The sequence below is a fragment of the Corynebacterium sp. SA-MJD20WY100 genome (assembly GCF_039822565.1).
In the GTDB taxonomy this organism is placed as follows: domain Bacteria; phylum Actinomycetota; class Actinomycetes; order Mycobacteriales; family Mycobacteriaceae; genus Corynebacterium; species Corynebacterium phoceense_A.
In genome coordinates this window covers 1-57,671 of record NZ_JBCJKS010000010.1, presented here as the reverse complement: position 1 = coordinate 57,671, position 57,671 = coordinate 1, and the positions used below count along the sequence as shown (strand labels likewise).

The 57,671-nt window shown below is 58.3% G+C and carries 49 protein-coding genes and 1 tRNA gene (1 of these 50 running past the window's edge); 33 read left to right on the top strand and 17 right to left on the bottom strand.

What is annotated here, in order from left to right:
* The 11 genes from hemW to ABJ196_RS07005 all read left to right on the top strand — a co-directional run.
* On the top strand, positions 1-574 hold the 3' end of the coding sequence (gene hemW, locus ABJ196_RS07055; RefSeq protein ID WP_347305815.1) for a radical SAM family heme chaperone HemW. 578 nt of this gene lie to the left of the window's left edge; only the last 574 of its 1,152 coding nucleotides appear in the window; the start codon falls outside the window, past its left edge; its stop codon occupies positions 572-574.
* Between the two features lie 5 nt (positions 575-579).
* Positions 580-1,608 carry a heat-inducible transcriptional repressor HrcA gene (hrcA, locus tag ABJ196_RS07050; protein WP_347305814.1) on the top strand — a complete coding sequence of 343 codons (1,029 nt, stop codon included), beginning with the start codon at positions 580-582 and terminating at the stop codon, positions 1,606-1,608.
* A 49-nt stretch (positions 1,609-1,657) separates the two neighbouring features.
* Positions 1,658-2,800, top strand: a complete 1,143-nt coding sequence (gene dnaJ, locus ABJ196_RS07045) for a molecular chaperone DnaJ (protein WP_347305813.1) — start codon at positions 1,658-1,660, stop codon at positions 2,798-2,800.
* Positions 2,801-3,523 (top strand): 16S rRNA (uracil(1498)-N(3))-methyltransferase, encoded by a 723-nt coding sequence (locus tag ABJ196_RS07040; protein WP_347305812.1) that lies wholly within the window; start codon positions 2,801-2,803, stop codon positions 3,521-3,523.
* Positions 3,524-3,533: 10 nt separating this feature from the next.
* Complete coding sequence (locus ABJ196_RS07035; protein ID WP_347305811.1) at positions 3,534-4,511, top strand: PhoH family protein; 978 nt, start codon at positions 3,534-3,536, stop codon at positions 4,509-4,511.
* Positions 4,508-5,110: an rRNA maturation RNase YbeY gene (gene ybeY, locus ABJ196_RS07030; RefSeq protein ID WP_347305810.1), complete on the top strand. Its 603-nt coding sequence runs from the start codon at positions 4,508-4,510 to the stop codon at positions 5,108-5,110. The genes ABJ196_RS07035 and ybeY overlap by 4 nt, the downstream gene beginning before the upstream one ends.
* A 128-nt stretch (positions 5,111-5,238) precedes the next feature.
* Positions 5,239-6,885: a CTP synthase gene (locus ABJ196_RS07025; RefSeq protein WP_347305809.1), complete on the top strand. Its 1,647-nt coding sequence runs from the start codon at positions 5,239-5,241 to the stop codon at positions 6,883-6,885.
* Between the two features lie 49 nt (positions 6,886-6,934).
* The gene (gene pdxY / locus ABJ196_RS07020; protein WP_347305808.1) at positions 6,935-7,792 is read left to right on the top strand and encodes a pyridoxal kinase PdxY; all 858 of its coding nucleotides are present in this window, start codon (positions 6,935-6,937) and stop codon (positions 7,790-7,792) included.
* A gap of 45 nt (positions 7,793-7,837) precedes the next feature.
* Positions 7,838-8,878 (top strand): GTPase Era, encoded by a 1,041-nt coding sequence (gene era / locus ABJ196_RS07015; protein ID WP_347305807.1) that lies wholly within the window; start codon positions 7,838-7,840, stop codon positions 8,876-8,878.
* The gene (gene recO / locus ABJ196_RS07010; protein ID WP_347305806.1) at positions 8,868-9,632 is read left to right on the top strand and encodes a DNA repair protein RecO; all 765 of its coding nucleotides are present in this window, start codon (positions 8,868-8,870) and stop codon (positions 9,630-9,632) included. Before era ends, recO begins: the two co-directional genes overlap by 11 nt.
* A 22-nt stretch (positions 9,633-9,654) precedes the next feature.
* Complete coding sequence (locus tag ABJ196_RS07005; protein ID WP_257069529.1) at positions 9,655-10,413, top strand: isoprenyl transferase; 759 nt, start codon at positions 9,655-9,657, stop codon at positions 10,411-10,413.
* A gap of 2 nt (positions 10,414-10,415) precedes the next feature.
* Here the strand turns inward: ABJ196_RS07005 and ABJ196_RS07000 are convergent, their stop codons facing one another.
* On the bottom strand, positions 10,416-10,838 hold the full coding sequence (locus ABJ196_RS07000) for a Fur family transcriptional regulator (RefSeq protein WP_347305805.1): 423 nt from the start codon (positions 10,836-10,838) through the stop codon (positions 10,416-10,418).
* 30 nt (positions 10,839-10,868) lie between these two features.
* Positions 10,869-11,186 carry a metalloregulator ArsR/SmtB family transcription factor gene (locus tag ABJ196_RS06995; RefSeq protein ID WP_066511531.1) on the bottom strand — a complete coding sequence of 106 codons (318 nt, stop codon included), beginning with the start codon at positions 11,184-11,186 and terminating at the stop codon, positions 10,869-10,871.
* A 320-nt stretch (positions 11,187-11,506) separates the two neighbouring features.
* On the opposite strand from ABJ196_RS06995, the gene ABJ196_RS06990 reads away from it, so the two are divergent.
* The 3 genes from ABJ196_RS06990 to ABJ196_RS06980 are packed head-to-tail and all read left to right on the top strand — an operon-like array spanning position 11,507 to position 13,851.
* A complete protein-coding gene (locus tag ABJ196_RS06990) occupies positions 11,507-12,886 on the top strand; it encodes a glycine--tRNA ligase (RefSeq protein WP_347305804.1) in 1,380 nt (459 codons plus the stop codon).
* A 2-nt stretch (positions 12,887-12,888) separates the two neighbouring features.
* Complete coding sequence (locus ABJ196_RS06985) at positions 12,889-13,401, top strand: hypothetical protein (RefSeq protein ID WP_347305803.1); 513 nt, start codon at positions 12,889-12,891, stop codon at positions 13,399-13,401.
* A gap of 6 nt (positions 13,402-13,407) precedes the next feature.
* Positions 13,408-13,851 (top strand): hypothetical protein, encoded by a 444-nt coding sequence (locus ABJ196_RS06980; protein WP_257054451.1) that lies wholly within the window; start codon positions 13,408-13,410, stop codon positions 13,849-13,851.
* A gap of 144 nt (positions 13,852-13,995) precedes the next feature.
* Here the strand turns inward: ABJ196_RS06980 and ABJ196_RS06975 are convergent, their stop codons facing one another.
* Positions 13,996-14,874, bottom strand: a complete 879-nt coding sequence (locus ABJ196_RS06975; RefSeq protein WP_347305802.1) for a hypothetical protein — start codon at positions 14,872-14,874, stop codon at positions 13,996-13,998.
* Between the two features lie 126 nt (positions 14,875-15,000).
* Complete coding sequence (locus ABJ196_RS06970) at positions 15,001-16,986, bottom strand: TPM domain-containing protein (protein ID WP_347305801.1); 1,986 nt, start codon at positions 16,984-16,986, stop codon at positions 15,001-15,003.
* 19 nt (positions 16,987-17,005) lie between these two features.
* Here ABJ196_RS06970 and ABJ196_RS06965 point away from each other — a divergent pair, with 19 nt between their 5' ends.
* The 3 genes from ABJ196_RS06965 to ABJ196_RS06955 all read left to right on the top strand — a co-directional run bounded on the left by ABJ196_RS06965 (position 17,006) and on the right by ABJ196_RS06955 (position 22,711).
* Entirely contained in the window at positions 17,006-17,548 is a 543-nt protein-coding gene (locus ABJ196_RS06965; protein ID WP_347305800.1) for a YdcF family protein, read from the top strand.
* A gap of 18 nt (positions 17,549-17,566) precedes the next feature.
* A complete protein-coding gene (locus ABJ196_RS06960) occupies positions 17,567-18,859 on the top strand; it encodes a deoxyguanosinetriphosphate triphosphohydrolase (RefSeq protein WP_347305799.1) in 1,293 nt (430 codons plus the stop codon).
* 597 nt (positions 18,860-19,456) lie between these two features.
* A complete protein-coding gene (locus tag ABJ196_RS06955; protein WP_347305798.1) occupies positions 19,457-22,711 on the top strand; it encodes an immunoglobulin-like domain-containing protein in 3,255 nt (1,084 codons plus the stop codon).
* A 61-nt stretch (positions 22,712-22,772) separates the two neighbouring features.
* Here the strand turns inward: ABJ196_RS06955 and ABJ196_RS06950 are convergent, their stop codons facing one another.
* Positions 22,773-23,009 (bottom strand): hypothetical protein, encoded by a 237-nt coding sequence (locus ABJ196_RS06950; protein ID WP_257036091.1) that lies wholly within the window; start codon positions 23,007-23,009, stop codon positions 22,773-22,775.
* 5 nt (positions 23,010-23,014) lie between these two features.
* Entirely contained in the window at positions 23,015-23,515 is a 501-nt protein-coding gene (locus ABJ196_RS06945; RefSeq protein ID WP_347305797.1) for a ribonuclease domain-containing protein, read from the bottom strand.
* A gap of 75 nt (positions 23,516-23,590) precedes the next feature.
* Between ABJ196_RS06945 and dnaG the strand changes: the two genes are divergently transcribed.
* Positions 23,591-25,504 (top strand): DNA primase, encoded by a 1,914-nt coding sequence (gene dnaG, locus ABJ196_RS06940; RefSeq protein WP_347305796.1) that lies wholly within the window; start codon positions 23,591-23,593, stop codon positions 25,502-25,504.
* A gap of 141 nt (positions 25,505-25,645) precedes the next feature.
* Here dnaG and ABJ196_RS06935 read toward each other — a convergent pair whose 3' ends face one another.
* Together ABJ196_RS06935 and ABJ196_RS06930 are read right to left on the bottom strand one after the other, a co-directional pair.
* A complete protein-coding gene (locus tag ABJ196_RS06935; protein ID WP_066511559.1) occupies positions 25,646-25,912 on the bottom strand; it encodes a hypothetical protein in 267 nt (88 codons plus the stop codon).
* 243 nt (positions 25,913-26,155) lie between these two features.
* Positions 26,156-26,228 (bottom strand) — tRNA-Asn (locus tag ABJ196_RS06930).
* A 354-nt stretch (positions 26,229-26,582) separates the two neighbouring features.
* On the opposite strand from ABJ196_RS06930, the gene ABJ196_RS06925 reads away from it, so the two are divergent.
* The 6 genes from ABJ196_RS06925 (at position 26,583) to ABJ196_RS06900 (ending at position 35,080) form a co-directional block, all read left to right on the top strand.
* Entirely contained in the window at positions 26,583-27,443 is an 861-nt protein-coding gene (locus ABJ196_RS06925; RefSeq protein ID WP_347305795.1) for an ABC transporter permease, read from the top strand.
* Complete coding sequence (locus tag ABJ196_RS06920) at positions 27,424-28,272, top strand: ABC transporter ATP-binding protein (RefSeq protein ID WP_083314897.1); 849 nt, start codon at positions 27,424-27,426, stop codon at positions 28,270-28,272. Before ABJ196_RS06925 ends, ABJ196_RS06920 begins: the two co-directional genes overlap by 20 nt.
* Positions 28,259-30,256, top strand: a complete 1,998-nt coding sequence (locus ABJ196_RS06915; protein ID WP_347305794.1) for a glycosyltransferase — start codon at positions 28,259-28,261, stop codon at positions 30,254-30,256. Before ABJ196_RS06920 ends, ABJ196_RS06915 begins: the two co-directional genes overlap by 14 nt.
* Before the next feature lie 13 nt (positions 30,257-30,269).
* Positions 30,270-30,755, top strand: a complete 486-nt coding sequence (locus ABJ196_RS06910; RefSeq protein WP_347305793.1) for a hypothetical protein — start codon at positions 30,270-30,272, stop codon at positions 30,753-30,755.
* Between the two features lie 17 nt (positions 30,756-30,772).
* Entirely contained in the window at positions 30,773-33,496 is a 2,724-nt protein-coding gene (locus ABJ196_RS06905) for a glycosyltransferase (protein ID WP_347305792.1), read from the top strand.
* 417 nt (positions 33,497-33,913) lie between these two features.
* A complete protein-coding gene (locus ABJ196_RS06900) occupies positions 33,914-35,080 on the top strand; it encodes a GT-D fold domain-containing glycosyltransferase (protein ID WP_347305791.1) in 1,167 nt (388 codons plus the stop codon).
* Between the two features lie 107 nt (positions 35,081-35,187).
* Here the strand turns inward: ABJ196_RS06900 and ABJ196_RS06895 are convergent, their stop codons facing one another.
* The 7 genes from ABJ196_RS06895 to ABJ196_RS06865 all read right to left on the bottom strand — a co-directional run bounded on the left by ABJ196_RS06895 (position 35,188) and on the right by ABJ196_RS06865 (position 45,193).
* Positions 35,188-36,066: a glycosyltransferase family A protein gene (locus tag ABJ196_RS06895; RefSeq protein WP_141759181.1), complete on the bottom strand. Its 879-nt coding sequence runs from the start codon at positions 36,064-36,066 to the stop codon at positions 35,188-35,190.
* A gap of 394 nt (positions 36,067-36,460) precedes the next feature.
* Positions 36,461-37,996 (bottom strand): glycosyltransferase, encoded by a 1,536-nt coding sequence (locus ABJ196_RS06890; protein ID WP_083314894.1) that lies wholly within the window; start codon positions 37,994-37,996, stop codon positions 36,461-36,463.
* Between the two features lie 12 nt (positions 37,997-38,008).
* Positions 38,009-39,256, bottom strand: a complete 1,248-nt coding sequence (locus ABJ196_RS06885) for a glycosyltransferase family 4 protein (protein WP_347305790.1) — start codon at positions 39,254-39,256, stop codon at positions 38,009-38,011.
* A 123-nt stretch (positions 39,257-39,379) separates the two neighbouring features.
* Positions 39,380-40,561 carry a UDP-N-acetylglucosamine 2-epimerase (non-hydrolyzing) gene (wecB, locus tag ABJ196_RS06880; RefSeq protein WP_070736378.1) on the bottom strand — a complete coding sequence of 394 codons (1,182 nt, stop codon included), beginning with the start codon at positions 40,559-40,561 and terminating at the stop codon, positions 39,380-39,382.
* A gap of 421 nt (positions 40,562-40,982) precedes the next feature.
* Positions 40,983-42,236 carry a UDP-N-acetyl-D-mannosamine dehydrogenase gene (gene wecC, locus ABJ196_RS06875; RefSeq protein WP_347305789.1) on the bottom strand — a complete coding sequence of 418 codons (1,254 nt, stop codon included), beginning with the start codon at positions 42,234-42,236 and terminating at the stop codon, positions 40,983-40,985.
* A gap of 108 nt (positions 42,237-42,344) precedes the next feature.
* Positions 42,345-44,153 (bottom strand): sugar transferase, encoded by a 1,809-nt coding sequence (locus ABJ196_RS06870; protein ID WP_347305788.1) that lies wholly within the window; start codon positions 44,151-44,153, stop codon positions 42,345-42,347.
* Between the two features lie 74 nt (positions 44,154-44,227).
* Entirely contained in the window at positions 44,228-45,193 is a 966-nt protein-coding gene (locus ABJ196_RS06865) for an NAD-dependent epimerase/dehydratase family protein (RefSeq protein WP_347305787.1), read from the bottom strand.
* Positions 45,194-45,589: 396 nt separating this feature from the next.
* Between ABJ196_RS06865 and ABJ196_RS06860 the strand changes: the two genes are divergently transcribed.
* The 4 genes from ABJ196_RS06860 (at position 45,590) to ABJ196_RS06845 (ending at position 50,689) form a co-directional block, all read left to right on the top strand.
* Complete coding sequence (locus ABJ196_RS06860; RefSeq protein WP_347305786.1) at positions 45,590-47,851, top strand: glycosyltransferase; 2,262 nt, start codon at positions 45,590-45,592, stop codon at positions 47,849-47,851.
* 5 nt (positions 47,852-47,856) lie between these two features.
* Positions 47,857-48,786: a glycosyltransferase family 2 protein gene (locus ABJ196_RS06855; RefSeq protein ID WP_347305785.1), complete on the top strand. Its 930-nt coding sequence runs from the start codon at positions 47,857-47,859 to the stop codon at positions 48,784-48,786.
* Complete coding sequence (locus ABJ196_RS06850) at positions 48,783-50,186, top strand: polysaccharide biosynthesis C-terminal domain-containing protein (protein WP_347305784.1); 1,404 nt, start codon at positions 48,783-48,785, stop codon at positions 50,184-50,186. Before ABJ196_RS06855 ends, ABJ196_RS06850 begins: the two co-directional genes overlap by 4 nt.
* A gap of 149 nt (positions 50,187-50,335) precedes the next feature.
* Positions 50,336-50,689, top strand: a complete 354-nt coding sequence (locus ABJ196_RS06845; protein WP_347305783.1) for a hypothetical protein — start codon at positions 50,336-50,338, stop codon at positions 50,687-50,689.
* A gap of 531 nt (positions 50,690-51,220) precedes the next feature.
* Here ABJ196_RS06845 and ABJ196_RS06840 read toward each other — a convergent pair.
* The gene (locus tag ABJ196_RS06840) at positions 51,221-51,391 is read right to left on the bottom strand and encodes a hypothetical protein (RefSeq protein WP_347305782.1); all 171 of its coding nucleotides are present in this window, start codon (positions 51,389-51,391) and stop codon (positions 51,221-51,223) included.
* Positions 51,392-51,632: 241 nt separating this feature from the next.
* On the opposite strand from ABJ196_RS06840, the gene ABJ196_RS06835 reads away from it, so the two are divergent.
* On the top strand, positions 51,633-52,403 hold the full coding sequence (locus tag ABJ196_RS06835; protein ID WP_347305781.1) for a DeoR/GlpR family DNA-binding transcription regulator: 771 nt from the start codon (positions 51,633-51,635) through the stop codon (positions 52,401-52,403).
* Positions 52,404-52,406: 3 nt separating this feature from the next.
* Here the strand turns inward: ABJ196_RS06835 and ABJ196_RS06830 are convergent, their stop codons facing one another.
* The gene (locus ABJ196_RS06830; RefSeq protein ID WP_347305780.1) at positions 52,407-53,408 is read right to left on the bottom strand and encodes a YrhK family protein; all 1,002 of its coding nucleotides are present in this window, start codon (positions 53,406-53,408) and stop codon (positions 52,407-52,409) included.
* Positions 53,409-53,560: 152 nt separating this feature from the next.
* On the opposite strand from ABJ196_RS06830, the gene ABJ196_RS06825 reads away from it, so the two are divergent.
* From ABJ196_RS06825 to ABJ196_RS06810, 4 genes are read left to right on the top strand one after another with little or no spacing between them, the layout of a single operon-like run.
* Entirely contained in the window at positions 53,561-54,565 is a 1,005-nt protein-coding gene (locus ABJ196_RS06825) for an ABC transporter substrate-binding protein (RefSeq protein WP_347305779.1), read from the top strand.
* 60 nt (positions 54,566-54,625) lie between these two features.
* Complete coding sequence (locus ABJ196_RS06820; protein ID WP_347305778.1) at positions 54,626-55,606, top strand: iron chelate uptake ABC transporter family permease subunit; 981 nt, start codon at positions 54,626-54,628, stop codon at positions 55,604-55,606.
* A complete protein-coding gene (locus tag ABJ196_RS06815; RefSeq protein WP_347305777.1) occupies positions 55,596-56,567 on the top strand; it encodes an iron chelate uptake ABC transporter family permease subunit in 972 nt (323 codons plus the stop codon). Before ABJ196_RS06820 ends, ABJ196_RS06815 begins: the two co-directional genes overlap by 11 nt.
* Complete coding sequence (locus tag ABJ196_RS06810) at positions 56,564-57,319, top strand: ATP-binding cassette domain-containing protein (protein WP_066487306.1); 756 nt, start codon at positions 56,564-56,566, stop codon at positions 57,317-57,319. Before ABJ196_RS06815 ends, ABJ196_RS06810 begins: the two co-directional genes overlap by 4 nt.
* The last annotated feature ends 352 nt before the right edge of the window (positions 57,320-57,671 follow it).

Sequence of the window (57,671 nt, the reverse complement as noted above, 5' to 3'; positions counted from 1 at the left end):
GTACTCGCTCATCGTCGAAGACGGCACCCGCATGGCCCGCAAGGTGAACAAGGGGCTGCTGCCGGCGCCGGACGAGGACGTCCTCGCGCGCCGCTACGAGATGATTTCCACGCGCCTCGAAGCCGCCGGCTTCGATTGGTATGAGGTCTCTAACTGGGCGAAGCCCGGCGGGGAGTGCCAGCACAACCGCATCTACTGGGTCGATGGCAACTGGTGGGGAGCCGGCCCCGGCGCACACTCGCACCTCGACGGCGAGCGCTTCTATAACGTCAAGCACCCGCGCCGCTACGTCGACGCCCTCGCGCACGGCGAGCTGCCCATCAAAGAATCAGAGACGCTCACGCCGGAGGAACGCCACGAGGAAAAGGTGATGCTCGGCCTGCGCCTGCGGGAGGGCATCCCGGCGGACTGGATAAGCGACAACGCGACGCAGACCCGTGACCGCTTCATCGACAGCGGCCTCCTCGAACTCGCAGGCGGTCGCCTGCGAGTAACAAAGGAAGGCCGCCTGCTCGCTGACGGCATAATCACCGACTTGCTCGTCGCCGAGGAACGAGGCGACGAAGTACACTAACGGGCATGTCTACCTCAACCGAAGCGCGGCGCCGCGAGGTCCTGCGCGCCATCGTCTCGGACTTCATTGCGAGCCAGGAGCCGGTGGGCTCCAAGGCGCTGCTCGAGCGCCACCAGCTGGGCGTGTCCTCGGCGACCATTCGCAATGACATGGCGGTCCTCGAGGACGCCGGGCTCATCACGCAGCCGCACTCTTCGTCAGGGCGCGTGCCCACCCAGGCGGGCTATCGCCACTTCGTGGACACGCTCCACCACATCAAGCCGCTGTCCAAGCCGGAGCGCCAAGCCATCCTGCACTTCCTCGAGAACGGCGTGGACTTGGAAGACGTGCTGCGCCGCTCCGTGCGGCTGCTCGCGCAGCTCACCAAGCAAGCCGCCGTCGTCGCGATGCCGAACCTCAAAGTCTCGCGCGTCAAGCACTGCGAGGTCGTGGCGCTCTCCCCGGTGCGACTGCTGCTCGTGCTCATCACGGACGCCGGCCGCGTGGACCAGCGCAACGTGGAGCTCGACCAGATCATCGAGCCGGACGACGTCGCGCGCCTGCGCAATCTGCTCAACCAGGCGCTCGAGGGTCGCACGCTCGACGAGGCCTCCGTGGAGCTCGCGCAGCTTACCGAGCAGGCGCCGCTCGACCTGCGCGGCCACGTGCTCAACTGCGCGACGACGCTCATCGAAACACTCGTCGAGCACCCCGCGGACCGGCTCATCATTGCGGGAGCCTCGAACCTCACGCGCGTGGCCCGCGACTTCCCGCAGCGCCTGCCCGGGATCATCGAGGCCCTCGAGGAGCAGGTCGTCGTGCTCAAGTTGCTGTCCAAGGTCCCGGATCTGGGCAACGTCTCGGTCGTTATCGGCGACGAGCATGAGGAGGATCGCCTGCGCAGCGCGTCCGTCGTCGCCACTGCGTACGGCACTGATGGCGCGGCGCTGGGCGGCATGGGCGTCGTAGGACCGACGTTTATGGACTATTCGGGAACAATTTCCAAGGTTTCTGCTGTTGCACGCTATGTGAGTGACATCGTGGCGGGCGAGTAAACTCGCAACGATCCCCGAAGACGATTGAGTAAAGGACTGGTAATTTCCCGTGGCTCGTGATTATTACGGCATTCTCGGCGTGGACAAAGACGCTACCGATCAACAGATTAAGAAGGCCTACCGCAAGCTAGCGCGCAAGTACCACCCGGATCTCAACCCGGACGACGCGGAGGCCGCGGAGAAGTTCCGCGAGGCCTCGCTCGCCCAGGAGATCCTGCTTGATCCGCAGAAGCGCCAGATTGTCGACCGCGGCGGCGACCCCATGGAGCAGGGCGGGTCCATGCCTGGCGGCGGATTCGCCGGCGGCTTCGATACCGGCGGCCTGGGCGACATCTTTGCCGAGTTCTTCGGTGGCGGCGCGGCGTCTCGCGGCCCGCGTTCGCGCGTGCAGCCGGGCTCGGATGCGCTGCTGCGCACCCAGATCACGCTCGAAGAGGCGTTTGCTGGTGCGAAGAAGCCCGTCACCATCGACACGGCCGTGCTCTGCGACACGTGCCACGGCTCCGGCTCGGAGTCCGGCTCCAAGCCCGTGACTTGCGAGACCTGCCACGGCGCCGGCGAGGTTCAGGAGGTCCAGCGTTCCTTCCTCGGCAACGTTATGACCTCCCACCGCTGCCCGACGTGCCAGGGCTACGGCGAAGTCATCAAGGACCCCTGCGGCCACTGCGGTGGCGACGGCCGCGTAAAGAAGCGCCGCGATCTCACCATCAATATCCCGGCTGGCATCGGCGACGGCATGCGCATTCGCATGTCGGGCCAGGGCGAGGTCGGACACGGCGGCGGCCCGGCTGGCGACCTCTTCGTCGAGGTCCACACGCAGCGCCACCCCGTCTTCGAGCGTGACGCGGACGACCTGCACGTCACGGTCCGCGTCCCCATGGTCGACGCGGCGTTGGGCACGAATTTCACCGTCACGCAGCTCGACGGCACGGACCTCGAGGTTGAGATCGAGCCGGGCACGCAGCCGGGCCAGACAATCTCCGTCGAGGGCCAGGGCATGCCGCGCCTGCGCACGGACGGCCGCGGCCGCCTGCTCGCGCACGTTGACGTCGTCGTGCCTACCGACCTCGACTCCAAGTCCCGCGAGCTGCTCGAAGAGGTCCGCGACCGCACTGAGCACACCACCGCCATCCACACCGAGGACGAGGAAGACAGCTTCTTCGACCGCCTGCGCGCAAGGTTCCGCCGCTAAATGAGCCTTGCCGTCTTCCGCGTAGAATCGCTCGCTGGCGCGAGCGAGAGTGATATCGTTGAGCTCTCCGGCCCCGAGGGCCGCCATGCCGTCACGGTCAAGCGCGTCGAGCCCGGCGAGCGCATCCAGCTTGCCGATGCCGCCGGGCGCCTCGCCACAGTCACCGTCACCGAGGTGCGCGGCAAGGACGCGCTCGTCGCGCGCGTCGACGAGATCGAGACCGTCCCCGAGCCCGACCCCAAGGTCATTGTCATCCAGGCGATCCCCAAGTCCGAGCGCGCCGAGCTTGCCGTCGACCTCGCGACGCAGGCCGGCGCGGATGGGATCATCGCGTGGCAGGCGGACCGGTGCATCGCCAAGTGGGACGCGAAGAAGGCTCCCAAGGCGCTCGCCAAGTGGCAGTCTGCGGCGACCGCTGCCGCCAAGCAGTCGCGCCGGGCGCGCGTGCCTGAGGTCACCGGTCCCTTAAGCACCGCACAGGTCGCCGAGCTCATCACTGGCGAGACTGCCTACGTCCTCCACGAAGACGCAACGACATCGCTGCGCGATGTCGAGTTACAAGGAACGGTGTACCTGCTCATCGGGCCGGAGGGCGGCATCGGCAGCACAGAGCTGGCGAAGCTGGGGGCAACGGCGGTGAAGCTGGGGCCGGAGGTTGTGCGGACGGCATCGGCAGCAATGGTGGCCTTGGCCGCCATCGGGGTGCGGACCTCGCGCTGGTAGATTGGGACTCGTGCCAATTATCACTCAGAAGATCGAGGTGGACTCCGCCTATGTCGCCGCCGTGCTGGGCACGGCGGATGCCAACCTGCGGGTCCTCAACAATCAGCTCGATGCGGACCTTTTCGCACGCGGGACGACCGTGACCATCACGGGACCGGACTACGAGGTCGCGCGTGCGGCCAAGGTTCTGGACGAGCTCGAGTCCATTGCGCGCCGCGGACACGCCATCTCCCCGGAGACGGTCAAGCACGCCGTGAAAATGGTCGCCGTCGAGGCCCCGCAGTCGGTCTCCGCGGCGCTCGCCGCGGATATTGTCTCGCGCCGCGGCAAGACCGTGCGGCCTAAGACCGTCGGCCAGTCCGAGTACGTGCGCGCCATCGATAACAACACGGTCGTCTTCGGCATTGGCCCGGCCGGCTCCGGTAAGACGTACCTCGCCGTGGCGAAGGCCGTGCAGGCGCTGCACAACAAGGACGTCTCGCGCATTATCTTGACCCGCCCGGCCGTGGAGGCGGGGGAGAAGCTCGGCTTCCTGCCGGGCACCTTGAACGACAAGATCGACCCGTACCTGCGCCCGCTCTACGACGCGCTGCGCGACATGCTCGATCCGGAGATCATCCCCAAGCTCATGGAGGCCGGCATCATCGAGGTCGCCCCGCTGGCGTACATGCGTGGCCGCACGTTAAACGACGCCTTCGTCATCCTCGACGAGGCGCAGAACACCACGCCTGCGCAGATGAAGATGTTCTTGACGCGCCTGGGCTTCGGCTCGAAGATCGTGGTCACTGGCGATATCTCGCAGGTCGACCTCCCGCGCGGTCAGGTCTCTGGCCTGCGCATCGTGCGCCGTATCCTCGACGGCATTGACGATATCTACTTCGCGGACTTGGGCGCCGACGACGTGGTGCGCCACCAGCTTGTGGGGCGCATTGTGGGTGCCTACGATCGCTTCGACGCAGAGCAAGAACGGAAGAAGGATCAAGAATGAGCATCGAGTTTTTGAACGAGTGCGGCTACGACGGCGTCAACGAAGAAATGCTCATCGACGTCGTCTCCTACGCCTTCGGCCGCATGGACGTGAACCCGGACGCGGAGTGCACCATCACCGCCGTGGATCTCGCGACCATCGCGGACCTGCACGTGCGCTGGATGGACCTCGACGGCCCGACCGACGTCATGAGCTTCCCCATGGATGAGATCACCCCGGGGGCTGCGGGCGGGCGTCCCGATGCCGCCGCTCCCGGCCCCGCCATGCTGGGCGACATCGTGCTCTGCCCCGAGTTCGCGCAGCGTCAAGCCACGGCCGCTGGCCACTCGCTGGGACACGAGCTGGCCCTGCTCACCGTCCACGGCTGCCTCCACCTGCTGGGCTACGACCATGCGACGCCAGCCGAAGAGAAGGAAATGTTCGGCCTCCAGAACGAGCTGCTCGCGGACTGGTACGACGACGTGAAGGAACGAGGATTGAGCTTCCAACCGAAGCCCTCCGGTCCTAAGGCTTTCCCGGACGCCGCCGAGCGCGCGAACCTGGACAAGCAGGTGCCCGGTGGTGGGATTCCGGCGGTGGGGGAACCGCAAGGGGAGTAATATCTGTCTTCTTATTGTTGAATTTTCACGTTCTGTGTTATCCTGAAATCCCGTAGGTAATTAGTTCACCTGCGGGATTCCGCATTTTTCGCGGTACACGCAGGTCCGTCCCCACCAGGAGGACCCCCATGTCTGCTACGCCGACTAAGTTCATTTTCGTCACCGGAGGCGTTGTCTCCTCGCTGGGCAAGGGGCTCACCGCCGCCAGCCTTGGCCAGCTGCTCACCGCCCGCGGCTTGTCCGTCACCATGCAAAAGCTCGACCCGTATCTCAACGTGGACCCGGGCACCATGAACCCGTTCGAGCATGGCGAGGTCTTCGTCACCGAGGACGGCGCCGAGACCGACCTGGACCTCGGCCACTACGAGCGTTTCCTCGACCGCAACCTCACCAAGAACGCGAACGTCACCACCGGCAAGGTGTACTCGACCGTCATCGCCAAGGAGCGCCGCGGCGAGTTCCTGGGCAAGACCGTCCAGGTCATCCCGCACATCACGGACGAAATCAAGTCCCGAGTCATCGCCATGGGCGAGCCGGATGCCGAGGGCAACACCCCGGACGTCGTCATCAGCGAGATCGGCGGCACCGTGGGCGACATCGAGTCCCAGCCCTTCCTCGAGGCGGTGCGCCAGGTCCGCCACACCGTGGGCCGCGACAACGTCTTCTTCATCCATTGCTCCCTCGTGCCGTACCTGGCGCCCAGTGGGGAGCTGAAAACCAAGCCGACGCAGCACTCCGTGGCAGAGCTGCGCGGCATCGGCATCGTGCCGGACGCCGTGGTCCTGCGCTGCGACCGTGAGGTCCCGGCCCCGCTCAAGGCCAAGATTGCGCTCATGTGTGACATCGAGGAAGAGGGCGTGACCTCCTGCCCGGATAGCCCGTCCATCTACGACATCCCGGAGGTCCTCTACCGCGAGCATCTCGACACCTTCGTCATCCGCAAGCTGGGCCTGCCCTTCCGCGACGTGGACTGGACGCAGTGGCGCGACCTCCTCGACCGCGTCCACAACCCGCAGCGCGAGGTCACTGTGGGTATCGTGGGCAAGTACATCGACTTGCCGGACGCCTACCTTTCCGTCGCCGAGGCCACCCGCCACGCCGCCTTCGCCTTCCACGCCAAGGCCAACGTCCGCTGGATTGCCGCCGACACCATCGCCGAGGACACGAGCGAGCTCGAGGACCTCGATGCCATCATCGTCCCCGGCGGCTTCGGCGTGCGCGGCATCGAGGGCAAGCTCGCCGCCGTCACCTACGCCCGCGAGAATGACGTTCCCTTCCTTGGCCTGTGCTTGGGACTCCAGTCCATGGTGCTCGAGGCCGCCCACCACGCCGGGCTTTCCGATGCCTCCTCCACCGAGTTCGACCCCGCCACCAGCACCCCAGTCATCGCCACCATGGCCGAGCAGAAAGCGGCCGTGGCCGGCGAGGCAGACCTGGGCGGCACCATGCGCCTGGGCGCCTACCCGGCCGTCCTCGCCGAGGGCAGCACGGTCGCCCAGGCCTACGGCACGACCGAGGTCTCCGAGCGCCACCGCCACCGCTATGAGGTCAACAACGCGTACAAGGAGCAGATCACGGAAGGCTCCGGCCTCGTCTTCTCCGGCACCTCGCCCGACGGCAACCTCGTCGAGTTCGTCGAGTACCCCGACCACAAGTACATGGTCGCCACTCAAGCGCACCCGGAATACAAGTCCCGTCCCACGCGCCCGCACCCGCTGTTTAAGGGACTCATCGGCGCGGCCCTGGGGGAGGAGTCAACGGAGACCGACAAGTAATTTGCCCAAATCTTGGTGCGCTCGTGTGAATCGTTGCACAATGAGTCCCATGAATATTCTGTCAATTCAGTCCCACGTCACCTACGGCCACGTCGGCAACTCCGCCGCAGTCTTCCCGCTTCAGCGCGCAGGCCACGAGGTGTGGCCCATCCACACGGTGAATTTCTCCAACCACACCGGCTACGGTGACTGGGGCGGACCGATGATTCCGGGCACCGAGGTGACCTCGATTGTCGACGGCATCGAGAAGCGCGGCGCCTTCCCCAGGATCGACGCCATCCTCTCTGGCTACCAGGGCGGCTCGGACATCGCTGGCGCCATCGTCGACGCTGTGCGCCGCATCAAGGCCGTCAACGGCAACGCGCTCTACGCCTGCGACCCGGTCATGGGCAACGCGAAGTCCGGCTGCTTCGTCTCGGACGAGATCCCGCCGCTGCTGCGCGATAAGGTCGTGCCCGTCGCGGATATCATTACGCCCAACCAGTTCGAGCTGGGCTACCTCACCGAGCACGAGACCGGCACCCTCGAGCAGACCCTCGCGGCCGTCAAGGTCGCCCAGGAGATCGGCCCCCGCACGGTGCTCGTGACCTCCGTCAACCGCCCGGAGACCCCGGAGGACACCATCGAGATGCTCGCCGTGGACGGCGAGCGCGCCTTTATCGTTGCGACCCCGCGCCTGCCGTTCAAGCGTAACGGCTCCGGCGACGTTACCGCCGCGCTCTTTACCGGCCACTACACCAAGACCCGTGACGCGAAGGCCGCGCTCAAGGCCACCGCGTCCTCCGTCTGGGACCTGCTCAACGTCACCTACGAGGCCGAGTCGGATGAGCTGTGCCTCATCGCCGCCCAAGACTACTTCGAGCACCCGCAGCTCCAGTTCTCCGTCACCGACGTCGAGGATCTCTAGAAGGGATCGTGAAAACCCCCGCCGAGCGGGTATGATGTGGAGGCGATGAACGATACAGACCCCCACGAATCGAACCCGGCCGACAAACCCGCAGCCACTCCTGCAGACCACTTTGACGCCGCCTTCGAGAACCTGCCCGACGAGGCAGCACTTGATTACCGCGACTACACCGACACGCCCGAGGGCTTCCGCTCCGGGTTCGTGTCCTTTGTAGGCCGCCCCAACACTGGCAAGTCCACGCTCACCAACGCCCTTGTGGGCGAGAAGATTGCCATCACGGCCAACCAGCCGGAGACCACCCGTCGCCCCATCCGCGGCATCGTCCACCGTGAGGACTGCCAGATCGTGGTCGTCGACACCCCAGGGCTCCACCGTCCGCGCACTTTGCTGGGCGAGCGCCTCAACGAGATCGTCAAAGACACCTACGCCGACGTCGACGTCATCGGCCTGACCATCCCCGCCGACGAGAAGATCGGCCCCGGCGACCGCTGGATCCTCGACAACGTCCGTGAGGTTGCCCCGAAGACGAAGATCATCGGTATCGTCACCAAGCTCGATAAGGGCTCCCGTGACCAGGTCGGCGCTCAGCTGCTCGCCCTCCACGAGCTGCTCACCGAGCACGACCCTGACGCCGTGGTCATCCCCGTCTCCGCCAAGGACGGCACCCAGGTCGACGACCTCGTCGGTGTTATCCGCGACGCCCTGCCCGAAGGCCCCAAGTTCTACCCGGACGACCACGTCACGGACGAGCGCCAGGAAGAGCGCATCGCCGAGCTCATCCGCGAGTCTGCTCTCGCCGGCCTCAAGGACGAACTCCCGCACTCCGTCGCCGTGGGCATCGACGAAATGCTGCCCAACCCCGAGCGCCCCGGCGTCCTCAACATCCATGCGATCATCTACCTCGAGCGCCCCGGCCAGCAGAAGATCATCGAAGGCAAGGACGGCCGCCGCCTCAACCGCATCATGGGCGAGTCCCGCAAGAAGATCATCGCGCTGCTCGGCCACAACGTCTTCCTCGACCTGCGCATCAAGGTCCTGAAGAACTGGCAGTCCGACCCGAAATTCCTGGGACGCCTTGGCTTCTAAGCCCACAGGCGCGGGCGCTCGTACCTCGCGCCCGAAAAGCAGCGGCGGTCGCCCCAACTTCCGGGATCGCGCCGTCGTCATCCGCACATACGACTTCGGCGAGGCCGACCGCATTATCGTGTTGCTCACGCACCACCACGGACTCGTGCGCGGCGTCGCCAAGGGCGTGCGCCGCGCCAAGTCCCGCTTCGGCTCGCGCCTACAGCACTTCGTCGACCTCGACGTGCAGCTCTACGAGGGCCGCAGCCTCCACACCATCTCCCAAGCGGACACCGTGGGCTACTACGGCGCGCACATCATCGACGATTACGAGCGCTACACCGCCGCCTGCGCCGCTCTCGAGGCCGCCGAAAAACTCGCCCTCGACACCGACCCCTACTTCTACGAGGCTATCGTCGCCGCCTTCCGCGACTTCCAACACGAGCCGCCCACACGCGTCCTCGACCGCTTTCTCCTTCAAGCCATGGCCCATTCTGGCTGGGCGCCGAGCCTCTTCGACTGTGCCCAGTGCGGCAGACCCGGCCCGCATCACGCCTTCCACCCGGCCATCGGCGGCGCCGCCTGCCACGAATGCCGCCCGCCCGGCGCCGCCGAGGTCGACCCGGAGACCCTCCATCACCTCTGGCTACTTGCGCACGGACACCCCAGCACACCCACACCCGTACAGGAAGCGGAAGGCCACCGGCTCGCCACCTCGCACCTCCAGTGGCACATCGAGCGCAAAGTGACCGCACTGGCGGTCATGGACCAATAGCGAGTCGAGTAAGATCGGGCGGGTGATTACGCCTGACCCGAACCGAGTCCTCACTCCGCCCGAGATCCCCGCGGAGTTCCTCCCCAAACACATCGCCCTCGTCATGGACGGCAACGGGCGCTGGGCCCAAGAGCGCGGCATGGAGCGCACGGAAGGGCATAAGAGGGGAGAGGCGGTCCTCCTCGACGCGGTCGACGCCTGCCTTGCCATGGGCATCCCGTACCTGTCCGCCTACGCCTTCTCCACGGAGAACTGGCGCCGCAGCCCCAAGGAAGTTCGCTTCCTCATGGGCTTTAACCGCGACGTCATCCGCCGCCAGCGCGACTGGCTCAACGAGCGCGGCGTCCGCGTCGTCTGGGCCGGCCGCCGCCCCCGCCTCTGGCGCAGCGTCATCAGGGAACTCGAGGCCGCCCAGGAGCTCACTCAAGACAACACCCGCATGACGCTGGCCATGTGCGTCAATTACGGCGGCCGCGCCGAGCTTGTCGATGCCGTCCGTAAGCTCGGCACGGATATCCAATCCGGTCAGCTGACGCCGGGCTCCATCAACGAAAAGACCATCGCGCAGTATCTCTACGACCCGCAGATGCCTGACGTAGACCTGTTCCTGCGCCCCTCCGGCGAGAAGCGCACGTCCAACTTCCTGCTGTGGCAGTCCGCGTACGCGGAGATGGTCTACCAGGACAAGCTCTTCCCAGATTTCACGCCGGAGGATCTCTTCGCCGCGGTCGAGGAATACGCCCGCCGCGACCGCCGCTTCGGCGGCGTCAAAAAGAATTAGCGTTAAGCTGCTTTCGCGCGGCACTGCGCGCAGATGCCAAAGACCTCGGCGTCGTGGCCAGTGAGTTCGAAGTCGAACTTGCTGGCCATTTCCTTTGCCCAGGCCTCGATGGGGCCGCCATCGATTTCCTCGGTGCGACCGCACTTGGTGCACACGAGGTGGTGGTGATGGTGGCTCGATTCGCAGTGGCGGTAGAGCGTCTCCCCTGTGGGCATATGAAGCGCGTCCACTGCGTCGATCTCGGACAGGGACTGGAGGGTGCGGTAGACGGTGGTAAGACCCACCTTGGCCTCGCGCGCCTGCAGCTCCTGGTGAATGTCCTTGGCCGAAGCGAAATTATCCATCTCGCGAAGAACCTCGACGACGGCAGTGCGCTGCTTCGTATTGCGCGCACCCAGCTTCGGAATATTGGACTGCAAAGTCATACGGTTATCTTAACGCATATAACTTGAAAATCAGTTCTCGCTTGCTGCCATGAGCTCTTCTTCGAGCTTCGCGGCCGTGGTGATAAGGCGGATTGACTTCGGCGAGGACAGTGAATAAATGACCTCGCGGCCCGAGCGCTCGGAGCGCACGAGACCCGCGGACTTGAGCACGCGCAGGTGTTGGGAGATAAGCGGCTGCGACTTCTCCAGCTTGCCCACGAGCTCGTGGACGAAGTGGCCGCGATCGGCCAGCAGGATGAGGATACGCAGACGCAGCGGCGAGTCGAGCGCGCTGAACAGATGCTCAGCGTTCTTCAGCTCGTCTGCAGTGGGGAGTGTGTTGGGCACGGTAAATCCTCCGTCGACGTGTATGACCTAGACACTATATCAATCGACCATTTGCTGTACATACTTGTCTTAGCTGGGAAGTTACTGTGGAACATTGGAAAAGCCTGGGTGAATTTTCCCCACTTTCCCATTGATGTTATTCACCTGCGGCTAGTGATAATGTTTACACATTTCACCCATAGTGTTAGGAACGTGCACTGTTTCCCTCCACCCCTTCCCACCCGGTCTGCCCCCGTACAGGCTAGGATAGGAGGCTATTGCAAGCGTCCGACGATTCGCCCTCAACCGCGAATCCGATCCGTAGGAGTGTAAAAGGAATCATGGCATCCGTCATCGACACCGTTGTTAGCCTGTGCAAGCGCCGCGGCCTGGTCTATCAGGCCGGCGAGATTTACGGCGGTTCCCGCTCCGCATGGGACTATGGCCCGCTGGGTGTCGAGCTCAAGGAAAACATCAAGCGCCAGTGGTGGCGCCACATGGTCCAGTCTCGCTCGGACGTCGTGGGCGTCGACACCTCCGTCATCCAGCCGCGCCAGGTGTGGGTCTCCTCCGGCCACGTCGAGGTCTTCACTGACCCGCTCGTCGAGTCCCTCTACACCCACAAGCGCTACCGCGCTGACCACCTCCTCGAGGCCTACGAGGAGAAGCACGGCCACCCTGCTCCCAACGGTCTCGCTGACATTAACGATCCGGAGACCGGCCAGCCGGGCAACTGGACCGAGCCCAAGGCTTTCTCCGGCCTGCTCAAGACCTTCCTCGGCCCCGTCGATGACAAGGAAGGCCTGCACTACCTGCGCCCGGAGACCGCCCAGGGCATCTTCGTCAACTTCAAAAACGTCCTCACCTCCTCGCGCATGAAGCCGCCGTTCGGCATCGCCAACATCGGCAAGTCTTTCCGTAACGAAATCACCCCGGGTAACTTCATCTTCCGTACCCGCGAGTTCGAGCAGATGGAGATGGAGTTCTTCGTCAAGCCGGGCGAAGACGAAGAGTGGCACCAGTACTGGATCGATGACCGCTACAACTGGTACGTCGACCTGGGCATCGACCCGGAGAACCTCCGCCTCTACGAGCACCCCAAGGAAAAGCTCTCTCACTACTCCAAGCGCACCGTCGACGTTGAGTACGCCTTCGGCTTCACCGGCTCCAGGTGGGGCGAGCTCGAGGGTGTTGCAAACCGTACTGACTACGACCTGCGCGTCCACTCCGAGGGCTCCGGCGAGGATCTGTCCTACTTCGACCAGACCACCGGCGAGCGCTGGATCCCCTACGTCATCGAGCCGGCCGCCGGCCTCGGCCGTTCCATGATGGCCTTCCTCGTCGATGCCTACGACGAGGAAGAGGTTCCCAACGCCAAGGGCGGCACCGACAAGCGCGTCGTCCTGCGCCTCGACCGCCGCCTCTCGCCGGTCAAGGTCGCCGTTCTTCCGCTGTCCAAGAAGGAAGAGCTGTCCACCCCGGCCCAGGAGCTGGCCAACAAGCTGCGCGCCAACTGGAACGTGGACTACGACCAGTCCGGTGCCATCGGTCGCCGCTACCGCCGCCAGGACGAGATCGGCACCCCGTTCTGCGTCACGTACGACTTCGACTCCCTTGAGGACGGCTCCGTCACCGTGCGCGAGCGCGACTCCATGGAGCAGGAGCGTGTGAAGATCGACGAGCTCGAGTCCTACCTCGCCGCCCGCCTGGTGGGCTGCTAAGCATGCACTACACGAGCTGGGATCGCACCGATCGCTCCGCCCCGCGTCTGCTCGCGGAGGCCGCAGAGCCGATCGGTGAGTTTACCGAGTCTTCCGCCACCGTTGCTGACGCCTACTGGCGCCTCGACGCCTCGGACCTCGGCGCCTCTGCCACTCTTGCCGATGACCGCGTCTTCCGCCTCGCCGGCAACCCCAGCCGCGACAAGCGGCTCGATGCCTCTCTCGATGGCCGCACCTTCGCGTTTATCTGCGAGACCTCCGGCAATTGGATTATTGAGGACGCCTCTGGCACGAAGGTCGCCCAGTTCACCTCGAAGAACCGCGGCGTGCGCGAGGCCATCCTCGAATTCGAGGGCGACCACACCGACCACGACCTCTCCGTCGAGGAAGTCGCTGCTCTCAGCTGGTTCACGCGTCTCCTCCTTGAGGCGAAGACCTCCAGCGGCGCCGTCGCCTGGATCGCCACGCTCGTTCTCGCGTCCCTCGTCGCCGTCGGCGCGCTGTTCCTGGGCTAGGTCACCATGTCGACTGAATACTGGACCTGGCGCCACGACGGCCTCACGGACCCCGGCGGGGCCGAGGCCGCCGCCGTGCTCGAGCACGTCATCCACTTCGCTCACGGTCAAATCCTCACTGAGGTCACCCGCGACGACATGCAGCTGGTCATCAAGGCCACGACCTCCGACGGCGAGGTCTTCACCGTCGCCCAAACCGGCTTTTCCGTCAACCGGCTCTCCGCCGTGTGCGGCACCCGCCGCTACACGCTCAACCGCACCCGGCGCCTGCGCCGTGAGCGCGCCATCATCGACGCCGCAGGCAACGTGGTCGCCCGCACCCGCCCCCACGGCTCCACCCTCGAGGTTTTCGACCACCCGCAGGATATGCCCATCCCGGACGTGGACTTCGTCTTCCTCACGTGGTGCTGCATGGAAGTCGACAACTCCGGCCACATCCGCCGCATGTAACCACCGGCAACCACCCCCACGGCCTCCACAACCATCTATCCCCGACAAAGGCAATGTCCCAATAGCCATATGCGCTGGTCGCGTTAATTCACCCGAATTCCACGACCAGCGCATAGTGCCAACGGCACATTGCTTTTGTCTCTTTTACGCCGCTTTCCGCGCACGCGCCGCCGATACCTCCGCGATAAAGCGCTCCGGCTCCCGGCGTAATTGGGCAGGGGAGTAGCGCACCACCTGATACCCCGCGTTGTGGAGTTGCTTCTCGCGCGCTCGCTCCGCCACGATGGTTTCCTCAGTCCCGCGATACGTCTGCCCGTCGTATTTCACGTCGCCGTCAATCTCCACGACCACGTGCTCGTCCACGAGCAGGTCTACACGAACCCCTGGCAGCACCCGCACCTGCGGCCGAACCGCCGCTCCCGGAAGCGCCTCGATGAGCAGTGCCCGCGCAAAAGACTCATACGGCGACTCCGACGTCGACAGTGCCAACTCGAGGCACCGTCGCGCGACCGTGATGTTTTTACACCGCCCCATCCGTGCAATCACAAGTGAGACATGCTCGCGGTAGTACCCTTGCCGTAGCAGCGAATCCATCGCCACCAGACCGTCCGCGAAACCGTGGAAGCGCGCCGTATCGATGCACGCCCGCGGCCGAGACGTCACCCGCAGACCGTCAATCTCTCGATAGTCGTCATCCGCCAAGATCAATCGCCTATACCGATATCCCGCGCTCCACTGCATCCGACGCGGCAAGCCGCCTGCCGGCAACGTGAGCTCGACGTCTTCCTCACGCGCCGAGAGGACCCATAGTCCATGGATACGCGCTGCGGATTTTCCCACGAGCACCGCCTTCCGGACCGATAATCCTGCCGCGCGCACCCGCCATTCCTGTTGTTCGTGATAGGCGAGTGCTTCCCACTCCGCTCGGTCGCACGCGAACCCGCCCGCGACCTGAATGAGCTGCCCCGCAGCGACTAATGCCAGTGTTTCGTGTGTTGCTTCGTGCAATGCAATGAGTTTCATACCCCATAGAAAACCCACAACGGCGGCCACCCGCAAGCACGCACCCTGCATACCTGTGGATAACCGCCACCCTGCACAATGTAGTGGGCAACCATGCCCCTCAAACCTGTGGACAACGCCCGAGGACTAGAACGCACCCGTCCTCGAACCACCACCGCCCCCAAAGCCACCTCCGCCGAAGCCACCACCGAAGCCTCCGCCGTAGCCACCACGGTGCCCACCGCCGCCGAGCATCTGTCCAATGACCATGCCCGTGATGAGGTCACCCGCACCGGACGCCATCTGCTGGCGCTGCTGGCGCCGGCGGTAGTCGTCGATATCGTTCTGCGCACGACGCTGCGCCTCCTGCGCCGCGGCAACTGCCTGACGTGCCAAATCCAAGGCACTACGGATATCACGGTCACGCTGCTGCAACGCCTGCGCATGCAGACGCTTTGCATCCTCCAACGCGGTACGCGCCGAGGCACCAACCAAACGACCACGCGCCGAGATGAGGTCTTCCGCCGCCTGAATCGTGGACGAGGCCACCGAAATCTGCTGCGCAAACATATCCAGCTGGCGCGCATGCGTCTGCGTCACTTCACGCACCGTATCCAGCGCCTCATCGAGCCGCCCGTCCAGGGACATCAGCGTCGTGTAATGCCCCAACGGATCCGCCGCGCCACCCGCACGCGCCGCCTCAGCGGCAGCAGACGCCTCCGACAACAACGCCTCCAAGGACGCCCAGTCCGCCGAGGTCCCCTGGGATTGACCCTGCGCCTCAATCTGACGCGCCTCAGAAATCTCGCCATCAACCTCTGCAATGAGCGCGGACAGACCCTGCTGCGCCGTCGTGATCGTGGACTGCGCGTTCTCCACAGCCGACAGCAACCGGTCCGCAACCTCAATCGCGTGCTCGGAGTCACGAATCGCCCCCACGAGCCCGCCTTGCTGGCCAGCCGGCTTCGACTGCAACGAACGACCCAACGCCAAGGACTTCTCCGCCTCATCCAAGGACACAGACGCCATCTGAGGATTATCCGCAATCGACTGCAGCATTTCCTCCGAGTACTGCTCCCGCAACGAATTCAACGTCGCCGTCGCCTGCGGCATACGCGCCCTCAAATCCACCGTCTTCTGCGTCAACTCATCGAGCTTCGAACCAGCATTGACCAACAAGTCGCGCATCGACGCGAACTCAGCTGCCTGCGCATCCAATGCATCATCCGCCTGCCCACACGAGGACACAATCGACACCAAAAGCTCACGCTTCTGCGCCTCCGGCATCCCACGCTGCGCCTCAATCTGCTTATGCGTCGCAAACGCACGCTGCAGGGTCGAGGTGGACTGGTTCATCGCCGCCGTAAACTTCCGCGCGCGCTCCGGCCCGAACTCCGCAATCGCAATGTCGAGCTCCTCCTTGCCACGGCGAATGGACTCATCCGTGGACACGAGCTCTTCCTGCGCGAGCTCCTCCAACACCGGCAGCGGCAAGCGCGCCAGCGCCGTCGTGTCCGTCGGCTCGATCTCGCGCGCGGACTCGACCGTCGCCGCGGTCTCCTTCTTAGCCTTCCGCTTCGACATCGCGTACGCGCCGCCGCCCGCCGCGAGCACAGCCGCACCGCCGGCACCCAGCCACAGCGCGCCATTACCCGAGCCGGAGCTTCCCGATGCCGCCTCCACCACAGCGCTGCCCGCTCCAGCCCAATCGGAGGCAGCGAGCGAATCATAGGCGGCCTCAAAGAGTTTGTCCTGCGAGCCCGACGGCCACTCAGAACCCACGCTCACCGTCGCCTTACGCGCCTGGGTATCCACCACGAACGCCGCCGTATTCGTACCGCGCGAGTCCACAATCGACTCCGCGTAGGACTCGACCTGGGAATCCAGGCCCGTGGTGTAGACGACGTAGAGCAAACGTTGATCGGAAGACTGCAGCTGCGCAATCTGCGACTCCAAGTCGGACTTCTGCGAGGACGAGAGCACGCCCGAGTCATCCGTCACCTTCGCCGTGATCGAGGAAGCCGCCGGCGCCGCCTGTGCGACCGCCGTGCCCAGGAATACCGCCGGTGCTCCCGTGCTCAGTCCGATGAGTAGCGCGGCCACTGCCGCGCGTCCAACGCGCGAAAAAGTCATGCCACTAGACTACCCACTAATGGAACATGAACTCGGCCCAATCGTCATTTTGGGTGCCGCCCAGTATGACGGCCGCCCCTCCAAGGTTCTCCAAGCCCGTCTCAACGCCGCCCTTGCGCTTGGCACCGACCGCCACTTCGTGACGACCGGCTCCAACATGCCCGGCGACCGCTTCACCGAAGCCGGCGTCGCGGCCCGCTACCTCGAAGCCCGCGGCGCCACCCACATCACTGCTCTGCGCGAAGGCCACACCACCGGCGAAGAACTCGATGCCGTCAAGCGCGCTTTCCCAGATGTCAAGGACATCACCCTCGTCACCGACCCCTACCACGCGCCGCGCGCCTGGCTCATCGCCCGCCGCCACGGCTTCCGCGCGACAACCGTCACCGCCAAAGCCTGCCCCATCCACTTCCCACAGGCATCCTGGTTCCGCTGTGTCATCCACGAAGTCGGCGGAATCCTCGCGCTTGTCATCCCTGGCCTCACACCCGCCCTGCACCGCCTCGAGCGCATTATGCGCCCCAACTGGAGCGCGCGCCACGACCAGCTCGAACGCGAATAAACGCTAGGCTTAACCTCGATGTATTCCTACCAACCCGCCGATACCGAGCGCCTTTTCGACGAGTCTCCCAAAGGCTCCTCTTTCGCCCACGACGCTCGCCCAGATCATCGGGGCGCCTTCTCCCGCGACCGCGCCCGCGTGCTCCACTCTGCGGCCCTGCGCCGCCTCGCCGATAAAACGCAGGTCGTCGGACCCCGTGACGGCGACACACCCCGCACCCGCCTTACCCACTCTCTCGAGGTCGGCCAGATCGCCCGCGGCATCGGCAGCGGCTTGGGCCTGGACCCGGACCTCTGCGACATGGCCGGGCTTACCCACGACATCGGCCACCCGCCCTACGGACATAACGGCGAGACCGCCCTCAACGAGGTCGCCCAGAACGGCTTCGAAGGCAACGCCCAAACCCTGCGCATCCTCACCCGCCTTGAGCCCAAAGTGGTCGCGACCGTGAACGGTCGCGAGGAAAGCTACGGACTTAACCTCACCCGCGCCGCCCTCGACGCCGCCTGCAAATATCCCAAGCTCAAGACCAACCCGGACGGCACAACGAACCGCAAGTACGGCTGCTACGACGAGGACGCCCACATCCTCGAGTGGGTCCGCCAAGGCCACACCGACGGCCTCCCGCCCATCGAAGCCCAAGTCATGGACTGGTCAGACGACATCGCCTACTCCGTCCATGACGTCGAAGACGGCATTATCTCCCGCCGCATCTCCCTATCCGTCCTGTGGGACCTCGTCGAGCTCGCCACCCTCGCCGAAAAAGGCGCCCAAGCCTTCGGCGGCGAAGCAGCAGAGCTTCTCGATGCCGCCGATTCCCTCCGCCGCCTCGACGTCATCAACGCCATCGGCGACTTCGACTACTCCCTGCGTGCCTACACCGATCTCAAGAAGATGACCTCCGAGCTCGTCGGCCGCTACGTCGGCGCCACCGTCGGCGCCACCCGTACCGCCAACGCAGACCTCCTCGCCGAGAACAAGCTGGGCCGCACCAACGGCCACCTTGTCGTCCCCGAACTCGCCCAAGCCGAGGTCAAGCTGCTTAAAACCATCGCGGTCCTCTACGTCATGGACGTCCCCGCGCACCTCACGCGTCAGGATCGCCAGCGCGAGCGCATCTACCGCGTCTACGACTACCTCATCGCCGGCGCCCCCGGCTCCCTCGACGCCATGTTCGCCGGCTGGTGGCTCGCCGCCAACTCCGACGCCGAACGCGACCGCGTCATCATCGACCAAATCGCCTCCATGACCGAGTCCCGCCTCGAGCGGCTGGCCAAGCGTAGCGCCGAGCTCTCCGGCTTCATGGACTAGATTGTGGTTCGACGGAGTTCAGCCGATTAAGTCCTGCTGGATTTTCTCACGTCTTCCGCGTCGTGGATCACTCTCAGTGCTTCACTTTTCGGGATATCCCAATAGTGGTTGAGCAACTCGACGATTTTTGGTTCTTTGAGCTTCGCTTCGAAAAACGCCTCTACGGTGAGGTGAAGATGCTCATCGATAGTGTGCCGTTCACTCTGTTGACGATGATCCCACCCAACCTCTCGGACCCTGTCCATTGTGAAAGCACCGATCCGTTGCATGAGATGAGCGATTGTGTCGCGGTTCTTTTCTTATATATTTGGTCATTCTGACAGTAGTAATGGTCGTGGATAAGGCACTGATATAAGCGGTGCGTTGACGAAGCGGCACCTTTGTTGGTGCATATCAAGTAACCCCCACACGTGGATCTTGACCCCAACGCCCATCGCGCGGCAGCACGAGAAAGATAGGCAGGCAAGTTAACGTCATTTGCCTTTAGTTTCAAATTAATTCACTTGAGTGACACGAGTTTGAAAAGTGACATTTCTAGCATTACACGCGTACCGAAAAGGTATACCTTTCGAAATTTCTCTTTCATCAAGGATGGCAATGCATTCCAATATTTCGCGTAAGGCGAGTTTTCTTGCCCTTTTGAGCCTTGCGGGCTCGTCTTTTGTTGCTCCGACCCTGGCCAACGCTCAAGAAGCGCCGGCTGCTGACATCATTGATGTCTCTTTTGCCGATGGTCGCGCCACCGATAAGGCCGCTAACACCGCAACAAACTTGATGGGTGCTCCGAAGCTCGATACGGATCCGGTTCTTGGAACCCCGGTCGCCACTTTCGACGGTGAGCGCGACGCGTTTGGCTTCGATATCGGAGACAAGTACGACGAGCTCAAAGATGGCTTTACTGTCGAGTGTGTCTTCCGCTACGACGGCAACCTTGATGGTTCTGAGAAGAGCTTGTGCGCCAATAAGGAAGCGGGCGGCTGGGCCATGGTCGCCTACGGTGACCAGCTCACGTTCACCGTTCACGTGAACGGTTACAAGCAGGCCAAGACGAAGATGGAGGAGGGTCAGTGGTATCACGCCGTCGGCGTCTTCGACGGAAAGACCTCCAAGCTTTACGTCAATGGCGTAAAGGCCGCGGAGACTAAGGCTGAAGGCACGATGACCCGTCCCGGCTCTAACGCGGACGCATTGACTCTTGGCGCGGACTCTGGCCCGAACAACGGTGCTCAGTTCTACTCGGCGGCTACGATTTCTGCAGCCCGCATTTTCTCCGAGCCTTTGGAAGACGCTGACATTGCGTCCCTGTACACCACGTCCCACCTGCAGACGGATCTCAAGGGCGAAATCGCCTCCTCGACGCCGGCTGAGGGCTCCTTCCTTTCGCAGCCCACCGAATTCGCCATCGAGTTCAATAACCCGGATCTCTTTGCCCGCGAGCTCACCTACACCTTGGACGGCGAGCCCATCGCTATCGGCGAAGAGATCGGCCGCGGGCTCAGCGCCGGCGAGCACACCATCACTGCGGCTGGCCACGATGTCTTTGGCAACGAAGTCTCTGAGTCGTACAGCTTTACGTCGGCGAACCTGCCGGTCGGTGAGGGAACCGACTCCACGCCGGAGGGTGACGGCGTCACCATCGCCGCCCGCGCAGTAAATCCCAGCGGCGAGGACGTCAAGACGACCTTCACCAAGGCCGACGTCGACGTCGCGCAGGGTGGCACGCAGGGCTCGTTCACCGAGATCCCCGACACGCTCGACTTCGATGCTGCCGATGCCGCCGAGTTTGACACCGTCCTTAAGCCCGGCACCGGTGCTCAGGTCGAATCCACCAACACGGGTGACATGCCCTTCCAGCGCTTCGATCTCACTCTCGCCAACAAGGACGCCGAATCCCATGACCTCGTCTGGTCTGGCACCATCGACCCGAAGCGCACAGCCCGCCTCTACGTCTGGAACGTTAAAACCAGCGAATGGCAGCTGCTTGCCGATGCCCCGGGTGCTGCGGATAAGCCCGTGACGCTGTCGGCCGAGGCGAACAAGGACTTCGTCGACGGAGACACAATCCATGCCATGCTCGTTGGCTACGACACCTTCGCCGATGATCTCAATGAGCCGGTCGAGGGCTCCTTTGCGAACCCCGAGGACTACGATTTCGCCATCGCTCACCACACGGATACGCAGTACCTGGCTGAAGGCGCCGTCGAGAAGGCGACGGAGGAGGAGCGCGCTAAGTGGCAGGAAGCGTACACGTCCGTACCGCAGTGGATTGCAGACAACGCCAAGGAACGCAAGATCGTGTACTCGGCACACACCGGAGACATCATCGAGGACTGGCACCACGATCCGTCTCTGAAGGAGGTCTCGAAGAAGCAGTTCGAGTTCGCTTCCGAGGCGCAGAAGATCCTTGAGGACGCCGGTATCGTCAACAGCGTCCTTCCGGGCAACCACGACAACCTCTCGGGTGCCGAGACCGGCGCAGACAGCTTGTACAACCAGTACTTTGGTCCCGAGCGCTATGAGGAGCAACAAGGCAAGGGTGACTGGAACACCTACGACGCTTCCTACCACCCGTGGAAGGAAGGCGACAACGATAACCATTACGACCTGTTCTCCACGAACGGCCTCGACTTCGTAGCCGTGAACCTGGGATACGACGTCACCGACGAAGAAATTGCATGGGCCGACGGCGTCCTGAAGCAGTACTCGGACCGTAACGGCATTATTCTCACCCATGCCTACAACAAGCCGTCGAGCAGTCCCGACGGACGCGATGCAGTCGCGTCCCACGATGGCCGCGCCGTGTACGAGGGGCTCATCGAGAAGAACCCGAACGTGGCACTCGTCCTCTCCGGACACGAGCACGGCGTCTCCATCGTCACCCGCAAGGACGCCGGCCAGACGAACAATCACGTCACCGAGCTTCTTGCGGACTACCAGTTCTATGAGGTCGGCACCGACGAGCTCGGCATCACGGAGGTGGGCGACTACGGCGAGGACACCGGTGTGCGCTTCGGTGCCTCCTTCTTCCGTCTTCTGCAGTTCGACCTCGACGCCGGCGAGATGATCGTGGATACCTACTCTCCGCTCCTTGATAACTTCGGAGCAACCGAGTACGACGACCGCGGGCGCTACAACGGTCACGAGGATGAGTTCCGCGTGCCGGTCCAGTTCCAGACCCGTAAGACGAACTTCACCTCTAACGCCATGCTGGCGCTGACCCCGACGGACGAGGTCATCGGCACGGATACCGCGAAGTCGGGCTGGGGCGCAAGTACGCAGTGGACTGGTCTCACCCCAGGCGAGACGTATGGCTGGTACGCTCAGTCCACCGACGCTTCTGAAAAGGACGCAGACAAGCAGGGCTTTACCCGCCAGTTCGGCTACTTCACGGCGACCGAGCCGACCGGCGACCGCGAAGCTCCCCAGATCGATGTCCCCGCCGGGGCACTGAGCATCATGGCAGGAGAGAAGGCCAACCTTGCGGAGGGCGTGACGGCTACCGATGCCACTGATGGCGACCTCACCAGCTCCATCGAGGTCGTCGGCTCCGTCGACACGTCGAAGCCTGGAACCTACTCGGTGACGTACAAGGTGGCGGATGCTGCCGGAAACCAGGCCATCGCCAACCGCGTCGTCGAGGTGACCGGTAAGGACAACGGCGGCGCGCCTGGCAACGGCGATAACGCGGGCAACACCGGTGGCTCCTCCACGTCGGATGCGGGTCTCGCGGGTGTCTTGGGTGCATTAGGCGGCGCAATCGTCAGCGTCATCGCAGCCTTGGGCGCCATTAACTTCCTGGTGCCGGATAGCCTTGAGAAGGCTTTCCAGAAGCTGCGAAAGATGCTGGGCTAAGCCAGCATCCGGCTGAAATGATAAAGCTCGTTGTTCCTCTCGGAACAACGAGCTTTCTTCTTTACCGCACCAACTTCACACCCTCAGCTTCCAACACCCGCACCAGGTCCTGGTAGTCATGCAGCTCGAGCGCCATATCCGCGGCCACAATCACGTCAACATGGAACTCGCGCACAAAGTCCGCCAGCGCGTCGAGGTTGCTGGGGGCAGGGGAGTCTCCTACAAAGTGCATCTTGCCCAAGGCAGCAAAGAATTCCTCGCGCGTGCGCAGCGGTTCGGTGATGAGAACTCGGTTCATGATGGTTACCCTTCCGCGTCGGGGATGGAGCAGAAGCTTTCGTAATGGTCGTTGGTGTAGTACCAGACGTCGGGGTCGGTTTCGGAACCGCCGCCGGTGATGATGCGGCGTGTGCCGCGATGGTTGAGGCCCGGTGTCTCGACGGTGTATTCGCGGTAGTAGTCCCGCGACTCCTGGGGCAGCACGCCTTCGTAGTTGCCAAACCGCACGTTGTCGTTGTCGGGGTACTCGTACGGCCCGCCGGCGAGGATGTCGTCGACCGTCTCCGCCGCCTCAGCCGGCAGCGTGTCCAGAGCACACGAGCCTTCCGATGCCCCCTCATCTCCCGCCGTCCCAGAAGCCGTCCCAGATGCTGAGGCAGGAGCAGACGTAGCCGACGACGACTCCTGAGATGAGGACCCAGAATCCCCGCCCAAGTCGATGCCAAAATAGCCCGCCACGAGGACTAGCACCACGCCGCCGATGACGGCAGGCAGTGATTTCTTCGAGGGGGTAGAGTGCGCCATACCCCCATCATTGCAAACGGATAGCACCATGAAGAAATCGGTCGCTGATTTGCCAGTGCAGGTAATCTATTACCCATGGCGAAAGGCAGGATTCCGGACAGCGATATTCAAGCGATCCGTGAACGTGCACCCATTGAGGAAATCGTGGGGGAGTACGTGCAACTAAAGCCTGCTGGCTACGACTCGATGAAGGGCCTGAGCCCTTTCAAGGATGAGCGCACCCCCTCGTTTCACGTGCGTCCGCAGCGCGGCTACTATCACTGCTTCTCCACGGGCAAGGGCGGCGACGTCTTTAACTTCCTCATGGAGATGGAACAGCTGACGTTTCCCGAGGCCGTCGAGGCCGTCGCCCAAAAGATCGGCTACCAGATCACCTATCAAGGTGGCTCCGCCGCCGCCCGCGAGGAAAAGCCAGGCCTGCGCCAGCGCCTTATCCAAGCGAACAAGGCAGCCCACGACTTCTACCGCAAGCAGCTCGAAACCCCCGAGGCCGCACCTGGCCGAGATTTCCTCCTCAACCGCGGCTTTTCCCAAGAGATCATCTACGACTTCCAGTGCGGCTACGCTCCCGAGGGCTGGGACACGCTTACCAAGCACCTCATCCGCATGGGCTTCTCCTTCGAGGAACTCGAAAAGGCCGGCCTGTCCAAAATGGGCAAGCGCGGCCCCATCGACATGTTCCACCGTCGCCTCATCTGGCCCATCAAGGATCTCGCCGGCAACGTCATCGGCTTTGGCGCCCGCAAGCTTTTCGATGATGACCCGATGGGCAAGTACATGAACACCAGAGAGACGGTGCTCTACAAGAAGACCAAGGTCCTCTTCGGCATAGATCTCGCGAAGAAGCACATCGCGGAAGCCCACCAGGCCGTCATCGTTGAGGGCTACACGGACGTTATGGCCATGTACGCCGCCGGCGTCAAGACCGTCGTCGCCTCCTGCGGCACCGCCTTCGGCGAGGACCACCTCCAGATCCTCCGCCGCCTCATGCTCGACGACTCGTATTTCAATGGCGAGCTCATCTACACCTTCGATGGCGATGAGGCCGGCCAGAAAGCCGCCATGCGTGCCTTCCAGGGCGAGCAGAAGTTCACCGGCCAGTCCTTCGTCGCTGTCGCCCCCGAGGGCCTCGACCCCTGCGATCTGCGCATCAAGCGTGGCGATGCCGCCGTGCGCGACCTCATCGCAGATCGCATCCCCATGTTCGAGTTCGTCGTGCAGACCATCATCGCCGGCTACCGCATCGACACTGCCGAGGGCCGCCTCCAAGCCCTGCGCCGCGCCGTCCCCGTCGTTGCCGACATCCGGGACAAGCCCCTGCGTGACGAGTACGCACGCCGCCTCTCCGCGTGGGTCGGCTGGCCTGACCCCATGGAGGTCCTCCAGCAGGTCGAGCAAGCCCACCGCGCCCCGAAGAAGGAGAAGCGCACCATCCGTCGCTTCGACGATTCTAAGCAGGCTCCTGCAGCGCAGGACGTCCCCGTGCTCCATCGCCCCAACCCGAAGGACACGCACCTCTGGCCGCAGCGCGAGGCCTTAAAAATCGCCCTTCAGTACCCGCAGAACGCCGGCGAGTACTTCGATGGCATCGATGCCTCCAGCTACACCAACCTGGCCTACCGCGCCGTGCGCGAGGCCATCTCCAAGGCTGGCGGCATTGCCACTGCCTTGACGATGCCCCCAGTCGAATGGGTCGCAAAAGTCAGCGAGCAGATGCCCGACGTCACCGCCCAGAGCTTCATCTCTGAGCTCGCCGTTGAGGAAATCCTGCCCACCGATGTCGACATGAATGTCTACACCGACTCCGTGCTTTCCCGCCTCCAGGAGTCCCGCGTCGGCGACCAGATTGCGCTCATCAAGGCCCAGCTCGGCCGCATGCGCCCCTCCGACGACCAAGCGGCGTACAACTCGCTGTTCTCGGATCTGGTTGCGCTAGAACAAGCTCGCAGGGAGCTTAACGAGCGCGCGTTCCGAAGCGGACAGAACTAGGAGCAAATTAACCATTTTCGACGCGGCCGGTAATCCGCCGTCACTTTTCGCAAACAAGAAAAATTCGAATGAGCACCACCCTGAGGGCGGTGCTCATTCTGGCTACTAGTGCGCAATGCACACTAATATCAGTTTAAACTACTAATCTTGGTCGGGTTCGTACACGGTATCCGAATTGTCGAATTGACCCGAATTCCGCCGTCCGCGTGAGAGATCCTTGACCTCTTTCATTCTCGGTTCCGGATCGAGACGGTTGGCAATTGCCCGACGAGTGCCGTTAACAAGCGTCTTGGTGGCAGGGGAGTTCACCAGCTTTTCGTAACCATCTTTGATCTGGTGGTAGCGCTTCCGGCCCGCCTTAGTGCCGAATACGTAGCCTGCCGCGGCGCCAACAACAAACTGGATCATTTGTGGGGAGCTTCCTTAATGATTTGAGTAGTAAGTATGTGGAACATAGCCTACCTACTTCTCGCTTTCGACGTCTCGTCCCTTCCAATACGGTGTGGGTATTAGAAAGGGCTTTGGCTACTTAGCCGGCTTAAGGGACGTTCCTAAAATGTCCGAACCCCTTCTGTCCCTTAAGCCTAAACCTCGAATCAGGGGTGGCTTGAAACAAAGAAACCACCTGTTCCCAGGTGGTTTCTCCTTCTGCTCCTCCAACTGGGCTCGAACCAGTGACCCTTCGATTAACAGTCGAATGCTCTGCCAACTGAGCTATGGAGGAAGGTGGCGCACTTTGCGTTTCCCGCTCTGTGCGATGATTGAAACTATAGTAAGGGAACCGTTGGGTGTGCAAATCGCCTGTAGGGATACAGTTTTCGTGCGTCGGGCAGGCCTGCAATGCCCCTGCAGGCCTCACTGGCGGCAGCCCGAGCTAATTGTATTAGTAACTGACGTGGACGACGAATAGTGCTGTAGCCTTAGAAAGGTAAAATGACCTTAATGGGCAAAGTGCTCGAATCTTCAATATGGAAGGCAGCTAGTCTTGGGACGACATCGGAAGACCAGCTCCAAGAAGAGTCTTTGGGGCGCATTTAGAAGCGACCCGCCAGTTGAACGTACGAGCGCGAAGGGAGCTTTGTTGAAGCGCGAAATAAGTTTTGATTCTTCGCAGCTGGTGGGCCTGAGATCAACAGACGGATTCGGCTCTTACATTGCTAGAATTTGGGAGTATCGAGCCTTCATTGCGTTTGACGCCAAGTCGAAGGCGTTCAGAACAACAAGTAATTATAAGCTTTGGCGTTTTTGGCTGATTGCCCAGCCAGCGCTCGACGGCGTTATGTATGGCCTGATCTTCGGACTGATTCTGAGGACAGCTCGAGATATCGATAATTTTGTCGGATACTTAATCTTGGGCGTCACTTTTTTCAATTTTCTCACAAAGCTTGTGAACTCGGGTGTAGGCATTGTGAAGGCCTCCCAGAACCTAATCGATGCCTTCTCTTTTCCGCGAGCTTGCGTAGCGTTTTCGCAGATGCTCCGGTATACGTACGACCTTCTTCCATCAGCGGCTATCGCAATCGTGGTGGCTCTATTAGCGCAGTGGGGGACCTGGCCGACGTGGCGGATTCTTGCGGTAGTTCCACTTTTGTTGTTGCTTTTGATGTTTGGCGGAGGACTTCACTTGATATTGGCGCGGATTACCGCTTTCGTACCAGACATCGGTCCATTAGTTGACGCCGGTATGCGCGCCTGGTTTTTTATCTCTGGCGTGTTCTTCTCGGTTTCTCGCTATGTAGATCACCCGTTCCTAATCAAAGCGATGACTATGAACCCAGCGTATCAATTTTTGGAGGCAATACGAGGAGCGGTAATGTACGCATCTCTTCCGTCTCTGGGCGTTTTTGCATCAATTTGTGCTTGGTCGTTTGGAACGTTTTTGTTCGGGTTTTGGTTTTTCTGGAGGGCCGAGGAGCGTTATGTCACCGTCGAACGTTGATGGAACACTACCGGTGTTGATTGTAGAGAACGTAGAGAAATCTTATAAGGTTGAATCGCGAGACATTTTTGGAATGTCATTCAGGCATGCACGCCTTGGTGAAAACTCGGTTCGAGCACTTAAAGGAGTTAGCCTTTACGCTTATCCAGGGGAAGCCATCGGGCTCATAGGGCATAATGGTTCAGGCAAGTCGACTCTGTTGCGGCTGATTGCTGGGAACGAAGTCCCAAATACCGGACGAGTGCTGGCTAAGTCACGGCCTGTCTTGCTTGGAGTGTCTGCGGCATTGCAATCCTATCTGACCGGAGAGAAGAATATTTGGTTAGGTTGTTTAGCGATGGGTATGAAGCCCGAGGAAATTGACGACAAGTTTCCAGAGATCGCCGAGGCCACAGGACTTGGGAAAGCGATTTATCGACCGATAAAAGGCTATTCATCGGGGATGAGCGCAAGGCTTAAATTTGCGATTTCGACGTCGATAACACCAGAAATTCTGTTGGTTGACGAAGCCTTGTCGACCGGAGATGCAGCTTTTGCTGCTAAAGCTGCGGAGAGGATGGACCGAGTCCTTGCTCGCGCAGGCACTCTTTTCCTAGTTAATCATTCGGTTCAATCCATTCGGAAAAACTGTTCTCGGGCCATTTGGCTTCATCAGGGAGAGATTTTGGCCGATGGTGAGGTGGACGAAGTAACGGATGCATACTCCGCTTGGGCTGCCGCCAGTGCTCGTGGCGAAGACGACCTTGCAACATCAATACTTGAGGGACATCGCCTGACTTACATGCCTCCGCGGTTTGCAGATATGAGTGAGCGGCATGGCGACGTATAGCGTTGAGCTTCCCTCAGTCGATATAATCGTTGCGATTTACAATTCAGAGTGCTACCTGCAAGATTTCCTGACTAGCTTGAACTGGCAGTTTGAAAACTATCGAGGGGCACTGCGCGTCATTTTTGTCGACGACGCATCGACCGACAAATCGAAGTCCGTTGTTCGCCGGTGGCTAACGCGGTGGCCGACACGTGGTGAACTCATTGAAAATACGTCAAACCGTGGTGTTTCCTATTCTCGAAATCGAGCCTTGTCGGTTGCAGATGCTGACTGGGTGAGCTTTGCGGATCCAGATGATGTCCTTTCTCCGAACTATGTTAAGAACGCGATTTCGGCAATGAGAAGGGCTGAGGAATCTACAGTTGTTGACGCTATTTTTTGCAAGGTCCTCATTTACAGCGAGAGAGACCAAACTCTCAAGAATAATCATCCGCTAACCTATCGATTTGAAGAATACCGAGGTCCGTTGGTGCTTAGTCAGCATCCAGAAGTCATACAGCTCGGTATACCAGTGTTCCTGAGAGGAAGGACTCTTCGTAAAGCAGGACTCTTTTTTGATGAACGAGTCCGCCCTTCCTTTGAAGATGGGAAATTTATTGGTCAGTATCTTCTAAGCTGTAGCTCCGCGTGTGTTGTCTTAAGTGACTCTTCACATTATATTTATCGTAAACGCGGCGATGGCGGTTCATTAGTGCAAGCGGGGTGGAAGCAGTTATCGCGTTTCGACGAACAGTTGGAATTTGGGTATCTGGCGCTCATCCGATCGTCGGCGGGAACAGAACTTTCCAAATGGGTAGAAAACGTAGTCCTTTACGAGCTTTCGTGGTATTTGGATGCCGTCGATCAATGGCCGGGTTTCATTCTTTCAAACCCTGTGGAATTCAGTGCGTGTCTTGATCGGCTTGCAAGAGTAGTTCGGAAAATCTCTTTGGACTCGTTGTGCGAGTTTCGCATACGCCCACTGAATTTGGAAGCAATGCTTGCACTGCGTACTAGAGGACTGAAAGATTCGATTCATAATTCGGAAACAATAATCGAATCCAGTATAGGCGGGCGGGATCAGAGACCTGTCATTTGGGGCGGCAAACAAATCGGGTATCTTGGAGTGTCTGAATTGCGGTATGTTGAGAGATGGCGTTCCAGTCAAACAAGCTACCGCAGTAAGTACTTTCCGACTCGCATTAAAGATTTGGATTGGGCAGTTATCCGGCTGCTAGGGCTCTCTGACTATGTTGTTGGGCATTGCTCGCGTCGTTTAATGAACCTCTTTCGCCGGACAGCGCGACGGATGTGCTTTGTGCTATCACAGAATTTGCTTTCAACAGCAAGATCGCTTTTATTGAAGCTCACGGATTATCGTATTTTGGTGCTTATAGACCGCCCTTGGTCTGCGCACGATAATGCGGAGCACCTTTATAGATATATGTCCGATTCAAACCGACACGTCTTCAAGCCCTTTTTTGTCTTACAAAAAGAAAGCAAGGATTGGGACAGGCTTGTAAGGGAAGGCGTCAAATTGGTTCCGTACGGAACTTTCCGAGCTAAGTTCCTGTACCTGGCATCAGTTGCCGTTGTTAGCAGTGATGCCATTGCGAACAACATGTACTTCATTCCTGGGCGTTTTCAGCGGAACGCGAAAATACCACCTTTCGTTTTTTTGCAGCACGGAGTTGCGCTCAATGATCTCTCAGCGTGGCTCGCTCCCAAGACAGTGGCCGCGGTCTGCACGTCGTACCCGGGTGAGCAATTGCTTCTCGGACCTGATGGCGCTGGAGACCGTAAAGTGATTGAATCTGGTTTAACTCGGTTTGATCGGCTGTTTAGGCTTACTCAGAAGCAGCAGTCCAAACGAGGCACGCAATGCATCGCTCTTATGCCTACTTGGCAGAAGGGCCTTCGAAACGCGCTTGTCGAGCAAGCATCGGAACAAACGCAGACTATTCGTAGTTCGGAATTCTATCGTCAATGGGGGGGGCATTGTTAGGGGCGTCCAAGACATGGTGGACCGCAGCGGCGGGACGATAAGAGCTACATTTCTACTGCATCCAAGTTTCGAGGAATTTCGCGGTGCATTTAACGAGGCCTTTGGTGTCGAATTTTTTACGTTGGGTGACATTGATGTCCAAGCACTACTGGTTTCTGCGACTGAGTTTGTAACCGACTATTCTTCATTGTCGATAGATGCGAAGTTAGCCGGAGCTGCTGTTTACTTTTATCAACCTGCGCGCACAAGGCCTTCGAGGGGTCAGACACACGTATATGAGCCAGATTCTAATAGCTATGCCGCTTTAGGCATTGGAGAAATTTGTGAAGATTCGGAGACGTTGCTGTGTAAACTATATGATAAGCAGGGAGAAAGTCGTTTCGAGGAGAGCTTTATAGAGTTCCTCAGGCGAAAATTCGATGGTGGAGCCTGCCGACGGGTGGAAGCCGCTCTGCAAAGCCTTAGGGCAGAAGCGCGTGGTAAACCAAAGTCGAACTAAAACAAAAAGGACTATCAATGGGAGAGGAAAATATGGATCGAATCGTCGCCCCTACGTTTAGTATAATTATGCCCATTTATAACGTGGAGCGATATCTGGCTGAAGCCATTGAGAGCGTGATCGGTCAGACGATAGGTTTCGAAGATAATGTCGAATTAATTCTTGTAAATGATGGGAGCCCCGATGGCTCCGAAACGATTTGTTTAAATTATCAATCGCGTTTTCCGAAAAACATCCGATATATTTACCAGAGTAACCAAGGGGTCAGCGCAGCGAGAAACCATGGAATAGATTTTGCGCGCGGACAGTATCTAGGTTTTCTTGACCCAGATGATAAGTATCAAGAGAACGCTCTTGAAGCAGTATCGGAATATTTCGGCAATGTAGGCCGTGATCTCGATGTTGTGTCTATTCCTGTTGTTTTCTTTGGGGCACGAGAGGGCATCCACCCGCTTTCGAAAAAATTTGAAAGCGGTACTCGCGTTGTTGATGTTAATCGTGAGTGGCAGTCCCTCCAGGCTCATGTCAGTAGCTCATTCCTGCGCCGTGATTCAGTTGTTAAATACGGCGTGCGCATGGATTCTCGGTTGATTGTCGCCGAAGACCGGAAGTTCTTGACTCAACTGATAATGCGCAAACAGAAGTATGGATTACTTGCTGAGACCAAATACCTTTATCGAAAGCGTGAAGAAGAAAATTCGGCGATCGACACCGGATCACAAAAGGAACAGTGGTTCTCTCCCGTTCTTGAATATTGCGATATCGAACTGTTTGATGAATTTAGAGATGCTAAAGGTTACGTGCCTCGGTATGTCCAAAATGGGGCAGCGTATGAGATCCAATGGCGTCTAAAGCAAAAAGAGCAACGCATTCTGAAAGACTATGAAGAAGCGGATTATATCCGAAGGATAGAGAGGCTGCTCCGCGACATTGACATAGATGTAATCCTAAAGCAGCGCCATATTTATATTGATCACAAACTGCTGGCTCTCCAAATGAAATTTGGTGAAAACGTCCTCACCCATTCGACCCTTAGTGGCAATAGTTTTTACTATCGAGGGAAAAAGATTTGGTCCGCCACGGAGGAGAAATTTACATGTCTGCTTGACAGGGTGGAGATGCAGGGGACGGATTTATTCCTTGCCGGTACTTTCCGCGGGGTACCGTTTGAGGGGATAGACTTCGGGTTCATTCGCGATGGCAAATTTGTTGCTGTTGAGACGATGCCCGCGCCTGAATATCGGTCGGTGAAATTCTTAGATCGTGTTGCCTTTCAGCCCGTCTACTTCCGCGCCAAGTTGAAAATGCGAGTAGGGGGCAAGATACGCCCAGCGGTACGCGTGAAGGGCAAGATTCTTAAGTCAAGAATCGAGTTTCGGAAGCCCTCGGGCTTTGTTAATGGCTCTTCGACTTATCGTGTTGATGGCCGTTACATTTTGCAGAACGGCCATAATGACTACATCGCCTTAAAACAGAGAACCAGATTTGAACTAGTACGCCGTGAAGCTTCTTTCCTGAAAAGCATGGCAAAGAATAAAGAACTCAGAGGCGTAAATCACCGCCGCCTTACCATTGCTCTGGTCAGGATTCTCCGGTTGTTCCATCTACTGTTTGCACGAAAAGATATCTGGGCCATCTCAGATCGCCCAGGGTCTGCAGGCGATAACGGTGAGGCGTTCTTCGCGTATGTTTCAAAAAATTGTCCTGCTGGTGTGAAACCAATCTTTTTATTAGCGAAAACCTCGTCAGATTTTGCGCGTATGCGAAACTTGGGGAAGGTTGTGGATCCAACGACTCTTAGCGGAAAGCTCACGGTTCTGTGCTCGTCACTTTTAGCTTCGTCACAGATTGATGACTATGTAGTCAATCCCTTTGGCGTAGATTGGAAACTTGTCGGCGATTGCTATACCTTTGACTTCGTTTTCTTACAGCACGGCATTATGCTCCACGACCAGTCGGGTTGGCTGAATAGCTTTGAGAAGCGTATTGCGCTCTTCGTGACGAGTAGTGAAAGAGAGCGAAAAGCGATTCTCGAAGGTGGGTATTTCCATGAGGACGAACGAGTCGTCCTAACTGGACTCCCCCGGCACGATAGACTGGCTAACCACCCCAAAAAGAAGCTAGTAATCGCTCCGACTTGGAGACTTTCCTTGTCAACAGCACTTGATCACGAGTCGTTAGAAAGGCCCTATAATCCTGATTTTGTAGACAGTCAGTATTATCGCTTTTTTCAGGACCTTATGAACGACGAGAGACTTCATGCGTCAATGGTCAAGCACGGCTATTCTGGACAATTTTTAATTCACCCTAGCCACGCGGCGCAAGCGCGGGATTTTCTAGGGAATGACCGATTCGAGGTGTCCTTACCACCGCATGATTATAGAAATGCGTTCAACGAGTGTTCTGTCTTTGTCACCGATTACTCTAGCGTGGCGTTTGACGTTGCTTATCTCAGGAAAGAAGTCATTTACGCGCAGTTTGATCGAGCTGAATTCTACGGCGGGCATATCTATGAGGAAGGATATTTTTCGTTCCGGGACAATGGATTTGGTCCGCTTGCCCTCGATTATGAGTCTACTGTTCAGGCCATCATAGAGAAGCTTGAATCTGGAGAGTCGAAAGCTGCGACGTTCTACCGACAACGCATGGATGAATTCTTTGCCTACGACGATTCGTCGAATTCGCGTCGACTGATGGATGCCATCGCTTCTCGGAACTTGGGCCGCCGGCTTGTTCGATAGCTAGGTTTGTCGAAACAAATTAGCTTCGCGAGGATGGCGACCGTTAGCCATCCCCGTACAAGACTTAAAATTAACGTTTGATGGATAAGAGAAATAGTGCCAGTGAGATGTGCGCTCCTGGGGTCAAACGAGTTGGTTCCGCCGAATCACGTGGTTCTTCTTTTTGAGCTGCTAGGCGAGTTGACCGACTAGTGTAGGCCATCGTAGTTATGACATGGTTTTGAATGTAACCGCAACGAGTTTAAGCAGCAGGGCATCACGACTGGAGGGGTCTTAGCCAAAAGGCAGCTAAGGCGAGCTGGTGATTTTGCAACTGTCGAGCGAAATTGCCGTAACTCAGGAAGAGTCAACTTGTATAATCTTACAGGATGGCCCTACGAATAATGTCATCATCGAAGAGATAACTAAGGAACCAAAATGAAATTGACTCAGGCAGAAGTTCTTAAAGAGCTGCAGCTAGCTTTTGAGAATCACCCCTACGTAAGTAATATCTCGACATACAAGAACGTGGCTTTCGTAGGGATTAAGACTTCGATTCTGGATTTTGCTGTTGAATTCGATGGGCTGAATAAAGTTGAGCTAGTATGCAGGAACGATCATACTGCTGGAAAATTCAGCAGATTTTTCCGGTATCCGTTTGGCGCCGGTAATACTGTAATTAGCGACGGTCGAGTGATACACCCGTGCTTTGTCACAGCGAAGGGAACCTCATTTTCTGAATCCGGTGTGTCAGCCGTCGCTTTCGGAATTGTCGCACGTTGTTTAGAATCTCAAGGGCTACTTGAATATTGGGCAGAGCCGTTGGTTGATGAAATGCGAAGGGTTTCGACTACGGTTTCTTTGGACACGCGTAATCGTGTCCTGCTCGATATGGATGATACGTTCGCAACTCGCCAGCTGTCTGTTCTTGAGACTCTCGAAGTAGTGGACAAAGAAGAACTTAGCCTAGCCCGGTTCGGTGACGGTGAGATCAAGTGTATGGTCACCGAACGCAATATAGGTTTTCAAACGCACGATAAGCGGTTGATGCGTGAACTCCGAACCATGAGCTCAGTCAATCCGGCTGGACTATTGGTGGCCTATCCAGAACCACTGGTCGAAAACAAATTCTGGCTTGAATTCTGGACACAATACTGGCCCTTGACGCGATTCTTTCTCAAAAACGACCGGTTCGGAGACTCCTTTGTTTCCCGACCGCAAGCATTTCAGGCCTTTGGTCAACCATTGGTTGATGCGTGGAAGAACCTGTGGCGTGGTAAGAAAATTTGTATTGTTACAGGTGAGTCATCACGGATGAATCCGGAGCATGAGATATTCGATACGTCCACGTCATCAGACATTATCTTGTCTAAGAACAAGGATGCATATTCAGATGTGGAGAGGATAGTCGAGGAGTGTAAGAAGCGGAAAGACGTTGACCTTTTCCTATTTGCACTGGGGCCCGCCGGAACCGTTCTCGCCTACCGCCTAAGCCAGCTTGGGCTTCGGGGCCTTGATGTAGGGCACTTAAATAATAGCTTTGACAACGTGTTTTATAAGGGACCTCGGCCTGAGCAAGTTGAGATCAAACCAGTGACCACGTAGACCACGTAGTTCGTAATCGCACATAAGCGGGTAATGGTTCGCCATGGAATTGTTGGCCGGGGATTTCCGTCTTACTTTCGGAGCCATCGGACTTGGAGATTAGTTCTTTAGGAGACTCTATTCCTATTGGGAATTTGCACTGAGCGGTCGACGATCGTCTCTTTTGCGATTCCCCATGTATGGCTTGGACCCAACTGGCGCGAAACGCAAAAGTTGGTTGACGGCATAGCAACTATTGCATGATTTCTCTTAAGTATGTTGGCTAGAAAAGTTGAGTCCTCGCCCATATTGAGATTGCCAAAAGCTACCTCTTTTGCGAGGACGGTGCGAAAACAAATGGAAGCGCCCATTAGCGAATTCGTGAATTCAAACCTGCTTGCGTTTCCCCTGAAATATAAGCTCTCATCGTTCTCAAATTTAAAGAGTGCCTGTTTCACTCCAGTAACGGCTGCGCTATAGCGCTTCAGCGTCTCGATGCTGTTGAAGAGATGATGCGCTCCATATATGTCGTCATCATCGATCTTTGCGGCGTAGTCGTACTTTGCCTCTTTGAGGAGTCGATTGTAACCTGATCCCAGTGTCTCGTGGCTTGGGATATAATACGTTTTAATGCTGTCAGCGCCGATTTCTAGTAAGTTTCGAGATAAATCGTCGATCCGGAAACCATGCGTTCCGAGTAATAGTTCGATTTTAACCTTTCGTTGTTTTTCGAGTTGTTTTACTAAATGGGGGAGCATCGACGGTCGGTTTGTCATGCAGATGACTGATATGCCTTCAGGCTTAGGTGGAGTCTCGTACATAGGTTTGCCCCAATTGTTTGCTATGTAGCTTGCAACCGCTGTGTTGGGCTCTAACTGTATATGGAGGTTGGAGACCGAAAACCCAAGCGAAGCACAGGTATTTGTGAGTTCCTGCTTATCTTCTCTTTTGGCCACAACCTGGACATGATCGACGAATTTGGAGGTAAACTCGAGAAAATTAGTCAATTCAGGACTATCCCAAGCAAAAGTTTGAGTCCGCTTTAATGGTTTGGGTATGAGCAACGAACTGCTTATTCGGCGAGTTTTCCCGAGACAGGTCGCATCGTCGTAATGTACTGGTGAGCTTGAGATGGTTGATCTGTCGTATTGGACAGTTAACGTCAGACTTCGAGAATTGCTTCCGTACACAGATGAATTCATAGGGTAGATGCTGTCTTGAGCTGGTATATCATCCCATTTTTCCGGTATCGACCAGTACTGTGTTGGGACACGTGGTCGGTGGCTCCACTGATACTGGGGGCTTGGACGGCCGAGAAGATGTCGCTGAATGCCTTTAGCAATGAACTCGAGTCTGGTGAGCGCATGGTTCAGCGTGGCTCGGGTCGCGAGTAACGCACTTCTAGGCATTTTGAAGTACCTCAGTGTAGGTGGCGATGAGCTTCGTAATGGAACGCTCCCAAGTTCTTGTCTGGGTGAAAGCGCGTGCCGCAATGACGTCTACGGCGTTGGCTTGAATAATAGTATCGGCGAGTGAATAGGGGTCCTCCGGAGCACAATAGAGTGCATGGCCACCTGTAACCTCTCGGAGGGCAGGGAGGTCTGAAGCTACGACAGGGATGCCTAGGGCTTGTGCCTGTAGCGACTTGATCGGGGTTACGTTGCGAGTTACTTCTGTGTCTTTCCGCGGGACGAGGAAAACGTCGCAGGCAGCGTACCAGTCCAGAACATCTTCACGTGATACGGCCCCGACAAAAGTTACTCGGTTTTCTAGGTTTTGGGCTGCTACAAGCTTCTCTAGGCCGGGCACTGCGGTACCTTTGCCGACAACGTATAGGTGGTGGTCTACTGGCAGAAACGCCATTGCACGGATGGCGTCGTCAACACCTTCGTAATCTACAAGGGAAGAAATAATTCCGATAACTATACGGGATTCTGGTATGCCTAGGGTTTTTCTGACCACGGACTTTTCAAATTTTTGTGAGGCCAGCGACGATGCGATTGAGTTTGGAACCACGACGATTTTGTTGGAGTCAACCCCGCGATCGACAAATTTCCTTGCGGAAACCTCGCTAAGCGCAACAACCCGATCAGCTGAAGCGGCAAAGTAGGTTTCCTGGCTACGGCGGTAACGGTAATTCTCGCTTCTTATCGGATCAGATTTGTGAAGTTCCTTCAACTGACGAGACAGCCAGGTGTTTTCAGGTTCACCTCGAAGTTCATAAATCCACGGAATCCCGAGCGATTTTGCGACAGAGCGCGCGACGAGCCCGTTTTTGAAGTCTGTGGTCGTGTGGATTATGGAGATGTTATTTTCGATCGCGATCTGCTTAACCTGCTCCGCAGTCTTCTTCAGCCGTAAAAGTTTGTTGAAGGGCAACGTCAACGGAAGAAGTCGGTGAAACACAACCCCGTGGTTGGTCTCTTTCGTGCTAGACGCCAACTTACCAACGGAGATCGGGTAACCAAGTCGAGTTACAGCCTGTATGAAAATGTCTTGATTTTTGACCTCCGCCATTATAGCGTCAGAACGCTGCGTATATCCGGAGCTAGTATACGGAGTCGAGTTCGTGAGCAAATAGAGGACTCGAGGTTCTTCAGGGGGTGTGTAGTCGACTTTTTCCAGTCCTAAGTCGTGACACTTTAAAACTTCGAGCTCGGATTGGAGAATTTTTCTCTGTAAAGAAAACTTGCTCAGGCTAATCGCCGCAGAGATATTTCCCTTGCTAAATTCTCGCTCAGCGGAACTACGGTGCGCGAGAGCACATGTGCTGATGTTGTTGAGCAGTAGCTGTATTTTAGCTGAACGAAGGGCAGGACGAAGCCGATTTGTGACGTTGACTAAAAATTGCGCAGGCGCCTCTGCCACAAACGCAGTAGCTGCGCTAGCTAGAAGCGGCACTACTTTGAGTCGGGTGACTGTTTTTGAAATACGCATTATCGGAACTTTCTACGAAGAACGGTTTGCGAGTTCAATGGCGCTTAGCAGTTGTTCGACAGCAACGTTCGAACGCTGGTGCTGAATCCAAGAACGTGCCTTTGCCGGAGAGTGGTTGAGGCCGTGTGCGAGAATATGCATCCAGACGGCTGCTAGTTCCTCAGGCACACCAGGCGCCGCCGTAGCTCCAGCGTCCAATTCGGAGATGATAGCCTCGGCTTCGCCGTTTACGACGCCAGAGATATGGATGCCAATCTCCATTAGTTCATAAGTTTTTGAGGGGACTGCTTTCGCTAGAGCTGGCCAATTGGCGAGATGAACGAGCGCTGTATCGGCCCATTCATAATGTTTCTTCATTTCCTCCAACGGTGCGCGTTCATAGAATTTCACATTGAGCTGATGATGCTCACAGAATTGTTGCAACGATTTTTTTGCTACTCCTCCTCCTACAATGTGCATCTCTGAACGCGGAGCAACTGCTTGAAGCAGTTGAAAAGCAACAATTGCGTTGTCCAGATCTTGAGCGCGGCCTAGAGTACCACCGTAAAGTATTCGAAGGCTCCCTTCCTCGTGGAGCGTCTGTCGGTCTATTCGGAAGTCCTTTAACGCTGGGGACGGAAAGACGTTGCGAATGATGAAACGGTGCTCGTTTGGGACCTCAAGATCCGCCGCAGTAACTATTACACCGGATGACTTCTGGAGTGCAGACGTCATCGCTACGCTGGTCGCATGAATTACTGGTATCTTGATTACTTGTTTGATGAGGTCTTTCCATGACTTCTCCTTATGAAGAGAGGAGTTCCATTCGGAGGAATTGTGCAGCAACTCGGGCCAAGCATCTCGAAGATCGATTAAGAGGCCAGCGTTTGAGAAAGTCGCGATGATCCTGGCGACGATCGCTGACGGTATTGCTGGGACTGTACCGATAACAACGTCGGGCACGAAATCTCGTCGACGAATGATACCAACTGCTTTTCTTAGCGTACTGGCGGCGATATAAGCCTGCGAGATAACGCGGTCTGAGATGCCGCGTCCGTGCGGACGGAAGTTGCTGCGGAAAATCCGTTCACCGTGGGCACCGAGCTCCGAGGACACTGGAGTCCAATTTTTGTCCAATACGCCAGTGGGGTAATGGGGCGGGGGAGCTACAACGGCGACTTCATGACCGTTTGCTCGCAATACCTCCGCGAGCCATGCCCAGCGTCGTTGCGGGACGCCATTTTCGGGCTCCCAATATTGCGAGATTACAAGAATGCGCACTACTTGTCCTCTCTGAAATATTGTTGCAAAAGAATAGTCTTAACGTTACCAACAAAGTCTTCGAGGCAGGTACCCAGTCCGTTTTGTTGCAAAACAACGGGCGTCAACTATGTATTGAAAGCATTAGCGCTCGTCCGCATAGCTTTTACCGTGTAATGACTGTGGCGTAAACTGCTCAACGCGAGTGCCGACGCCGGTTAGCTCGGCAATAGCTGCGACGCTTCGGTATGCGGCTCGCCCATCACCGTAGGGATTAATAGCCTCAGACATGTGCTTATATTCGCTGTCGTCGTCAAGCAGGAGAGAGACTTCACCGACAATAACGTCTTCATCGGAGCCAACCAACCGAACGGTGCCGGCTTCGATGGCCTCAGGGCGCTCGCTGGTATTGCGCATGAGAATGACTGGAATCCCTAGAGCTGGTGCTTCCTCCTGGACTCCGCCGGAGTCCGTAATGATGAGCTTGGCTTTCGCAAGCAGGTGAGTGAACTGGTCATACGGTAGTGGAGCGCTAAGTAAAACATTATTGTTTTTCACTACTTGTGGAGCGATATTCTTCCGGATGACAGGGTTTAGGTGTACCGGCAGAATGAAAGTGTAATTAGGATACAGCTTTGCGAGGCGCGAAATTGCATGACCGATCTGCTCCATCGAATCCAGGTTTTCGCGACGGTGCGTCGTCACGACAATAAACTCTTGGCCAGACTCTAATACTTCAGCGATCCGGGGGTCTTCGAAGCCGACGTCCCAAGTCGCGGCTTCGTGCAGTGCATCGATGACGGTGTTGCCTGTGACGACGATATCTTTCCGGTTGACGCCGTCAGCAAGTAGGTTGCTCCGGGCCGAGTGAGTCGGTGCGAGATGCAAGGATGCCACGGTAGTGATTAGACGACGGTTGGCTTCTTCTGGGAAAGGGGAGCTCATATCGCCAGATCGAAGGCCTGCCTCGAGATGTACGACTTTGACGTGGCGATTGAAACCAGCGATTGCGGCGGCCATAGCAGTCGTAGTGTCGCCTTGAACCACAAGAATGTCCGGGGCAATGCGCTCAAGTAGCTTGTCTAGCCCCTTGAGCGCACGGGACATTATGCGGTTCAGTGGCTGCTTCTTATGCATTAGGCTAAGGTCAAAATCGGGCTCAATTCCAAACATGACGTTGACCTGATTAAGCATCTCTTGGTGTTGGCCCGTAGACACGATACACGTGACGAATCGTTTGTCGCTCTTGAGGGTTTTAATGAGGGGCGCCAATTTGATTGCTTCGGGTCGAGTACCATACGCAACCATGATTTTGGGCTTCTTCATACGTTTCCCTGTGTGAGTAGTTCTGAGATAAAGCTGTGTGAACAGTTGTCTCAATGATAGCGGAACTACTTGATAGGCCAAATAGGCTATGTGGTCGGTGAAGCCAACTAAAGTTTGAGATTTCCAGATTTTCTGGCTGGCGTAGTGGTCCCATTTAGTTTTCCTGCCTGCATCCCGTAGTTCATTCCCCGTTTACCTGGTTGGCTTGTGTGTAAGACTGAGTCGGTGAAAATAATCCGAAGTGTGACCAAAATAGCTAAGGGGGTGAGTCGATCGTGGGGGCTTGGTTTGAAAAATAGGTGTTGTCAATTCGTTGGAGTGCATCTGGGCAGCACCTGTTTGTCAGCCCATTCCACTGTTTATGGGAAATGCCGTCCCTAATTTCTAGAACGGGTGAGGAAAGGCTAAGAATCTCTGTAGTTTAGTGCCAGAGTCCCTTGGTGTCGATAATAGTCTTCTCGCCAACAGTAGATATTGGCAAATCTTTGAACTCCTTGTGGTCGACGAGCAGTACCAGTACATCGGCTTGGTCTATGACGGTCTGGTAATCGCTGAGTTGAACGTTGTCGAAACCCTTAAGACGTTTGGGTAGCTCGGTGATGTTTGGCTCGACGGCGAGGATGGCGGCATCGGGAAGCTCTTCAGCGAGGTCTACGGCGATGTTGAGCGCAGGCGACTGGCGCAGGTCGTCGATGTTTGCTTTGAACGCGAGGCCAAGCACCGCGATCTTAGTAGCTCGGGTAGTTGCGACGGCTTGCTTGACCTTGTCGATGACCCATGCCGGCTTGCCGTCATTCACGTTGCGTGCGGTGCGGATCAGCTTTGCATTGAGCGGGTCGGCTGCGACGATGAACCAAGGATCGACAGCGATGCAGTGGCCGCCAACGCCGGGGCCGGGCTGCAGGATATTGACGCGTGGGTGATGGTTTGCGAGGTTGATGAGTTCCCAAACGTCGATGCCGAGGTTGTCACAGATGAATGAGAGCTCATTTGCAAAGGCGATATTAACGTCGCGGAAGGAATTCTCCGTCAGCTTTGCCATCTCGGCTGTGACGTCATTGGTAGGCAGAAGCTCGCCGGTGCAGAAAGTCGAATAAATTTCCGTGGCACGGCGGGTGGCTTCGGGAGTCTGTCCACCGATGATGCGGTCGTTTGACTTGAGCTCCGCAATGGCGTTGCCTGGCAGGATGCGTTCGGGGCAATGTGCGAAATAGACGACGGGCTTGCCTTCGGAATTGTTAGTTCCATCGGCTGAGAGATCGGGGCGCAGCTCGAGGATGTGTTGGGCCATTTTGGCAGTAGTCTGCGGGGGCGAGGTGGACTCGAGAATGATGAGCTCATCGCCGAGCAATTGCGGGGCAATGTCTTCAGCCGCGGAGTAGATGTACTTCATGTCCACGTCGTGTGAATCTGTGAATGGCGTGGGCACCGCAATGATGTAGATATCCGCGTGAACTTGCTGGGTGGTGGCGTGAAAGCGGCCGGACTCCAGGGCCATAGTGAGCTCGTCCTGCAGACCAGGCTCGACAATGGTGACCTCACCGCGGTTAATGCGCTCAACATTGGCAGCGTTGACATCGATGCCGGTGACTTCGACGCCAGCATTCGCCATAACGACAGCCGTAGGTAGTCCGATGTAGCCGAGTCCGACGAAAGCGACGGAGCGAGAAGTCACGATAGTAGTCCTGTGGTTGAGGTGGTCAGCCCGTCGTGCAAATCCTGCACGAGGGCTGCAAGGCGTCTAGGGTCGATCCGCAGTCTACCCGTTCGCAGATCCGAGAGATTAGTCGTCCGATGCTTTGCCATTGAGTAGGGACTCAATGCGCTGAAGATTCGCCTCGACCATGCGTAGCGCTTTGGTTTGTCCGTGCTCAGACGCAGAGCCGATCTCCCGTGCGAAGTCGTGATCTGTTGCAAAGGAGCGAAGCGCCTGTGTAATCGATGCTTCGTCGTTACCTATAATCTGCTGAGGCTCGAGGAAAGAACTACCTGAAACCTTGGTGGACATAGTGGCGACGCCTAGTAGCAGGCTCTCGAGCATGACGGTACTGAAGCCCTCGGCATGCGAGGGGACCAAGAATAGGTCTGATGCAGCGATGAACGGGTAGGGATTGGACTGGTACCCATGGAAGTGGATGTTGTCCGCGTTGTTGGCTAGAGCTTGGAGGCCCTCTCGCTCCTGGCCGTCGCCCACGATGTGGAGGTCAAGACGTACTCCTTCAGCGCGCAACCTTTGGACGACGGTGATGAGGCGATCAAGTGCCTTTACCGGGACGAGACGACCGACAACTGTGATATCACAGTGTTCCTTCGCGTATGTGCCTATGGCTTCTTCTAACAGCGGTTGTTGGCTCCACTCCTGTACTCGCTCAACGTTGATGGGGTTCGGGATAACCTCTGAGTCGACCGGGGCACCCAATTCCTGGGCAAAACCGGCTTGGGATTCGGGGGAAACGAACACGATCTTGTCGAAAGCACCATAACGGCGTAGTTCCGAGGCTCGGGACTTGAAGAACTGCTTGGATTTGTGGTTCTTTGCAAAGTCGGTATGGATCCAGGCCAACCTGCGCGATCGTTGGTTAGGCGAACTGCCGATGATCTTGGCAGGAATGCCCTCGAGGAATGCGACCTCAACATCATAGGAGGAGCGGATAGTTGCGCGGTGGAAGAGGCGCAGCGGAATGAACCACCAGGCCTTTGCGTACAGCTGTGCTGCAAGCTTCGTCTTGTCGCTCGCTTGGGCGTTCAGCGTGCCTGATGTGTCTGTCGAGCGCTTCTTTACGAAACTCGGCAGTTTGAAGATTGTCTTATAAGTGACGTGAGGGGCGAGCTGTTGCTTGTAAATACCGGTGTCAATAACCGTCATGACTGTGATGTCGAAGATCTCCGGATTAAGCGCCGCTGTGAGATCAACAAGGACCTTCTCAGCGCCGCCCCCACCGAGAGTATGGATGAGGAAGAGAACCTTGCGGCGGGCTGGCTTCCCCTTCTTCGCACCCTCTACGTACCCTTTGCGCAGTGCTACTGTGCTGACCGTGTTCATCAGGCAGCGCAGGTCCATACGTGGTGAAACGTTGTTGGCATAGAACGCGTCATACTCTGCCTTCTCTGCCGGATTGGCTGCGAGCTCGTCGCGCCCATTGACCTGTGCCCAGCCAGTGATGCCGGGGCGAATGTTGAAGACACCTAGCTCGCGCCGGGCTATACGGAGCTCTTCTTCATTGCGCGCAGCACCTGGGCGCGGTCCGATGAAGCTCATGTCGCCCTTGAGTACGTTCATGACCTGTGGGAGCTCGTCGATGGACGTCTTCCGCAGCCATTTTCCTAGCGGCGTGATGAATGCGTCTGGGTCCTGCAGCATGTACGGAGGAAGGCTTGGGGCTTCCGTGTACATGGACCGGAACTTGCAAATGTAGAATGGCCTTTCATCTTTGCCGAGACGTTGCTGCTTGAAGATGACGGGGCCTTTGGATGTGGCCTTGATGCCGATAGCAACGGCAGCCATTACGGGAGCGGTGACGGCCCCGAGTGCTAGGGCGCCGGCGATGTCCAGACTGCGCTTGAGATAGTTCGCGTAGAGAAGGTTTTTCATGGTGCTTTCACAAATGACTCAGGCAGGTTGATGATTGATCAACCTGCCGTGAGGGTGCTGAAGAGGAGAGGGGTTTAGGAAAACTGGTGCGACAGCTGTGCACGGTGGCGGGAACGGAAGTAACCCACCGTCAGTTCGATGCCTTCGCGCAGCGTGACCTGTGGTTCCCAATCGAGCACGTGCTTGGCACGTGCGTACGAGAGCGCGGAGCGCGGAAGATCGCCCAAGCGAGCTGGCAAGTCTTCCGGGGTGTCTGGAGCGCCAACGACTTCTGCGACCAGCGAGTGGAGGTTGCGGTCCGTGGTTTCGATTGAGGTACCGATGTTGAAACGCATGCCACTGCCGCGCTCGCCCGATGCTGCGTAGAAAGCACGAACCAGGTCACCAACGTAGACGTAGTCACGAGTGTTGGTGCCGCCGCCAAAGATCTTGGTTGGACGGCCGGATAGGAGCGCCTCGGAGAAGATCGCGACCACGCCAGCCTCGCCATGGGGGTTCTGGCGAGGACCGTACACGTTCGCGGGCGCGATGAAGCTGCAGTCGACTCCGTAGAGATGACGGAATGTGTTGAGGTAGTACTCACCCGAAACCTTGGATGCGGCGTAGGGGCAATGTGGATCAAGAGGGGTTTCCTCGGATACCGGCAGATCCTTTGGGAGGCCATAAATAGAACCGCCCGAAGAAGTATGGACGATCTTGCGGACACCAGCCTTACGCGCAGCTTCTGCAAGTCGAATCGTAGCGCTTATATTCAGCTGTGCGTCGCGGATAGGGTCCTCCACAGAACGGCGTACATCAATTTGAGCAGCAAGATGGAAGATGACTTCGGGTTGGTATTGGGCTACGACGTCGTCGATGTCCATGGTCAGCAGGTCATCCTCAATGAATGTCAGATTTGTTGCACCTCCGTGCTGTGCCAGGTTGTCCAAGGAACCGCTGCTGAGATTGTCGATCACGACGACATCGTGACCTTTCGCGATGAGTAGATCAACGAGGTGGGAACCAATAAAACCAGCGCCGCCAGTAACAAGGGTCTGCATGAGTGCTCCAAGGGATTTAAACGGGGCGAATCCTTACGTCACGAGTATGTGCAGTTTGAGGTCGCCATTGGGAATTGCTCACCCAGCTTATGGTGGCAAGTCGCAGAATTTAAGAGGATAGGTAATGAATTAATATTTAATTCACCGATAGTTCGCCGGGGGGTGGCTAATTCGATGCACTAGGTGAACAAGGGGCGAAAACTAGGTGGAAAAGCGGCCCTGTGACGCAGGTACTGCCATACTCATTATGGTTTGGACACATTCCCCGTACTGCCACGCACTGGGGACCTCCCGGCCGCTTTAGTGTACTTTCACTAAAGACTAACTACTCGATATACCGATATGCAGTCCATGTTGGTGGACTCCGGAGTTGACTTTCACTGTGAGGAGCGCGCCGTGCTGCAGCGTGTAGAAGCTTGGATATTTAACGGTTTTCTGTTTTCGTTTATATTCGCCACTTTTAACCGAGAACTGCTCGTGTTCGGCCAGGATGCCCGGCTCGTTCCCGCCGGCCTAGGGATCCTTACTTTCTTCATCGGGTTTATCCGGTGCGTGGGGGAGAAGCGGTGGCCGCGATTGCGGGTAGCTGGCTCCAATCACTATCTGTTGTGGTACTTCGTCTTCGCGATGGTCTGCAACGTGACGTGGATTTTCAGTGACCTTGAGCTGGTTCAGGACCAGTTCTTCACTGTGGCGCTAGCCAATGCGCTGAACCTGTTCTTCTGGTTTACGGTCATTGCCTTCCGGAGTCGGTTGACGTGGCGAGCAACGAGCGTGAGCACACACATTTCGGGCGCATTCCTCTTCCTCAGCATGTTCCTCGTGTACCGCGGTCTCGATTTGCGAAACTACTTCAGCGAGTATGAGGGGAAGGGTTCCGATGGCATTTCCTCGACGCCACTGGGCGATTTCCGATTCGCTGGGTATGCGCAAGACCCCAACTTTGCTTCGTTATTTATGGTTATTTGGGCGGGCGTCGCGATCTTCGAGATCAAACGAACCCGCAACTGGCTCAACCTCGTCGTTCTTCCCATTGCGGTATTTGGTTACGTCATGAGCCTGTCCAAGGCTGTCCTAGTGATGCTTGTACTCGCGCTTCTTCTCGTTCTGGTCAATCGCTTCATTGTCGGTGCTCTGGCCAAGGAGCTTATGCTTCTCGGATCCTTTGCTGGGACCATTGCTGCAGGATTTAACCTGATTCAGTTGCCCACTGAAACGCTCTACACGCGTTCTCTCTTGTGGCGTGGTGCGTTCCAATGGGTCGGTCAAAGCCCCATCATTGGCAGTGGTCTCACTGCAGCGCGATCAGCGAACATTCCGGTGGACTGGTACGTCCAAATCCATAGCTCGGTGATTCAGACTGCGGTCGAACTGGGCATTATTGGTCTCGTCCTGCTTTACCTTGCAGTGCGACGTCCATTAATGAATGGTCACGTGACCATCGTCTTTATCACGATTGCGTTCTTGGGCACCTTCCTTACCTATGAGGCGATGTCTCATGCGTTCTCTGTGCTGGTCATGGGCATTCTTCCGCTGGCAATCCGGCAGGCTCCGCACAAGAAGCAAAAGCCTGCGTCTATCTACGTCATCAATGGCATTGCACACGGTGGTGCGGAACGCGTTGTGCAAAATATGGCGAACAGCGCGCGAGAGGATGAGAAAGTTATTGTCTACCTCCTTGCCGAAAAGCCCAGCGACGCATACGCGCTTGCGGACAACGTGGAAGTACGGGGCATCGGCAAGCGTGGCGCCCGATCCTTGCTGCCGTTCTATGTGTGGGGTCTTAACCGTCGCCTCGAGAATGACTGGGCCTGCTACCGCATTGACCTGGCGACAGTACACCTGCCCTTCGCGCAATTGGTCACGCGACTGAGCCGATTCGCTGATGACTTCATCTACGTCAACCATGGCATGGCTGGAGTCTCTCGGACGGGCATGAGCGCACGCATGAGCCGGTTCATTTACAACCGCCGTCGTGTAGTCGCAGTCTCCCAGCAGCTTCTCGATGAGGAGATTCGGGAGAACTTCAAAATGAAGAGCCCGACGATGACTTACATCTATAACCTCCTGGACTTCGATGGGATGGCCGAGCAGCGCGGACCAGAGGTGGAGCGTGAGAAGCTCATTGTTTCCGTTGGCCGTTATGTGGAGGGCAAGAACCTCGCTGCAGGCATTGCTGCCTTTGACGAAAGTGGTCTCGCTGCTGAAGGCTACCGCTATGAATTGCTGGGAGAGGGACCAATGCGCGACGAGCTCCAGGCGGAGATCGACAAGCGCGGCCTCAATGACGCGGTGACTCTGGTGGGCTTTGTTGACAATCCTTTTGCGGTCATGCGCAAGGCGGCGTGCCTCATGCACCCCTCTGAGTACGAAGCATTTTCCATGGTGCTTATTGAGGCTCACTTCTGCGGCTGTCCAGTGGTGGCTTTTGATGTGCCGTTCGGCGCGCGTGAGGCTATGCCGGGCGAGCTGCGCGAATATCTGGTGGATTTCAACGACGTTCCGGCGCTCGCAGCGAAGCTACGCGACGCAGTGCTCGGGGAGTACCCTTCTGCCGAGACTGCGCAGATCCTGGATCAGCTCGAACCCGCGGCCGTGATGGACAAGTACTACGACACCTACGCACAGTGGGCCGGCCGGGAGGTGGCCACGCGATGAGCCTAGTGTCGATCATCGTGCCCGCATATAACGTTGCGGAGTACATCGAGTCATGCCTCAACAGTCTGCTGGTACAGACACATGAGGAAATTGAAATCGTCGTTGTTGATGATGGCTCGACGGATGAAACTGCTGCGGTGTGCGCTGCGGTGGCGCGCCGGGATGCACGTGTGCGTATTATTACGCAGCCAAACGCAGGTGTCTCGGCGGCGCGTAATAGAGGAGTTCAGGAGGCCCGCGGCACGTACGTATGCTTTGTCGACAGTGACGATGCTGCACATCCGGACATGGTGGCGCGCTTGCTGGCAGCTCTTTCGACTGCCGGAGCTGAGATCGCGTGCGCGGGGAGGTATGCGCAGTTTTCTGCTTCGTTTGAGCCGACTGAACTTGGTTCTTCCGACGCGCAAACGCTGTCGGGCGAGGAAGCATGTGCTGAATTGTTGTACCAGCGGATCCCGAATGGTCCGTGGGCAAAGATGTTTGTGCGTTCTGCCGTAGGCGAGGAGCCGTTTGATAACGATGTCTGCGTAGGCGAGGACTTGCTCATGAACCTTGACGTGATGTCGCAGGCTGCGCACATCGTTGTTGTGGATGATGCGTTGTATGGCTACCGCCAGCACGACGCCAGCACGATGCATTCTGTTCGCCGTGAAGACCGGATGCGCCTAGTCACAGAGATCGAAGCCCGGCGTGAGGAAGAGCTCTCCGCGGCCTTTGATAATCGCCTGTGTGCCGAAGCGTTGTACATGGTCTTCGAAGCCTCCACTGCTGCGGAGCGTCGGTCTGCTCTGGCGCTGATGAAGCGGTACCGACGCGTGGTGCTTTCTGATGCACAGTCTTTGCCGCAACTGCGTATCTATGCCGCGGCTAGTTATGCAGGGGCCTGGCTACCGGTCGCGATTCATGAGTGGAAAGCACGGGGCGCACATCGATGAGCAAGGGTGGCGAACTCTTTAAGAACACGCTGATCTTGGGGCTGGGCAGTCTTTCCGCCCAGATTGTCGGTTTCATCCTTCTGCCGTTCTATACGCACGCTCTGGCAACGGACGAGTTCGGCTTCGTTGACCTTATGACGGTGGCGTTCTCGCTTGTGATTCCGGTACTCACACTCCAGATTCACATGGCGAGTTTCCGCTTCCTTATCGATGCGCGTGACTCACGTGAGGAACAACAGCGGATCGTGACGAATACGCTTGCCCTTTTAGGGCTGTTCTTATTGTTCGTGGTGGTTGTCGCGGCAGGGGTGTGGCTCGCTTTCCGCCCGGCTCATTTCTTGCTCGTGGTGGGCGTGGGAATCTGCATGACACTTCTGCAGAACTTCGGCCAGATTTCGCGTGGTCTTGGCTTTAACCTCCACTACGCGATGTCCAATATCATCACCGCGGCGGTAACGCTTGTGGGGGCGCTGGTTTTTGTTGGCGTGTTCCATTGGGCGGTGGCAGGCGTGTTCAGCGCGCTTATTATTGCCAATGCCCTGGGTGCGTTCTACCTCTTTTTCGTACTGCGCATGTGGACACTCGTCGTTCCGTCCTTGCGGTCGAAGTCTCAATGCCGCGCGATGCTTGCCTATTCCGTTCCACTCATCCCGCATGGGCTTGCATGGTGGGTTAATAATGCGGCGGACCGTCTGCTTATTTCTTTCTTCCTTGGCACGGGTGCCAACGGCATTTACGCGGCTTCCGCGAAGTTTGTCACCGTACTCAACGCACCCAATAGCGTCTTCACGATGTCTTGGGCCGAGTCGGCATCGGTCAATATCAAGAGCCCTGACCGCGATGAATTCTTCTCCAGCGTCGCGAACTCGGCGCTCAAGCTCTTCGGTAGCGGCGGTCTCGTCCTCATTGCCGGCATGCCGCTCCTCTTCAAACTCATGATTTCGGACGAATACTCCGGCGGCCTGGTGGTGGTGCCGGTGCTCGTGGCTGGCGTAGTCATCAACGTTCTCGCCGGAATCTACGATGCCGTGTATGTAGCGAAGATGCAGAGCCGACGCGTGATGGTGACGACTGTCCTCGGCGCCGTGGTCAACCTGGTTCTCAATGTTGCGCTCATTCCGTTTATCGGTATTCTGGGCGCGGCGACAGCGACGACGGTGTCGTTTGCAGTCGTTGCCCTTGTCCGTGCGTGGGACACCCGGAAAGCAGTGCGGATTCGCTACAACCTCCGGGATGTGGTGGCCTTGGTGGTGGCCTCATTTTTTGTGATTGCGATTTTCTATTTAGGGAGCTTTCTCTGGAATAACATCGCTTTGGCCGTGATGATCGTCTTTGCATTGGTGCTTAACCGTAGCTATGTCGCTATGGCATGGAAGAAGGTGCGGGGTCGGTTGGGATAAGCGGCCCTAGGTCGCGTCTGGGACGCTGTGCGGTCTAATCTCGACAGTAAGCGTCTTGAGCGAGCGAAAAGTTTGCGGTTGTGCGCTGCAAAAATAGCCCCGAAGTGCCAATTTCTGGCAAATGGCTGACTAGAGTCATAATACCTTCTGTGAAGAAGAAATCTCTCGGCCTCCTGCTTGCAGCGGCCCTCTCTTTCGGCGCTGTCTCTCCGGCGTATGCGCAGAATCTTGATCCCTCGACCACCGACGATTCAACAAATTCGACCGTGGTGAACCCTGAAAATGGAAACGATGCGAACCAGGAATCCGACTCTGATGAGTCGAATGAAAATGACGAGCCGGACGTGGCCATCATCGTTGGCTCGATTGTTGGTGTCGTTGCTTTGCTCGGTCTGATTGGCGGCTGCGATGGGGGTGCCGCGACTGCATCGACGCTAGGCATGGACGCGCGCCGGGTTGATACGGGGTTGACCTTGGTCGTGCTCCGTGGCCTCGGTGTCTAGTGCGATGTAGGCTTGGCGCACCCGTATGGAGTGGGCGGGGCTCGGGGGAAGAAGCACTCAAAAATTTATGCAGTTGGAGCTATGTGGCAATGTGCAGGTTGTTCCAAGGCGGATACCTAAGTTGATATAAAGTGCTTATTCTTAAAACTTGTTATGGCTGGCGTGGATGTGCGTGGGAAGGCAAGCGTTCTACGCGCGACGATTCGTGTACATGTGTCTTATTCCTCTAGCGTTTTAAGTAAGGGGTCGGTGTAAACATGCCTGGGATGCGTTGCTGGGAATTATCCAGGTTCCAGGAGGACCCCGCAGTCATGACCATCGCGCGCGCAACGACCCCCGTCCATTTCCTGCCGGCCAATATGGTTGGCGAGGTCGGCATCCGTGATGCGGTGGGGAGGGTCGTCTAGGTGGACGCGCAGGAACTCGACGAGGGGCTGTTGGCGGTGCTGGGGACCCGGAGTTGCTCGCGCAGCCTAATGATCGTCGGTGGTTGCGGGCGGTCTCATCGGGGCGTTTCCGCGGGGACCGGCGTTAGCGGGACTCGGTGGCGCCGGTGATGAGCGTGAATGTCACGGTGCCGGTGCGGTCGAGTCCGGTGTCGCGGAACCACTCGCGCAGGCGTGCCAGTGTCGGGGTGCTGGAGGCACGGCGGGGCTTCGTGCGGCGGGTGGTGCGTGGGCTGGCGATAGTGCGGGGTGTCATGGTCGTATCCTTTCTGCGTGGAGGCGAGCTGAATGTGGTCGGGCTCCTGGGGGCTTGCGGGTGCCACGGGGTGTGACAGGGCTCAATCTAGGTGAGCGTTCGCTCGCCGAAAATGATCACTGTGAGCGGGTGGGGCTGGTCGTTGGTGGGGGTGCGCGACCTGGATTTATGGCGCGTGTGGTGGGCTAACTGCGGGTGTAGTGGCCTTGACAGGATCGGTGAAACGCTCAAGAATGGGCGCATGGAACGCGAACATCGACACAAAGTGATCATGCGCGCGATTGATCGGCCGGGGGAGACACGCATCCGGAACTTGGCGGAGCTCACTGGAGTGGCGGCCGTGACGATTCGCAGGGACCTCGCTGAGTTGGAAGAGTTGGGGTTGCTCGTGCGCACACATGGTGGGGCGCGCCGGGTCGAGCAGCGCGGAACGCTCATGCCGTTTCGCGTGCGGCAGGCAGAAGACCCGGAGGCGAAGGCAGCGATTGCGCGGGCGGCATCGGAGTTAATTGCCGATGATGACGCGGTGATTTTTGACAACGGCACGACAGCGCAGGCCATTGCGCAGCAGCTGGCTGGCCGGCCCATCACGGCGATGTGTCTGAGCCTGCATTCCGCGGTGGCGCTCGGGGCGAAGCCGGGAGCGAATATCTTTGTGCCGGGTGGGGAGGTTGAGTCGGACACGCTGGCGTTGTCCAGCGTCGCGGTGGCGAGCGCCTTGCGGGAATTTCGCGCGGACGTGGTGGTGCTGGGGTCGTGTTCCACGTCGCTGGAACACGGGCTGGCGACGACAACGTATGACGATGCGGAGAATAAACGTGCGGCGATGCGCGCGGCCACGCGACGCATCTTGGCTGTGGCACCGCGCAAGCTCAATCACGTCTCGACGTTTCGGTTTGGCGATATCGAGGATTTGCATCAGCTGGTCACGACCACGGACGCGCCAGCGGCCATTCTCGCGCAGATTCGCGAGCTGGGCGTCCAAGTGATTACGGTACCCGCAGGTAAATAAGGCCTAGTAGTAGGAGCCTTCCTGGTCCGCGTCCTCGCGGTCGGCGCCGATCTTTTGCAGGTACATGCGCCGGCGCAGGCGGATGGCGGGGCGGGCGGCCATGGCGAGGCTGCCCAGGAGGAAGAAGACGGTTCCTACCTTGGTGAGGCTGAACAGGAAGAGGATGGAACCTGTGATAAAGACCACGGCGATGGCGATATCGACGGCGATGGAGGCCGTCTCAAAGCGGTTGCGGATAACGAATTCTTTGTGGCGGCCAAGTGAGACCTTGAGGTCGGGGTCGCGATCCTGAGTAGTAGACATGTATCTCCCAGTGTGCCACGGGGTGGGAGGTGGGGGTCGTTCGCCGCGCGTGCCGGGGTAGAGATAGGTGATATGTGAAGGCAGTTGGCCCAGGCTGCAGAGCTGCGCCAGAACCCGGGAAGGGGAGCACCGCATGACATGTAAGTGTGTGACTCCGCCGAATATGGCGGGTGACGTAAAATTCCGCGACGTCGTAGGCCGGGTGGTCCACGTGGACGCGGAGGAGCTCGACGCGGAGCCGTTTTCTTTGGGGACGCGGCGCAGGCGGGTCTCTTCCTTGGTGCTGAAATGGCCGATGAACGCGTAGGCTGCCGCGGCCGCGATGGTGGCGACGGAGCCAACGGCTGTGTGGGCGACGCGCTCGGGGGCGAGGGCGAGGGGCAGGGTGATGATGGCGGCGGCATCGGCAAGCGCGATCTGCACGAGCACGCCGTTGCGCGCGCCGGTGGCCAGGCCGTGGCCGAGCTGCTTGTGGGTGGTGGGCGCGTTCGTACCGGCGATGAGCATAACGAGGCCAAAGCCGATCAGCGCCATGAAGTCGAAGGCGTCGTCCTGCGAGTCAAAGATGCCGAAGCCGGTGACGCCGAGGCCGACGCCCGCGGCGAGTCCGCCCACGACGACGCGGACAGGGAGGTTGCGCGGCCAGTTGACCAGGGTTTCGAGGAGGGCAACGAGGCCGAGGGGCGAGGAGAGAAAGCCCATCCGAGAATTCTACTGCGCGGGGTGGACTCCATCTTTCGACGGATGGGGGTACCCTCTTGCGTGCCTTACCTAAGTTTGGTTAGGGTACCTTTCGTAAACATACGCTCTCCTAATCTCGCCCTGGGCGGGAAATGAAAAGGATTAATCTCGCAATGACGATTCGTCGCACTCTTGTTGCCTCCGTTGCTACCGTGACCGCCGCCGCGCTGCTCGCGTCCTGCTCCTCCTCGGAGTCCTCTCAGTCCACGGAGACCTCGGCCGCTGCTGCCGATGCCACCACGCTCACCATCGAGGACAACACCGGCTCCCACGAGCTCACCCTCCCGTATGACCGCGTGGCCGTGACGGATAACCGTTCCTTCGAAATCCTCGCTGACTGGGGTGTCAACATCGTGGCGGCGCCGCTCAAGCTCGTGCCGAAGACACTTTCGGACAAGATCAACGCCGATACCGTCGAGGCCGACCTGGGCAGCCACAAGGAGCCGGACCTCGAGGCGCTCGTCGCCGCGGACCCGCAGATCGTTATCAACGGTCAGCGCTTCGAGCAGTACCAGGAGGACCTCCAGGAGCTCGTGGGCGATGAGGTGCCGGTGCTCGACTTCGAGCCGCGCGACGGCAAGGACCTGCCAGCCGAGCTCATCCGCCAGACCGAGGCTCTGGGCGAGATCTTCGGCCACGAGGAGGATGCCGCGAAGCTCGTCGACGACTTCAACCAGGCACTCGAGCGCGCGAAGAAGGCCTACGATCCGTCCAAGAAGATCATGGCCGTGAACACCTCCGGCGGCGAGATCGGCTACATCGCTCCGCACGAGGGACGTTTCTTCGGCCCGTACTTCGACATGCTCGGCCTCACGCCGTCCCTCGAGGTGGAGAACGGCTCGAACAACCACGAGGGCGACGACATCTCCGTCGAGGCCATCGCCGAGTCCAACCCGGACTGGATCTTCATCATGGACCGCGACGGTGCTATTGGCGCCAAGGACGGCCAGCTCCACGGCGAGGCGCTGATCAAGGACAACGCCGCGCTGCAGAACGTCACCGCCGTCAAGGACGGCCATATCATTACGGCCCCGGAGGATACCTACACCAACGAGAACATCATCACCTACACCGAGGTTCTCAACCAGATCGCTGACGCTTTTGAGTCGGCTAAGTAATCCCTGCTAGACCCCTTCACCGGAGCGGCCGCGTTGCCCCTCCGGTTTTAAGGATTTTTCATGACTGACACACTCGAGGCGCCGCGGACCCGCCGGCGCCTGTGGGACTGGAAGCTGGTGCTTGGGGGCATCGGCGTGCTCGCGCTCCTGCTCGCCTCGCTGGCGACGGGGGAGTACGACCTGTTCTCGCACGGCGACGGCTTTGACATGTTTATGACCACGCGCGTGCCGCGCACCATCGCGCTCGTGCTCGCTGGCGCTGCTATGGCCATGAGCGGCCTCGTGATGCAGCTGCTCACGCAGAACCGCTTCACCGAGCCGTCTACAACGGGCACCACCGAGTGGGCGGGCCTCGGCCTGCTCTTCACGATGGTCGTCTTTCCCGGATCGACCATCCTTGTGCGCATGGTCGGCTCTGTGGCCTTCGCCTTCATTGGCACGATGGTCTTCTTCCTCTTCATGCGCCGCGTGACCCTGCGCTCCTCGCTCATCGTGCCGATCATTGGCATCATGCTCGGCTCCGTCGTTTCCGCCGTCTCCACCTTCTTCGCGCTGGAAACGGACATGCTCCAGCAGCTCGGCATCTGGTTTATGGGCTCGTTTACCTCGGTCTACACCGGGCAATACGAGGTCCTGTGGATCGTGCTCATCGTGCTGATCGTCGTCTTCCTCTTTGCCGACCGTCTCACCGTCGTCGGCCTCGGCGAGGACGTCGCGACGAACGTCGGTCTCAACTACAACCGTCTGCTGCTTATCGGCACTGGGCTCATCGCCATCGCGACCGGCGTAGTCACCGTCGTGGTGGGCTCCCTGCCGTTCCTCGGGCTTATCGTGCCCAACGTCGTGTCTATGATCCGCGGCGACGATCTGCGCTCCAACCTGCCGTGGGTCTGCATCCTCGGTATCGGCATTGTCACGCTCTGCGACCTCGTGGGCCGTGTCATCATCTCGCCTTTCGAGATGCCCGTCTCCGTCATCCTCGGCATCATCGGCGCCGTCGTCTTCGTCGTCCTCATCGTGAGGAGCAACCGTGGTCACTAAGAAATACTGGATAACGCTGTCCGTCGTCTGGGGTCTGGCTTTAGTTTTTGCCTTCGGCCTGCTCGCCTGGGACAACCCCATGCCGTTCGGCACCCGCAAGTTCTGGCTCATCGCCGAGCGCCGCGCTGATGCCGTCACCGCCATGGCCATCGTCGCCGTGTGCCAAGCCATAGCCACCGTTGCCTTCCACACGGTGACGAATAACCGCATCCTCACCCCGTCCATCATGGGCTTCGAGGCGCTCTACCGCGTCATTAATACGGCGACGGTTTTCTTCCTGGGCGCCGCGGGGCTCACGGCCTCACACAACTTCGGGACGTTCCTCATGCAGATGGGCATCATGATTCTGCTGTCCCTCCTGCTCTACTCCTGGCTGCTCACCGGCGCGGAGAAGAACCTTCACGCCATGCTGCTCGTGGGCGTGGTCATCGGCGGGGGACTGGGGTCGCTGTCCACCTTCATGCAGCGCCTGCTCACGCCCTCCGAGTTCGACGTGCTCACCGCGCGCCTCTTCGGCTCCGTGAACAACGCGTCCACCGAGTACTACTCGGTGGCCATTCCCATCGTGATTGTCGCGACTGTCCTGTTGTTCCTCAACGCGCGGCGCCTCAACGTCATCGCCTTGGGTGCCGACGTCTCGCAGAACCTCGGAGTGAACCACAAGTACAACGCCATCTACACGCTCATCCTTGTCTCCATGCTCATGGCGACGACCACCGCGCTGGTCGGTCCGATGACCTTCCTGGGCTTCCTCGTGGCCACCCTGGCGTACCAGTTCGTGGACACCTACGATCACCGCTATATCTTCCCGATGGCCATCGGGCTTGGCTTCCTCGTGCTCACCGGCGCGTACTTCCTTATGCAGCACGTCTTCTACGCGCAAGGCGTAGTCTCCATCATCATCGAGCTCGTCGGCGGCTCGGTATTCCTGTTCGTCATCTTGCGAAAGGGCAGACTGTGATTTCTTTAAAGAACGTGACGAAGTCCTATTCTTCGTCGCTCACCATCGGACCCCTCGATCTGGAGATCCCCTCCGGCGGCATCACCGCCCTCGTGGGTCCTAACGGCGCCGGCAAGTCGACGATGCTCACCATGATTGGTCGCCTTCTTGACATGGACGCCGGTTCCATCTCCGTGGGCGGCCACGACGTCACCTCGACCAAGTCCAAGGAACTGGCCAAGGTGCTGTCCATCCTGCGTCAGGAAAACCACTTCGTCACCAAACTTACCGTGCGCCAGCTCGTGGGCTTTGGTCGCTTCCCGTATACGCAGGGGCGCATTACCGCCGGTGATGAGGAGATCATCTCCAAGTACATCCGCTTCCTCCACTTGGAAGAACTCCAGGACCGTTACCTCGACCAGCTCTCTGGTGGCCAGCGCCAGCGCGCCTACGTCGCCATGGTGCTCTGCCAGGAGACTGACTACGTCCTCCTCGACGAGCCGCTCAATAACTTGGATATCGCGCACTCCGTGGAGATGATGAAGCACCTTCAGGTCGCCGCCCGCGACCTCGGCCGCACCATCATCGTCGTCCTCCACGACATCAACTTCGCCGCGCGCTATGCCGACTATGTCTGTGCGTGTAAAGACGGGCAGATCGTGGAGTTCGGACCCACCGAGTCCATCATGAAAGACGACATCCTCACCGATATCTTCGAAACCCCCATCCAAGTCATCGAAGGACCCAACGGTTTGATGGCGTGCTACCACTAGATTTTTAAGGCCCTGACCTCGCGATTTGTTTGAATCTAGGTCCGGGCCTATATTTATCCAAGTCGCCAGCGAGGCGGCAACGCAAACTCCGTTGATTCGGATTTGACAGAGTCAAAGCCAATCACTAAGTTTGAACAAGTCGCTTGGGAGCAATTCTTTAAGGGTTGTGACTGGGTGTACGGATGATGTTTGAGAACTCAATAGTGTGCCAATGTACTTTTTATTTTTGTCTGTTTCAGATGGTGTGAGTGCTGTTTGTGCCGGCTTCTCTGGATGAGGGGTTGGTTGGTGTGTGCCGGGTGGCGTTGTTCGAAACACGCGTCACTGTAAACTTTTAAGTTTGTTTATCGGT

Bases quoted from the DNA above. Each gene is read 5' to 3' on its own strand.
- hrcA (WP_347305814.1), top strand. From the start codon at position 580: ATGTCTACCTCAACCGAAGCGCGGCGCCGCGAGGTCCTGCGCGCCATC.
- ABJ196_RS07040 (WP_347305812.1), top strand. From the start codon at position 2,801: ATGAGCCTTGCCGTCTTCCGCGTAGAATCGCTCGCTGGCGCGAGCGAG.
- ybeY (WP_347305810.1), top strand. From the start codon at position 4,508: ATGAGCATCGAGTTTTTGAACGAGTGCGGCTACGACGGCGTCAACGAA.
- ABJ196_RS07025 (WP_347305809.1), top strand. From the start codon at position 5,239: ATGTCTGCTACGCCGACTAAGTTCATTTTCGTCACCGGAGGCGTTGTC.
- pdxY (WP_347305808.1), top strand. From the start codon at position 6,935: ATGAATATTCTGTCAATTCAGTCCCACGTCACCTACGGCCACGTCGGC.
- era (WP_347305807.1), top strand. From the start codon at position 7,838: ATGAACGATACAGACCCCCACGAATCGAACCCGGCCGACAAACCCGCA.
- ABJ196_RS07000 (WP_347305805.1), bottom strand. From the start codon at position 10,838: ATGACTTTGCAGTCCAATATTCCGAAGCTGGGTGCGCGCAATACGAAG.
- ABJ196_RS06990 (WP_347305804.1), top strand. From the start codon at position 11,507: ATGGCATCCGTCATCGACACCGTTGTTAGCCTGTGCAAGCGCCGCGGC.
- ABJ196_RS06985 (WP_347305803.1), top strand. From the start codon at position 12,889: ATGCACTACACGAGCTGGGATCGCACCGATCGCTCCGCCCCGCGTCTG.
- ABJ196_RS06980 (WP_257054451.1), top strand. From the start codon at position 13,408: ATGTCGACTGAATACTGGACCTGGCGCCACGACGGCCTCACGGACCCC.
- ABJ196_RS06975 (WP_347305802.1), bottom strand. From the start codon at position 14,874: ATGAAACTCATTGCATTGCACGAAGCAACACACGAAACACTGGCATTA.
- ABJ196_RS06970 (WP_347305801.1), bottom strand. From the start codon at position 16,986: ATGACTTTTTCGCGCGTTGGACGCGCGGCAGTGGCCGCGCTACTCATC.
- ABJ196_RS06965 (WP_347305800.1), top strand. From the start codon at position 17,006: ATGGAACATGAACTCGGCCCAATCGTCATTTTGGGTGCCGCCCAGTAT.
- ABJ196_RS06960 (WP_347305799.1), top strand. From the start codon at position 17,567: ATGTATTCCTACCAACCCGCCGATACCGAGCGCCTTTTCGACGAGTCT.
- ABJ196_RS06955 (WP_347305798.1), top strand. From the start codon at position 19,457: ATGCATTCCAATATTTCGCGTAAGGCGAGTTTTCTTGCCCTTTTGAGC.
- ABJ196_RS06950 (WP_257036091.1), bottom strand. From the start codon at position 23,009: ATGAACCGAGTTCTCATCACCGAACCGCTGCGCACGCGCGAGGAATTC.
- ABJ196_RS06945 (WP_347305797.1), bottom strand. From the start codon at position 23,515: ATGGCGCACTCTACCCCCTCGAAGAAATCACTGCCTGCCGTCATCGGC.
- dnaG (WP_347305796.1), top strand. From the start codon at position 23,591: ATGGCGAAAGGCAGGATTCCGGACAGCGATATTCAAGCGATCCGTGAA.
- ABJ196_RS06935 (WP_066511559.1), bottom strand. From the start codon at position 25,912: ATGATCCAGTTTGTTGTTGGCGCCGCGGCAGGCTACGTATTCGGCACT.
- ABJ196_RS06920 (WP_083314897.1), top strand. From the start codon at position 27,424: ATGTCACCGTCGAACGTTGATGGAACACTACCGGTGTTGATTGTAGAG.
- ABJ196_RS06915 (WP_347305794.1), top strand. From the start codon at position 28,259: ATGGCGACGTATAGCGTTGAGCTTCCCTCAGTCGATATAATCGTTGCG.
- ABJ196_RS06910 (WP_347305793.1), top strand. From the start codon at position 30,270: ATGGTGGACCGCAGCGGCGGGACGATAAGAGCTACATTTCTACTGCAT.
- ABJ196_RS06905 (WP_347305792.1), top strand. From the start codon at position 30,773: ATGGGAGAGGAAAATATGGATCGAATCGTCGCCCCTACGTTTAGTATA.
- ABJ196_RS06900 (WP_347305791.1), top strand. From the start codon at position 33,914: ATGAAATTGACTCAGGCAGAAGTTCTTAAAGAGCTGCAGCTAGCTTTT.
- ABJ196_RS06890 (WP_083314894.1), bottom strand. From the start codon at position 37,996: ATGCGTATTTCAAAAACAGTCACCCGACTCAAAGTAGTGCCGCTTCTA.
- wecB (WP_070736378.1), bottom strand. From the start codon at position 40,561: ATGAAGAAGCCCAAAATCATGGTTGCGTATGGTACTCGACCCGAAGCA.
- ABJ196_RS06870 (WP_347305788.1), bottom strand. From the start codon at position 44,153: ATGAAAAACCTTCTCTACGCGAACTATCTCAAGCGCAGTCTGGACATC.
- ABJ196_RS06865 (WP_347305787.1), bottom strand. From the start codon at position 45,193: ATGCAGACCCTTGTTACTGGCGGCGCTGGTTTTATTGGTTCCCACCTC.
- ABJ196_RS06850 (WP_347305784.1), top strand. From the start codon at position 48,783: ATGAGCAAGGGTGGCGAACTCTTTAAGAACACGCTGATCTTGGGGCTG.
- ABJ196_RS06840 (WP_347305782.1), bottom strand. From the start codon at position 51,391: ATGACACCCCGCACTATCGCCAGCCCACGCACCACCCGCCGCACGAAG.
- ABJ196_RS06835 (WP_347305781.1), top strand. From the start codon at position 51,633: ATGGAACGCGAACATCGACACAAAGTGATCATGCGCGCGATTGATCGG.
- ABJ196_RS06830 (WP_347305780.1), bottom strand. From the start codon at position 53,408: ATGGGCTTTCTCTCCTCGCCCCTCGGCCTCGTTGCCCTCCTCGAAACC.
- ABJ196_RS06825 (WP_347305779.1), top strand. From the start codon at position 53,561: ATGACGATTCGTCGCACTCTTGTTGCCTCCGTTGCTACCGTGACCGCC.
- ABJ196_RS06820 (WP_347305778.1), top strand. From the start codon at position 54,626: ATGACTGACACACTCGAGGCGCCGCGGACCCGCCGGCGCCTGTGGGAC.